This window comes from Actinophytocola sp. (genome assembly GCF_035762905.1).
In the GTDB taxonomy this organism is placed as follows: domain Bacteria; phylum Actinomycetota; class Actinomycetes; order Mycobacteriales; family Pseudonocardiaceae; genus DASYTH01.
In genome coordinates this window covers 1-57,671 of the sequence record NZ_DASUCC010000171.1, presented here as the reverse complement: position 1 = coordinate 57,671, position 57,671 = coordinate 1, and the positions used below count along the sequence as shown (strand labels likewise).

Here is a 57,671-nt window from a genome sequence, read left to right as displayed (position 1 = left end):
GCGCCGTCGACACCGATCACCGGCGACATCAAGTCACGTCGGCGACAATACCACAGACCCCATCTGGCGAGCAGAGCACAGACTATCTTCCACAGCTTTCTCAACAAGGACATCAATCAATCCTCCGGTTTTTTCCGGTCTGATATTTCTGCAGCGACCGGGCGCGGGGTGGTCCCGGCCCGGCCGCACCATTCATGGTTGCGAGATCCAGTAGTTGATGAACGACATAACGTCCGGCCGGAACCGGGTGCCGCTGTTCGCCGGGTTCGTGCCGGCGACACCATTGGTATGGATCCCGGTCACGCACCAGCCGCCGCACAGCCCGGGGGTCACGGAGTTGTAGTGGTAGACCGGCGATCCGCTCTGCCCGTTATGGGTGTCGATCCAGTACCAGAGCTTGTTGGGGGTCTGCGAATAGGTGTAGTCGCCGTCCCACCACATCGTCCCCTCCGGCTTGTCAACCGGGTAGCCCTCAACATAGAAGTACTGGTTCGCCAAGTTCTCGCCGGTGTGGTACCACCAGCCGAACCATCCGGTGGAATAACCGATGTCGCAGGTCAGCTTGACCAGCCCGTAGTCGTGGTCGGTCGGGTAGCCATTAATCCAGTTCCAGGTCGTCCAGACATCATTGATGCCGCCACTACAGCTGCCAAACGGAGCGCTGCCACCGGTCCGACCTGGGGTGACGGTGTAGGAGGTAACCCAACTGCCGTTCCAGTGCACGCAATGCCCCGCAGTGACCAGGACGTCTCGGCTGAGCATGAATCCGGTGCAGTCGCCCTTGTTGGTTGCCAGGTGCGCGATGGCGCCCCATGGATAGCTGGCCGGCACGGCCTCCTGCACCCGCCCATCGGGAGGGATGACGGTGTTCGGCACAGCCGCGTCCGGCTTCGCCTTCGCGGCGTCCCCCTTTCCCGCACTACCGGAATGGCCGGCCGCGAATCTCAGCATGTTTGCTGCGGCTGCAGGCAATGTAACGCTTTTGCCCGCACCGTTGACCATCCTGAGGCCGTCTGGCTGCGGCACTACCGGCGTCGCGGCCGCGGGACCAGTGCTCAGCGAGCTAAGGACCGCGGCAGTGGCACCGACGAGTGTCAGTGCGAGTGTTCTTCGACGTCTTCCGTTGCTGCTTCTCATCTGTGTCTCCCCACAGGTGCGGTGTCGACTGCAATGAGCACAGGGGCGACCAACGCCCGGGAGATACACGATTCGCGATGAGATCTAGAGGTGTCCGATCGGCCTCGACCTCGGTGCCGGCCATGGACGTGCACGTCGGGTCGTTAGTTTGTCGTTTAACCCGTAGGTCGGTTGTCGTTGCTGGTCGCGGTGGTGGTATTGCCGACGTTGTGGCGGGGTGGCGCGGTGCTTGTTGCGGGAGCCTGATGGTCGTCCGGGCCGGGGTGTGGGGGTTTCGGGGCAGCGGCTGGCAGGGTGGTCTTCGGGCGGAGGTTTGTCCCGCCCCGGGTTTGATGGAGACATTGAACACCCGGAGGATCCGGAGTTATGGCGGCACCGCGGAAGTATCCGGAGGAGTTGCGTGAGCGGGCGACGCGTCTGGCGGTTGAGGCGAGGCGGGATCCGGTGTCGAGTGGTGGGGCGATCCGTCGGATCGCCGATCAGCTCGGTGTGCATCCGGAGGCGTTGCGGGTGTGGGTGAAGCAGGCCGAGACCGACGATGGGCTACGGCCGGGGACGACGTCGACGGACGCGGTCAGGATCGCCGAGTTGGAGCGGGAGGTGCGTGAGCTGCGGCGGGCGAATCAGATCCTGAAGTCAGCGGCGTCCTTCTTCGCAGCGGAGCTGGACCGTCCGTCGCGATGAAGGTCGAGTTCGTCGATTCCCAGCGGGAGGAACACGGTGTCCAGCCGGTCCTGGAGGCGCTCAAGCAGACGTCTGTGGAGATCGCACCGTCGACTACTACGCCGCCAAGGCCCGCCCGGAGTCGGTTCGTGCGGCCCGGGACCGGGTGCTGGTGGAGGAGATCGAGCGGGTGCTACAGCGTCTACGGGGCGCGGAAGGTCTGGGCCGAGCTGAACCGCCACGGTATCGACGTGGCCCGGTGCACGGTCGAACGGCTCATGCGCGAGACCGGGCTTCGTGGGCTGCTGCGGGACAAGTCCCGCGCACCACCAAACCGGCCGCCGAGACCGGGCGGCCGGCTGACCTGGTCGACCGCGACTTCACCGCCACCGGCCCGAACCAGTTGTGGGTCGCGGATCTGACCTACGTCCGCACTGCCGCCGGCTGGGTCTACGCCGCGTTCATCCTGGACGTGTTCGCTCGCTTGATCGTCGGCTGGCAGGTCGCCACCAGCCTCTACACCGACCTGGCCCTGGACGCGCTGCAGATGGCGATCTGGCGCCGCCGGGCCACCCGTGCCGACCTGACCGGGCTCGTGCATCACAGCGACCGCGGGGTGCTGCCAGTACCGCGCGATCCGCTACACCCAGCGCCTGGCCGACGCCGGCGCGGTCGCCTCGGTCGGGTCCACAGGCGACAGCTACGACAACGCGATGGCCGAGGCATTCAACTCGCTGTACAAGGCCGAACTCGTCCGCAACCGCGGCCCCTGGCGCGGCCACGACGACCTGGAAATCGCCACCGTCGAGTACATCGACTGGTACAACAACCGGCGCCTGCACGGCGAACTCGGACACGTCCCACCCGCCGAGTACGAAGCGCTACACGCGATGACCCACCCGGTCACCGCAAGCCTGGAAACCAACTAATCCAGTGCTTGGAGCTCATCCCAGCGGTGATGGCCCCCAAGAATCGTCCCGTTGCGTGAGATAACAATGCCGTCTCCCTGCGCGGCGTCGTTAATGCTCCTCAGCAGGTCGTCGTTGCTGAGTTCCTCGTGGTACCACTGGGACGATGGATCCCGAGTTGACTGTCCCGGCTTGTACTTTCCAGCAAGGTCGCCAGCTTTCTCACTACGTGACACCCACCTCGGACACGTGTTGTGGACGAGTACCGGGGTGTTACCAGCCAGCACATAGTACGTGTGGCTGGTGGCGATGGTGAGGTTGTAGGCGGTGGCGTGGCGTGCGGTGTGTTTGTCCAGCCTACGGACTGTGATGGTGACGTCGTCGTCGGGGGTGTGGAGTTGGTGGCCGGGGTTGAGTTGGTTGGCGGGTTGCCATTGGTGGGTGGTGGTGTTGTAGAAGGGGTGGTCTTCGGTGGTGGTGATGGTGGCGCCGTCGGTGGTTTCGAGGTCAACGACGATGTCTGGGTGGACGTGCACCGCGGTGACGTCGCGGGCCTCGGTCTGACCGGTGTCGGGGTCGGTGGCCAGGACTTGGTCACCGATTTTGATCTGGTTGAGGGGTTTGGGGGTGCGGTCGGCCATGAGAACGTGGGTGTCGCCGGTGAAGCTGCAGGCTGCGCGGGCGAGGTCGATGGCTTGGTCGATTAGGCGGGTGGCGGCGGCGGTGCCGGTGGCGGCGGTGGTGGCGGCGGCTAGGCCGCCGCCGGCGAGGGCGGCGCCTTCGGGGGCGGTGGCGTTGAGGGCGCCATCGACGATGCCGGCGCACAGGGTGGAGGCCACACAGGCGCGGACGGCCAGTCCGGCGGCTGCGCCGAGAAGCAGTGCGGGGAACAGCCATTGGTCGCCTGGGCTGGTCTTTATATCGAGCAGGCCGTGGTCGCCGGCGGTCTGACAGAACTCGCGGTCGACGGCGTGGGCGCCGCAGACGCTCTTGGCCCAGTCGGTGACGGCCTGGGCGTAGCTGTCCTTATCGGTGTAGCCGTGGCCGGCTGGCCGCAGCTTCTTCAGTTCGTCGAAGGTGGGGATGCGGCGCCCGGCCACCTTGGGCTGCTTGTGGGTGTCGGTGTTGCGGCCGGTTTTGATGTTCCAGTTGTCCGCGATCTGGGCCGCCGAGCGGCAGCGGCCGGAGGCATCGGCAGAGCAGCCCACACCGTGATGGCCGCCGCCGTCGCCGGTGTATTCGCAGGCGTCGCAGAACAGGCCGGCGGGATCGGAGAAGGTGGTGGGGTTGTTGTTGGCGTAGCTGTAGCCGGTCCAGGACTGCGGGCTGGCCAGGTCGAGCAGGGGGTCGACGGAGAGGAAGCGGCCGGTGGCGGGGTCGTATTCGCGGGCGCCGAGGTGGGTGGTGCCGGTGGGGTCCTGGGTGCCGCCGAGGAACCCTCGATCGCCCGGCCAGGCCGGCGGCGGGGTGCCGCGGGGGTTGCCGTAGGGCAGGGTGCGGCGGCGGGTCACGGCCAGGTCGGTGGTGCTGACGGCGAACTGGGCGGTGCCGTGGTGGTCGCTGGCTAGCCAGGTCAGGGCGGTGGAGGTGCGCACGGCGATGTTGGTGCCGGCGTGGGTGTAGTAGCGGGTGCCGGTTGCCGAGTCGGCCGGGCAGCCGGTGGGGCAGCGCAGTTCGGTGTCGCCGAGGAACAGGGTGGTGCCGGTGGGGTCTTTGCGGAGCAGGGCTGCCCGTCGGGGGTGTAGAGGTAGCTGGTGGGTGCCCCGCCGGCGGGGGTGTCGGTGGCCAGGTGGCCTTCGCGGTCCCAGGTGAGGGTGCGGGTCGGCCGGTCGGCGACGGCGCGGCTGGTGGTGTCGCCGGTTTGGTTGTAGGAGAAGGTGTCGGTGCTGGTCAGCGCGCCGGGACGGGTGGTGGTGACGGTGCGCAGGGTATGTGGTTGTGGGGTTGCGGGGGCAGGGTAGGTGTAGGTGCGGGTGGTGTCGCCGCCGGTGGTGTGGTGGGTCTCGGTGGCGCGGTTGCCGACCGGGTCGTGGCCGTAGGAGTGCCAGTAGGGTGCGGGGCCGCCGAGGGTGGCGGTGGTCGGGTTGGGGGTGCAGTTGTCGGTGGTGGGGGTCCATGCTTCGGTCAGCCGGCGCAGGTGGTCGTAGCGGAAGCACTGGTGGTCGCGGGCCAGGCCGGTGGCGGCGGGGGTGTCGGCCAGCCGGGTGAGGTTGCCGGCGGGGTCGTAGCTGAAGTTCAGCAGGGCCTGTTGGGCGCCGGTCTGCTCGCGTTCGAGGAAGAACTGGGACAGCCGGCGGGTGCCCCGTTCGTAGGCGAAGGTCTGCCACAGCGCGTTGGGGCTGTTCGAGCTGACCAGTTCGATCTGGCTGAGCTCGGCGAGGTCGGTGTAGCGGGTCGCGCTCACCGACAACCTGGCGAACGGGGTGGGGGCGTCGGTGGTCAGGGTGTTGGGCAGGCCCAGGGCGGTGTAACCGGTGGTGAGCTTCTCGGCCGGGAGTCCGCCCACCGCGGGCAGACTCACCCAGTCCGGGCTGCCGTCCGGGAGGTAGGCGTTGGCGGTGTGGTAGCTGCCGGCCAGGGCTCCTTCCACCGGTGGGACGGTGACGGTGGAACCGGTCGGCCGGCCGCCGACGTCGTACCCGTCGACCGCGAAACGGTAGGCGTGCCCGTTGTGGTAGCGGGTGGAGGCGGCCGGCAGACCGAGCCCGCCGGGTTGGTCGAACGTCCATTCGGAACGTTTGGTCCCGGTCAGCGAGTCCTCGTGCACGGCGGTTTTACGGCCGAGTTTGTCGTAGGCGAAGGCCAGGGTGAGGTTGCGGGCGTCAGTGCTCGAGGCGAGCCGCCCGGCGTCGTCGTAGCGCAGGGTCGTCGCGCCCTTGTCCGGGTCGGTGGTGACGGTCTTTTGCCCGCGCAGGTCGTAGCTGAAGGTCCACTCGTTGTTGGCCGGGTCGCGCAGCGAGGCCAACTCGCCGCGGTCGGTGTAGGTGTAGCGGGTGGCCTGGTAGCTGCTGCCGGGTGCGGCGCCGGTGTACTGGCGCAGCTCGGTGGTCTGGCCACGGGCATCGGTGATCGTGGTGGTGGCCGGGGCGCCGGCCGGTGGGTTGAGGTGTACCCGGTCCCCGCCGTAGCGGGTACTGGTCGTCCACTTGGATTGGCCCAGTTCGCGGAAGGTGGCCTCGGTGGGCCGTCCGGTGCCGTCGAACGTCGTGACCGTCTGGCTGCTCACGTCGTTGTCGTTGACCGGGGTCACCAGGTTGACGTCCGGTGGCGCGCCGTTGAAGTACGGGCCCGAGGACTTCCAGGTCAGGTTCCGGGAGTCGTAGAACGATTCGGTGAGGATCCGGCCGCCGTGGATCCCGGGCGAGGCCACCTGCGTCTGCCGGGAGCGCAGCAGGCCGTCGTAGAAGGCGTAGGCGTACTTGTAGGACAGCCCGTCGGGCAGCAGCGTCTTGGCGGTCACGAGGTTGGCTGCGGTGCGGCCCACCCGGTAGGTGTATTCGCTGTTGGGGGTTTGGCTCGCCTTGTCCCGGCCGGGCAGCCACACCTTGAGCAGCCGGCCGAGCCCGTCGTAGGCCAGGTCGGTGCTGCGCTGGTTGGCGTCGGTGACTCGGACGGGCAGCGCCCAGGCGGGTTCCAGGTCGGTGGTTGTGGTGTGGCCCAACGGGTTGGTGGTCACGGTCCGGGTGACGGGGCCGCCTTGGTTTGGGGTGTACGCGGTGGTGGAGCGCTCTCCGGCGGCGTCCCAGGCCTCGGTCACCCGGCCGTAGCGGTCGTGGCCGGCGCGGGACACGGTGACGTAGCCGGGTTCACCACCGGACCAGGAGGTGGCCTGCTCGGTGCGGGTGATATTGCCCCGGACCGGCGCCACCCCGGGCTCCGCGCCGTCGTAGGCGGTCCGGACGTCAGCAAGTAGGTCCTGCGGGTAGCTCGCGGACGCGGTGCAGGCCACGCCGACGGTCTCGATCCGGGACGGGTAGGCCAGCAGCCACGCTTCGGTGTTGCTCAGGTAGGTGGTGCGGGTGCACCGGTCGTCGGCCGCGGTGCCGGTGTCCCCGAGATCCGACGAGGCGAGCTGCAACCCGGTGCGCTGGTCGAAGGTGTTGACCACCTCCGAGCGTCGCCAGCCGCCCGCCTCGAGCGCGACCCGTTCGCGCACCGACTCGGTGTCGATCAGGAATGCCGACTCCGCGCCCCAGGGTCGGGTGTTGGTCGCCGTGGCCGCCGACTTCCAGGGGTTGGTGACGGTCGCCGAGATCACGGTGTCGTCCCCGACGGCACGATAGGTGATCGTCTCGTAGGCCGTTCCCTGGAACAGCTCGTGATCCTCGATGCTGCCGGCATCAGTGTTGTCCACCCACACGTTGCGGCGCCCGGTGGGCTGCTTGTCCTCGTCCATGCCGCGCAGGTAGGTGGTCACGGTCCGGCCCCGCGGGGCTGGCTCGCCGTTGCCGGCGACGCCGTCCCCCGTGATCACTCCAACTTTCCCGTAGCCGCGCCACTGTGACCAGGTCTTGCGTTCCGGTGGAACCAGGCCGTCCTCGTCGTCGTAGTGCCAGGCCGGTGCCGACAGGTACTCGTAGCTGGTCAGCACGGGCCGTCCGCCGCCGGTGTTGTCGGTTTCGGTGACGCTGGTGACCACGTATTTGTGGAACCAGTCCAGGATGGGTTGGGTCCCGGCGGGAGGCGTCCAGTAGGTCGGCTGGCAGCGCATGGTGTTCGACTCGGCCACGGGTACGACGCCAGACTTACGGCTGCACTCGCGCTGGCTGTACTGCACGGCCACGTCCGCCCCGGTGCCGTTGTCGATGGAGGAGATGCGGTAGCGCACCAGGGGCGGCAGGGTATCGCCGTCGATGTCGACCCGGTTGCTCATCGGGACTTCGTTGAAGTTCACCTCGGGACCCGGTGTCGCGGAGCCGATCTGGCCGGTGTGGCCGATGGATTCCAGCCACAGCGCGGCGCTGGAGCTGTCGCCTGGGTTGAGGTAGCGATGCCCCAGGGTCCACGACTCGACGTCGCGGTAGCCGGAGCCGGTCCAGACCTTCGTGGTGATCGCGGCCAGCCGCTTTTGGGTGAAGAACGTCGGTGAGGTCTTGCCCGCGCAGGTGCCGCTCGTGCACTGCTGGTCCCACGGCACGTCCACCCAGTTGCCCGGCTGGGACGGCACGCACGTCGGTCCCGGTGTGACACAGCGGTCCGCGGCGGTGAACCACACCTGCGCCGGCGCAACGCCACCCGGCACACCCGTGTGGGTGCCATAGTCGACGTGTTCGAGCCAGCCGCCGCGGTGGTAGGAATGGGCTGCCTGACTGAGGTTGCGGCCGTAGAGGTTGGACTCGGTCTGGTAGTGGAATGTGGTGGTGTTCCCGTTGGGGTCCACGACATGGTCCAGGTTCCACCGGTAGGCCTGTTCGCACCACGACCCGGCGAAGTCCCCTGCCCGGTAGCAGTCCTCACCGGGGTGGTTGCCGAACACGGGCACCGTCCATGTGGAGCGGGACGCGCCGCGCAGTCCGAAGAAGTACTGCGTACCGTCGGTGCTGGTGATGCGCCAGTACTCGTGGTTGTTGTCGGTGTTGTCGGTGCCGGTGAGCCGGTCCACCCGGGATCCGTCGTCGTCCTTCAATCGCCAGACACTGTTGCCGTCGTTGCGGATCAGTTCGGTCGCGGTCGAGCCGAGCGTGACGAAGGCGTTGTCGGTTCCCCAGCACAGGTCGCCGGTTTGGCGTTGCCCGTTGTTGCCGCCCAGGTCGTCCGAACACGCCTTGTAGCGCCGCTCGATGGAACCGCCGGCCGCCAGTGAGAACCCCTCACCGACCCAGGACGGCTGGTTGTTGGTCGACGCCGTCTTCCCATCGATCGAACCGGAGGAGTAGCTCAGCGCGACCCGGGGGCCCTGCCCGCGATCGCCGGTGGCGTCCGGATCGGATACGACCAGGTGAAGTCACCGGAGGAGCCGCCCGCACTCCAGGTCGCCGCCGGAGACAAACTGGTCGCCGTGTAGTTCCCGGTCGATCCGGACGGTCCGGCCGTCACGGCGAACAATCCACCTTCGGTGCTCAGCTCTGCGCTGACCCGGCCACCCAGCACATCATTGCGCTGCCCGGAAACCGGAGTTTGCCGACAGGCCGGCGCCTGCGGTTTGGTCAGTGCGCACTCCGGCACCGACACCAGCCGCAACCGCGCCGCCCAGTCGCCGCCGAAGGCATGCCGGAACTCGGCATAGCCGACAGTCAGCCGCAGCGGCACCGTGCCTTTAGCACCGTCGGTCCGGGCCAGGCGGATCAGCACGCCCTCCACGCCGGCGCCCGCGGTGCTGGCCCGATCCAGCAGCTCCGCCTTCATCCGGGCGGGGGCGGCGGTTTCGGGCAGGGCAGCAAGCCATACCGGCTGCCCGCCCGCCCGGGCACCGACGTCCGTGCCCGCCGGCGCCGCGCTCAGCGTCACCTCGGTCACGGTCGGCTCGGGCCACTTGACGGGTGGTGCGGCGGTCAACGACCGATCCGGAGCCGGATCGGTGTCGCGCAGCCGCACAGCGACCGGTTGCACCGGCACCGACGGTTCGCGTTGCACGGCCGTTGGCCCGTTCTCCTGCCGCTGCGCCACGGCGGGAGACCACGGCGGAAGCAGGCCCGCCACGAGCGTGATAACCCCGACCACTACCAGCCCATGCGCGCGCCTGCCGAACTTCCCGCGTCCGCAGTTCACGATCGGCCCCCGTCCTCAGTAGAAGTTCGTTCGGGTTCCGTCCCAACCCGGATTCGCGTTCTCCCAGCGAATCGCCGGCGGACTTACCCCGGCCGTGACGTGACCGTCGAAGATGAACAACCTGGTGGCGCCGTCCCCATAGGTGTAGAAGGCCGCGATGTCAGCCCGGCCGTCCCCGGTCAGATCCCGCGCGAGCACTTCGGTATCCGAGGTCCACCAGTTCCCGGCGCCGCTGTCCCACACGTGCGGACCGCCGCTGACCCCGCTCGCCGTGCCGGCGAAGAGGAACAGCCGGGCGTGTCCGCCGCCGTAGTCATAGAATGCGGCGATGTCGGCCCTGCCGTCGCCGTTGACATCCCCGGCGGCCGGGGTGGCGCTGCCCCACCACCAGTTGCCCGGACCCGATTCCCACACGATCACCGGTGCGGCGATGCCGCTTGCAGTGCCGTAGAACATCCAGATCCTGGTCTGTCCGGAGCCGTAGTCGTAGAACGCCGCGATATCGCTTCGGCCGTCCCCGTTGAAATCCCCGGACATCTCCCGGCTGCGGCCACCGTCCCAATTGTTGACCCCGGAATCCCATACGAACACCGGCGCCGCGATCCCGGTGGCGGTGCCGTAAAAGACGAAGATGCCGGTCTCGAAGTTCGCGTAGTGATGGAAGGCGATCAGATCGGTCCGGCCGTCCCCGTTGACGTCACCGGCATGCGGGCGCCCGGACGCCAGCCGCCAGTTGTTCGCGCCGCTGCTCCACGCGGGCGCGGCCGGCACATCGTGACCAACCCCGTTGCCCCGAACAGCCATACGGTGATCCCGTTGTTCCCCTCGTCGCGCAACACCGCCACATCCGACCGGCCGTCGCCGTTGAAGTCGCCGGTCACCGGCTGGATCCGATCGGCGGTGAACGCGGTGTTCGGGCCGCTGTCCCAGGTCCGGACCGGTGCGTACAGGCCCGCACCGTTCGACATCCACGTCAGATAGGCGGTCTCGTCGGCGTCCACCTGCTGCACACCAACCAGATCGGCCAAGCCGTCACCGTTCACGTCACCCCGCACCCGCGGCACCGGGTCGGTGCTCCGCGCCGCGATGAACCGGTACGTCCGCGGTTGCAGGCTGCGGTTGCCGGCCTTGTCCACGCTGTAGACCAACAGCGACTGCCCTCCGGTCAGCCAGGGAACCACCGGCACCACCGCCAGCCGGTCCGGACCGGCTGGCGGCGGCCACAAACGAGGTGGTGCTCTCGGTGAACCCATAGCGGTATCCGTACACGTCCGGATCGGTCGAGCTGAACGTGAACTCGCCGCGCACCCCCACCCGGGCGCCGATGTCGTTCTCCGGGAACGAGGTCGACGTGACCGTGGGCACGGCGGTCGGCCTGGTCGTGTCAAAGACGAAGCCGCACCAACCGCTGGACGCACCCCATACCCGACCATCCCCGGCCACAGCGTGCCACGAGTACGTCACGCCGTCCCGAAGATCACTCGTCGGAACGACCGCGGAGAACCGCCGGCCGGACGGCGCGAACGGATGCACGTAGGAGCCGATGATCTGCCCGCTGCCCGCAACCCCCCACTCGAACCGCATCTCGACGCTCGCGCCGTCCGCGTCGAACCCGGTCGCGAACAGGGTGGGCGACGTGTTGGTGGCCGGCAGATCGGTCCCGGACGCACACGGCAAGTTGATATCGGCGGTCAGCCCACTCGGCGCGCTCGGCGGCGAGTTGTACTCCACCACCAGCGTGGCAGTCTTGCCGAACCGCTTACGGTTGACCGTGTCCCAGTTCGGCGCCTGCATCGCCAGCGTCACACCCTCCCGGCGTTCGGCCGCCACGATCTCCACCGCAGACTTCGCGTCGAACTCCACCCAGTTCGCCGGACAACCGGCGTGACCTTCCTTGAACGCAGCCGACGTCGCAGCCACCGCACGTTCAAACGGCGGTGGATTGCGCCAAGAGGTCGACTGGCTGACCCAGCCGGTCATCACCAACTGGACCGGTGTCGAAACACAGGCGAACGGCGCGTTGTGAATCTGAACCGCCTTGAACGTGGCCGCGATGATCTCCATGCCGCGCAGATCCAACGTGCCGAAGTTGAAATAGGAAATGCTCAGATGGATATTGCCGTTGGTGTGCACGTACGCACCGACCGGGACGTCGGGCCGGTTCTGATCGTCGAAATACCTCTCCTCCGGGAAACCCGAGTCGATGTGGGTCCACCCCATCCGCAGCGCGGTCAGCCACGGATCCACCACCACCGGATACACCGCGTCCGGATCCTCCAGCAGCGTCGCGTCCGGGAGCAGCGCCAACTCAGCGCCGTCAAGTTCCACCCCCACCGCCGACTGCCGGCGCGGCCGCTCCTCCCCCACCTCCGCAACCGCGGGCGCATGATCGGCCGAGTCCTACATGATCGGCGCCCCGACCCGGAAAACCGGCTCCCCAGCGGCGTCCACCACCGACACCGCACCCGACCCGTCCCGCCGAACCGCCAACCCCTCCCCGCTCCACCGATAGCCGATCCGCCGCACCGCCGGATGCCGCGCCGCTTCCCGAGTCTTCACCACAACCAACAACCGCGGCCCCGACGGATCAGCCACCCCCTGCAGATCGACCCCCGGCAACACCTCCGAATAGGTCACCCGATCGCCGGACACCGCCGGCACCGGCAACCGACCCGGCCACCCCAACATCAACCGCCGCTCTCCCTTGGACAACACCACCAACGGCCCGTCCCCACCATTCGAGAAGCGGAAATCCACCGTCGCCGCCACCGGCTCCACCCAACCGCCCCGGACCCGCAGCGTGCTGTCGACCGGAACCCAGACACCACCCCGACGGACCCGAACCGGCAAAGTGTGCTGCTCCAACGTCATCGTCCCGGACGGATTCGCAAACACCTGCGCCGTCTCCGTCCGCGCCGACACCACCTCGACCCGCCTACCCGACACCCGCGCCGCGGCCACCGCCGCCACCTCATCCGGCGCCTCCCCTACCACCCGAACAGGCTCGGCAACCGCCGGCCGGACCAAAAGCACCGGCACTACCACGACCGAACCGACCAACAGCAGAGCGCACGCTGGCAGTATCCAGTGGCATCTCATGACGGACCCCCAGCAGATCAACGCGCGTTCCCACACCGCGTCCCGATCAGACACGCAAAGACTGCACTGACCCCAAACCGCCCAACACCACCAAACGAGTGAACCCAGACACCGTCCTATCACAGCGGCCGGAGCATGGCCGGACTCAAACGCCGATCACCCGCCGGCCGGAGGCCGCAGGCCGCGCTCCGGCATCCGAGTGGACATGCGGTCGGCGAGGGCGGCGATGGTCAGTGCCGGGTTAGCTCCCACCAGCCCGGCATCAGCGCCCCGTCGGCGACGAACAGCCCAGGATGGCCGAAGACCTCACCGTAGGCGTCGCAGACACCCTCGCTCGGGCGGTGTCCCATCGGCGCGCCGCCAAGCGGCCGCACCCGTGATGAAACGGGACGCTAGCCAGGCGGGCAGACCCGCGGAGCGCTCCGCGCCAAGCACGTCCGCGACACGCCGCATGGTCACCCACAAACCGGTCAAAGTGTTCGGCGCTGGCGTCCGGGCTCCACGCAAGGTCGAGCCGGTCGCCGCGCAGCAGCAACCGGCCGTTCGGCACGTCCCGGCCCATTCCGAGCAACGGGCACGGAGCTTCCGGCCGGTCCGGTGCTGAACAGGCGGACGGACTCCGCGCCGTCCTCGAGGTAGGCGCCCGGCCAGGCTCGCGCGGGTCATATCGACCCGGTCGGCAAGGCGGATCGCGCTGGTGATCACCGGGCCGTCGCCGGACTCGATCTCCCAGACCTGCTGCGGTCCTTGGCCCGCAGCACAGCTGCGACGCCAGAAGGTCCGCCGTCCAGTCCACTATGGAGCGGCGGTTGCGGACAGTCTAAAGAAGACAGAAAATGTCAACGACCCGCCCGGTAGGCACCCTTAGAGGTCCTAACAAAATGATCTTGGGACTTGCGTGTGTTGATCTTGGTTGGTAGGACTATGCGGTGCGCAGGGGCGAGCAGCCGCCGTGGATCGTGACCGACGGTCTGTGGGATCGGGTCGAGCCGTTGCTTCCGGTGGTGCCGCGCCGAGCACGACACCCGGGGCGGCGGCGGTTGGACGACCGCCGCGTGTTGTGCGGGATCTTGTTCGTGCTCTACACCGGGATCCAGTGGGAGTATCTGCCCCAAGAGTTGGGGTTCGGGTCGGGCATGACCTGCTGGCGCCGGTTGGCGGCGTGGAACGAGGCCGGAGTGTGGGACCGGTTGCACCAGGTCCTGCTGACCGAGCTGCGCGCGGCCGATGCGCTGGACTTCTCCCGGGCGGTGATCGACTCCTCGCACGTGCGGGCGCTCAAACGAGGCCCAAAAGCGGACCGAGCCCGGTCGACCGCGGCCGGCCGGGCTCCAAACACCATGTGATCACCGACGCTGGCGGCATCCCGTTGGCGGCTTCGGTCACCGGCGGCAACCGCAACGACGTCACCCAACTGCTGCCACTGATCGAGGCCATCCCACCCATCGCCGGGCGACGTGGCCGTCCCCGCAGCCGCCCCCAGGTGGTCTTCGCCGACCGCGCCTATGACCACGACAAATACCGCAGGCTCCTGCGTGCCAAAGGAATCGGCACCCGAATCGCCCGCCGCGGCCAACCGCACGGATCCGGCCTGGGCACCACCAGATGGGTCGTCGAACGCACCATTGCCTGGTACCACGGCTTCCGACGACTCCGCACCCGCTGGGAACGCCGCGACGACATCCACGAAGCCTTCCTCGGCATCGCCACCTGCATCATCACCTACCGACGGCTCGCCGCACTTTGTTAGGACCTCTTAGTCAAATTCCGCGGCCCACAGGAGCCAAGGGGTCCAACCGAGTCAAATGGGCCTACGAGCGCTGTACGCCATGATGACACTGTTACGCATCGAGCCTGATAATCACCGAGGGCGGTTCGCGAGGCCTTGACCTGCGCAAACCCCGCTTCGCCGTCGGGCTGACAGGATTTGAACCTGCGACCCCTTGACCCCCAGGCGGATCGAATTCAGCGCTGTACTCAGAGCCGTTTGTCCAGCACGCCGAGAAGCGTAACACGCCAAGTTTTCGGGTCTCAGATTCTCCCGGAGACTTTTCCATAGACGCTATTTAGTCAAGTAGCGTTTCCGCAGATCAAGTACGGTCCGGCTGAGCGACCTCTCATCGTCGCAGTCATGCAGGCTCGCGCCATAGACCACTTTACTCCCGCGAACGACCGCCGCCGGCGACGTGGCCGACCCACAAGGACATCCCGACTGTCGAGCCGCGCCTGGGCCCGCGACCGCTCTACGGAGGGTCGAACAGTGATTGCTGCTGGTAGTTGACGGTGACTCGGATCTTGTTCTTGGAGCCGCGCCGATTGGCTCGACTATGTGGTTGCCGCGCTGTCAGGAACCGCCTTCGGCGGCGACCATGAGACTGCGTCCTTTAGAAACAACGCCAGCCGATGCAGTGCGGCAGCGGCGAAGACGAACCCAACACGTCCACACTGAGACCCACAAAGGTAACCCACTGACGGCGCAGCGCCACCAGATCCAACAACATGCCGCCGTAGGCCCCCGCACGCCGGACACCGAGCGACTCCAGGATCGAACCACTGCCCGACGCCAAAGCCGCCACCACGGCGAAAATGTACCCGACGACCACCCATCACGTGTGTCAGTTAGACGGCCCCTGTGTGTCCCGATCATCCCGAACGGGTGGGTCGTGCCCCCACCACCGCTCCTTCATACCGCCAGTTACCCCTGACTTCCTCGGATTGGGGGAAGCTCGCGTTCGACTCGCCGCCTTCGCCGCTGTCCGACCTGATCGGACGCCGCCGGGCGATTCTGGTCGGACTGGCCACCGCCGCCGTGGCGGTGCTGCTGTTCGCCACCAGCACCGCCTGGCTGTTCGTCGCCCGGGCAGGTCCTGGCGCCAACACCGGCACCGCCAACCTGGTCGAACTGGAACCCGACGGCGACCACGCCCGCAGCCCCACCCACCGGCACCGCATGGCGGGTGTAACGGCCTCGAGTGCCAGCCACCCGCCTTCATTTCAGTTGGTCGGCTGCCATGCGTTCACGGAGGCTGCGTGGCCTCATGTCGGTCCACACCTCGTCGACGTAGGCGACGCAGATCTCTTTGCTCCCTTCGGTGCCGGTGCCGCGCCAGCCGGCGGGCACATCCTGGTCTGCGGGCCACAGCGAATACTGCTCCTCGTCGTTGATCAGTACCTGGTACTTGATGTCCTCGTCCATGTCACTGCCGTCCTTTCGTCGTTTCCGGTTCGGATGCGTCCATCGCGATGCTCACGTCGCGGGGAAACGTGCGCATAGTGGGGCTGCAGGTCACTAACACCGTGATGACCGCGATGGCCGCGGCGATCAGGAGGACCGCATCGGTACCGGCCACCTGCTGCACGAGCAGGCCCCCGACCACAGGGCCGGCCGACGCGGACACGCCCGAGACCATCCCCATCACCCCGGTCAGCCGGCCGCGCAGCCCATCCGGCGTGAGCAGCAACTGGTAGGTGCTGATCGTCGTGTTCGCCGTCGGCGGCAGCAACGCCATCGCGAAGAACAGCCCGCCCATCAGGAAGCCGTTGTCGATGAGCACGGCCAGGGGGGTGAGTGCGGTCAGGGCCCAGAACACACCGATGATCGACACGTACGGACTCACCCGGCGATGGAGGTACGGCGCGAGCAGGGCACCGAGAATGCCGCCCACCCCGAGCATCGCGACCATGATGCCGATCTCGCCCGACGACACTCCCCGTTCCGTGGCCAACACGATGATGACGATGTAGTAGGCGCTGAAGAAGAAGTTCAGGCTTACCGCGCACAGCACCGTGACCCGTACGTGGCGCTGCTGCCATACCCAACGCAGGCCCTCGACCATCTCCTTACCCAGCTGGCGGGCCGGCTGCCGTTCCACGTGGGTATGCGGCACGCGGACGAACAACAGTGCCACAACCGACAACGTGTGGGTGCACACGTTGAACGCGAACGGCACCAACCTTCCGGCCGCGAAGAGGAAGCCGCCCAGGGCCGTGCCGGACAGCGCGCCGAGCGAGCCGCGGGCGGAGTTCATCGCCACCGCCGTCGACAACTGTCCGTGCGGCACGATCCGGGCCAACGCCGCATCCTCGGCCGGCCCGAACAGGGCATTGCACACACCCATCACGGCCGCGACCACCACCATGTGCGGCACGGCCGCCACGTCCAGCCACAACGCGAAGACGAGACTGGCGACCGCGAGCGCCTGTGCCGCCTCGGCGGCCAGCATCATCTTCTTGCGGTTCCAGCGATCGACCAGTGCGCCGCCTGGCACTCCCACGACGACCTGTGCCAGCGCCGCCACTCCCAGCACCAGCCCGGTCATCGCAGGCGAACCGGTGACCGCGAGTACCAGCAGCGGAAAAGTGATCATCGAGGCGCTGAAGCCGGCCCCCGACAACGCCTGACTGATCCACAACAGGCGATAGTCGCGGTTTCGCGACAGCGAAACGGTCATGGAGACTCAGCCTCCCCTGCAGTCCCGCGCGATGCTCCGGAGAGCATCGGCGAAGTCGCCGGCAACCGATTCGACAGTCGAGCGCCTGTGCAGGTCAGGTTGGTAGAACCAGGAGAACACCAGTTCCGCGTCCTGGACGGCACCGACGACCTCGACCAGGTGATCGGCCCTCTCGGCGGGATCGTGATCCTGTCCCAGCGAGGAGTGCGAGGCTTGATAGAGACCGTCCCCGGTGTCCTTGGCGGTGCCGTCCCACTGCCCGAGATAGTTGAACGCGATCTGCGGCCCCTGTCCGTCGCCGGTCAGGCGCTCACGTGCCGCCGGTGAACCGAGGTGACGCAGGGCTCCGAAGCCGAACCCGTTTCCGGGAATGCCGCGCAGCTGCTTGCGAACCGACCTGATCAGCTCCCGCCAGCGCGGCTCGTCCCCGTCCGGCACGGTGAGCAGGATGGGGAAGACGGTGGTGAACCAGCCGACGGTGCGGGTCAGGTCGACGGCGTCGAGGACGTCCTCCCGGCCGTGTCCTTCCAGGTCGATCGACACGCTGCTGTGTCGGGTCCATCGGGACAACGCCCACGCGAAGGCGCTGAGCAGAACTTCGTTGATCCGCGTGCGATACACGGTGGGTGCCGAACGCAGGAGCGTGCCGGTGTCCTCGGCGTCCAACACCATCGACACCATCGCGGTCGGAGTCCCGGACTCCACGAGCCGGTGCGGGTCGTCCACCGGCAGTTCCCACACGTCCTGAACGCTGGCCCAGTAGTCGAGTTCGTGGTCAAGGCCGCCTGCCGCGACATGTTCGCCGAGCCGGTTGGCCCAGTCCAGGAACGACGTCGTCTTGGTACTGAGGTCGACCGGCTCGCCCCGCGCCGCCTGCTGGTAGGCCATGTCGAGGTCATCGAGCAGGATGCGCCAGGAGACTCCGTCGACCACGACATGGTGTGCCGCCAGGAAGAGATAGGTCTTGCGACCCGCGCCGACCGTGAACAGGACCGCCTTCAGCAGCGGGCCGGCCCCGAGGTCGAAGCTCGCGTGGACCTCGCTGGCCGCCTTCTCCATGGCGGCCAGGTGTCCGTCGGCGTCATCGATGTCGGACAGGCCATGCCGCTGAACCAACGGCATTGCCTCAGGGGCGGCGTTGTGTTGCCGCCACTGCCCGTCGACGCACTCGAACCGCATCCGAAGTGCGTCGTGGTGGATCCACAACGCGTCCAGCGCCTGCTGGAACGCCTTCTCGTCCAGGTCGGCCGTCAGCTCCAACAACATCGACTGGTTGAAGTGGTGCGGATTGACCGTGTGTGACTGGAAGAACCAGTGCTGGATCGGCGTGAGCGGTACCGAACCGACCACCGGTTCCGTTTGACCCCGCACCACGTTCGAACCCGTGACCTCGGGAGCGAGCACGTCGATGGTCTGATGCAGGAAGAGGTCCTTCGATGTCAACCCCAAGCCCGCCTGTCTGGCCCTGGACACCACCTGCATGCTGAGGATGGAATCGCCGCCCAAATCGAAGAAGTTGTCCCGCACGCCGATCCGTTCCAACCCGAGCACCTCCGCCCAGATCTGGGCGAGCGCACGCTCGGTGGGATTACTCGGGTCCACATGCTGGACTTCCAGTTCGGGGGCCGCCGTCAGGGCGGGCAGTCCACGCCGATCGATCTTGCCGCTGGGGCTCAACGGCAGCGCGTCCAGCGACATGAACGCGGCGGGCACCATGTAGTCGGGCAATGTCCGGCCGAGGAACTCGCGCAGGGCAGGTGTGCTGGGTGTGGCCGATCCCGGCGCCGGCACCAGGTAGGCGACCATGCGCTCGCCCTGCACGACCGCAACGGCCTCGCCGACCTCGGGATGCCGGAGCAGGGCGGACTCGACTTCGCCCAGCTCGATCCGGAAACCGCGGATCTTCACCTGGTCGTCGGTCCGCCCCAAGAACATCAGCGCACCCGCCACGGTCCAGCGGACGACATCGCCGGTGCGATACATGCGCGACCCGGGCGACCCGAAGGGATTGGCCACGAACCGGTCAGCGGTCAGCCCGGGACGGTTCAGGTAACCGCGCGCCAGGCCCTTGCCGCTGATGTACAGCTCACCGGAAACACCGACCGGCACCGGACGCAACCCGCTGTCCACCACGTACAAGCGGGTGTTCCAGATCGCTTTGCCGATGGGCGGGGTCCCACTGCCCGTCAGAGGTTCACTCCAGGTCGCCGATACGGTGGACTCCGTCGGTCCATAGCCGTTGATCATCCGAAGGCCCGGCGCCCAGCGGGTCGCCAGATCGGCGGGGCAGACGTCTCCGCCCACGATGAGGGTTCGGAAGTCCGGCAATGACGTCTTCGGAACGGTGGCCAGCGCGGCGGGAGGGATCTCCGCATGCGTCACCGCGCGGTCAGCCAGCACTTGGGCGAGCTGGTCACCCAACAACGGGCCAGGAGGTGGCACAACCAGTGCTGCTCCAGCCGGCAACGACATGCACAGCTCCAGTATCGAGACGTCGAAGCTCGGGGAGGAGTACTCCAGGATGCGATCGCCTGGTTCGACGGCGAAACGATCCACCGCCGCCGCCGAGAGACTTGCCAGGCCGGTATGCGACACGACGACCCCCTTGGGCCGCCCGGTCGATCCGGATGTGTAGATCACATAGGCCGGGTGTTCCAGCAGCAGGGGGGAGATGCGGTCGGCGTCGGTCAGGTCACCAGCACGCACACCATCCACTTCGGACATGAAGCTGGGCTCGTCGAGTACCAGCACGGTGACGTCCTCGGTGACTGTCAGGTTCGAGACCGTGTCGCGACGTGTCAGTATCAGCGTCGGGCGGGCGTCGGCCAGCATGAAGGCGATCCGCTCCGCCGGATAGGCCACATCCACCGGCAGGAACGCCGCCCCGGCCTTCAGGACCGCCAACTGGGCGACGATGATGTCCACCGACCGGGGCAGTGCGAGCGCGACGATCTGCTCCGGGCCGACGCCCCGGTTGACCAACAACCGCGCCAACCGGTTCGCTCGGGCGTTGAGCTCGACGAAACACACCGTCTCGTCCGCGCCGGTGGCGAGCCGCGAGAACACCGCTGGAGCGTCCGGATCACGTCGCACCTGTGCTTCGAACAACTCGGGCAACGTGACGGCGGGCACGTCCCGATCCGTGTCGTTCCACTCGACCAGCACCCGTCGGCGTTCGGCGTCGGACAGCAGCGTCAGTCGCGACACCAACTGTCCCGGATCGTCGGCGATGTCACCGAGCAACACCCCCAGGTGATCGGAGAGCCGCTCAATTGTGGCGGCGTCGAACAGGTCGGTGTTGTAGGTCAGTGCGACCCGCAGGCAGCCGTCGACCTCTTGGAACTCGATGGTGACGTCGAAGCTCGCCGACGTGACCGGCAGTGGAAGGTCCTCGACCTCGATGCCGGGCAGCCGGGCCGGCTCCTGTGGCGTGTTCTGGAGCACGACCATGACCTGGAACAGCGGAGTGCGGCTGGTGTCGCGGTCGGGTCGAACGCCGTCCACCACCCGCTCGAACGGAAGGTCCTGACGATCGAACGCGTCCCGGACGGTCTCCCGTACCACGTCGAGGAAGTCGGTGAACGCGACGTCGCCACGCACGTGGGAGCGCAACACCAATGTGTTGACGAAGAATCCGACGAGCCCGGCCAACTCGGCGCGCTCACGGCCGGAGGCTACGGTGCCAACGGCCACATCCTCCTGCCCTGACCACCGCCCGAACAGGACCTGGGTCGCCGCGATGAGCGTGGTGAACAGGGTGGTCTCCCGCTCCCGGCTCAACTTCTTGAGCCGAGAGGTGACCACCGCCGGAATCACGGTCTCGCACGCCGCGCCGTTCGTCGAATGCACCGCCGGCCTCGGACGATCCGTCGGCAGCTCCAACGGCGCGACGCCCGCGAGTTGCCGGCGCCAGTATGACAACCGCTCGTCCAGCACGCTGTCCGACAGCTGTCCCCGCTGCCAGGCGGCGAAGTCCGCGTATTGCACCGGAAGCGGCGGCAGGTCTGCCTGCTCGCCGCGCAGGGCCGCGCCGTACAGCACGCTCAACTCGCTGGCGATCACCCCGTTCGACCAACCGTCGGTGATGATGTGGTGCACGGCCACGGTCAGCACATGCTCATCGGCTGCCAGTCGGACCAGTCCCGGCCTCATCAGCGGGCCACGGCGCAGGTCGAACGGGCGCCGGCCCTCCTCGTCCATGATCCGCGCCAGTTCGGCGACGATGTACGTACGAGACCACTGGGACAGGTCGACAACGGGCACCAGGACCGCCGCGGGCGGATGCACGATCTGGACGCCACGGCCCACTACCGAGTCGAAGGTCGTGCGGAGCGACTCGTGCCTGGCCACCAGCGCCGTGAACGCTTCGGACATCGCGTCGACGCTCAACTCGCCGACCAGACGCACGGCGGTCAACGCGACGTAGTCGAGGCCACCGGGCTCGAAGTCGTCGAGAAACCACAGCCGTTGCTGGGCGAACGACTGCGCGACGGCGGTACCGTCCCTTGGCAGCACCGGAATCCGGTCACCCGCGCCGACATGGTCCGCATCGATCACGGCGGCCAAGCCGGCGACGGTCGGGTTGGTGAACACGGCTCGCGGGGACACACTCACCCCGCGGTCGGCGAGCAGCCTGGATACCAACCGGATGCTCAGGATCGAGTCGCCACCGAGTTCGAAGAAGTTGTCGGCGATCCCGACCCGCTCCACCCCGAGCAGTCGCGCCCAGATCGCGGCGACCCCTCGTTCGAGCTCGGTACGCGGCGCCACATATTCCTCGCCTGACGACCTGCCGGAATCGGGTGCCGGAAGCGCCCGCCGGTCCACCTTTCCGTTGTGGTTCAGTGGCAGCTCGCCAACGACCGTGATCACCGCCGGCACCATGTACTCCGGCAGCGTTGCCACGGCATGTGCGCGCACGTCCGAGGGCTCAATGGTCGCACCGGCCGCCGGTACGACGTAGGCGATCAATCGCTTGCTGCCCGAGCGATCGTCGATGACCGCCACGGTCTCACCCACGGTGGAGTGGGCGGTCAGCACGGCTTCGACCTCACCCAGTTCGACCCGGAACCCGCGCAGCTTGACCTGCTCGTCCGATCGCCCGAGGAAGTGGAGATCGCCGTTCGCGGTCCGCCGGACGACATCCCCGGTCCGGTACATCCGCTCCCCCACGACACCAAGTGGATCGGGCACGAATCGCTCCGCGGTCAGCCCCGGGCGGTTCAGGTAGCCGCGGGCCAGTCCCAGACCGGCGATGCACAGTTCTCCCGGCACTCCTCGCGGCACCGGCCGCAGGGCTCTGTCAAGCACATAGCAACGCATGTTGTCCAGCGGGCGTCCGATGGGCACCGGCTCGGTCACTGCCGCTGACTCGGCCATCCGATGGGAGGTGGCAAATGTAGTGGTTTCGGTAGGACCGTATCCGTCGACCAGGACCAACCCAGGACACGCTTCCAGGACGTGGCGCGCCGCCGCCGCCGGGACCACGTCGCCACCGGTCCACACCTCGCGGACGCCGGCCAGGCAGCTCGGCGCGTCCTGAGCGACCAACCGGAACAATCCCGAAGTGAGCCACAATCCGGTCACCTGATGCTCGGATATGGCCTGGGTCAACGATTGCACGCTCAGGTCCGGGGTTTGCGCCAGCACGACCTGGCCGCCGGTCAGCAACGGCAGCCACAGTTCGTAGGTCGAGGCGTCGAACGCCGGCGGTGAATGGGCTAGCATCCGCTCGTGGGCGCCGCCCAGGAAACAGCCGTCGAAGGCCAACGCCACCACGTCTCGATGAGCTACCGCTACACCTTTTGGTGTCCCGGTCGATCCAGAGGTGTACATGACGTAGGCCAGATTGTCCTGATGCATGGCCACGTCCGGGCCTGTTGGCGAGCCGGCTGTGTCGATGAGCACGACCTGTCCATCATGGATCTCGCGGGCGGTCGACTCCCAAACAGGATCGGCAACCAGCACCGACACACCAGCCTCCGCCAGCACCAGGCGCATGCGTTGCTGTGGCGCTCGGATATCCATGGGAACGTATGCCCCGCCGGCCTTCAGCACCGCCAGTTCCGCGACGCAGCATTCGAATGATGACTCCACCAGGAGGCCGACCCGGTCTTCCGGCCGAACACCAAGTTCCACCAGCCGATTCGCCAGGTGATTCGAGCGGGAATCCAGGTCCGCGTAGGACAGGGTGGCGGACCGGCCCACCACCGCCGGCGCATCCGGCGTGCGAGCTACCTGCTTCCGGAACAGTTCGGGGACCGTCGCCGTGGGCACGGCGCGCTGGGCACCCCAGGATTTCAGGACAACGCGGACCCGCTCGTCTTCGGACATCCACGCCGTCCTGGACAACGAGCTGCTCGGATCGGTGGCGATTCCGTTGAGCAGCAAGCGAAGGCGGTCGGCCATCGTCGCGACCGAGTCCGCGTCGAACAACGCCGGATCGTAGGCGATGTCGAGAGCGAGCCGGTCGCCAAGGAAAGCACGCAGGCACAGTGGGAAGTTCGTCGAGTCCGAGGCCTCCACGTCCAGCACCTGTGGCGCTCCCGCGATCGCGGGTTCGCTGATCGGATAGTTCTCGAACACGACCATGCTGTCGAACAGGTTCTGACCGGCCGCGACATCGCTCCACAGCCGCAGCTGTCCCAAAGACACGAAGTCGAAGCCGCGCGACTCGCTCTGCGTGGCCTGTAGCTCGCGCAGCCACCGGGTCAACGTCCATCCACCGTGGATCTGGACCCGGGTCGGCATGGTGTTGATGAACATGCCGAGCATCGATTCGACACCGGGCAGTTCGGCCGGGCGGCCCGAAACCGTAGTGCCGAACAGAACATCCTGTTCGCCGCTGTAGCGGGACAGCAGCAGCGCCCACGCCCCCTGGATGATCGTGTTGACGGTGAGGGCGTTGCGCTTGGCGACCTCGTGCAACCTGCTCGTCTCGGCGACGGAGAGTTCGATACGGACCGACTCGCCGGATTGCGTCCGGTGGGCCTGCACCGGCCGGCGGTCGTAGGGCAACGGGGTCGGCGACTCGAACCCGGACAGTACCGTCCGCCAGTACTCCTCGGCCTGCCCGGTGTCCTGCTCGGACAACCAACCGAGGTAGTCCCGGAACGGGCGGCGAGCGGCCGGCTCACGCCCATCCGCGTACTGCTCGCACACCTCCGAGAACACCTGCGCCGCGCTCCACCCGTCGAGCAGGACATGGTGCGAGGTCCACACCAGCAGCACCTCGTCGTCGGACAGCGCGACTATCGCCACCCTGGTCAGCGGTCCGGTGGCGAGATCGAACCGGTCGGCGCGATCCCGTTCCAGCAGGCCCCGCAGGTCGGCCTCGCGGTCGACCTCGGACCGGTTGCGCCAGTCGTACTGGGCAATGGGCAGTACCACGTCACGGTCCACGACCTGCACCGGCTCGTCGACGCCTTTCCACACCAACCTGGTGCGAAGCGCCGGGGTCCGGTCCACCACCCGTTGCCACGCCTCGCCCAGCCCGCGCGGATCCGGCACACCCGACAGCCGGATCCGGAGCTGCTCGAAGTACGCGGCCGACTCGACGTCCATCAGACTGTGGAAGAGCATGCCGGCCTGCAGCGGCGTCAACGGGTAGATGTCCTCGACCGACCGGCCGTCACCGATCAGACTGTCCACAGTGAACTGATTGAGGCCGGCGAGCGGGAAGTCCGACGGGGTACGCCCGCCCGCTTCCGGCGAACCACAGTGCGCGACGATCTCCCGCAGCGCCGCCATGACCTGTTCGGCCAGCCGCAACACGGTGTTCTCGTCATGCACGGCCGTGGAGTACGTCCAGCCCAGCTCCAACTCGCCGTCCGCTACGGCGCCGATCACGTCCACCAGGTAGGTGCGGAGCCGGCCATCGTCGGCGTCCTGGCCGATGCCGGCGCCCCAGGACCGGTAGAAGCCGCGCGCGTCCGCCATGGCGTTCCACTGGCCGTGGTAGTTGAAGGAGATCTCCGCCGACCGGTCGGCGCGCAACGGGCTGTCCGTGCTCAGGTATCGCAGTGCGCCGTAGCTGAGTCCTTTGTGGGGAATGGCGCGCAGTTGCTCCTTGACGGACTTGAGGACACCACCCCAGTCCTCCGTGCTGGGCACCGCCAGGGCCACGGGGAACTCCGCGGTGAACCAACCGACGGTCCGCGACAGATCGATCTGGTCGAGGATCTCCTCGCGACCGTGTCCCTCCATGGCCACCAGGACCCGCTCACGACCGGTCCACCGCGACAGCACCCGGCCGAGCGCGCTCATCAGCACGTCGTTGACCTGCGTGCGATAGACCTCGGGAACCTTGCGCAGCAGGGCGTCGGTGGTTTCCCGATCCAGCCGCACCGAGATCGTGCGGGTGGAACCGACCGTGTTGGTCCCGGGCCGGTCCACCGGTAGCTCGGGTGACGCTTCGCCGCTGGTCCTGACCCAGTGCGCCAGGTCGTCGTCGAGGCCGCCGGCCAGCACGTGGTCGGTCAACTGCCGCGCCCACCGCTGGTAGGAGCTCGTCCTGAGGCCGAGATCGATCGGTTGACCGGCCAATGCCTGATGGTAGGCAACCTCGAGGTCACCGAGCAGGATGCGCCACGAGACGCCGTCCACGACGAGGTGATGAACGGTCAGGAAGAGCTGGGGCGCCCGTTCGTCGCCGAAGGTGAACAGCACCGCCGCGACGAGGGGACCGTCGAAGACGTCCAGGCTGGACTGAGCGGCGATCGCGGCCTCATGCTTGGCGGCTTCGGAGAGATCATGGTGACGCACCACGGGGATGTGCTCGAGGGGCGCGGGTTCCTGCTGCCAGTGCCCGTCGACCCGGGTGAACCGGGCTCGTAGCGCGTCGTGGTGCGCCACGAGCGCGTCCACCGCTGACGACAGCGCATCCGCGTCGAGGTCGGGGGGCAGCTCCCCGAGCGTCGACATGGTGAAGTGGTGCGGATCGCCCTGCTCGGTTTCCAGGAACCAGCGCTGGATGGGGGTACCGGGCGCCGGGCCGGTGATCAGATCGGGCACGGCCGGTCCGAGCGACGAATCCGCCTCGACGACGACCGCGAGTTCGGCGACGGTCTGGTGCCGGAAGATGTCCTTCGAAGTGAGCCGTAAACCCGCGTGTCTGGCCCGGGAGACGACTTGGATGCTCAGGATCGAATCGCCGCCGAGGGCGAAGAAGTTGTCCTCCGCGCCCACTCGCTCGACGCCGAGCACCTCGGCCCAGGTGTCGGCCAACTGTCGCTCGACCGCCGTGCGCGGGGCTCGCCAGCTCTCATCCGACTCCTGCTGGCGTCCCGGAGCGGGCAGTGCACGCCGGTCGACCTTGCCACTCGTGGCCATGGGCAGCCGGTCGAGCACGACGAACGCCGACGGCACCATATAGTCCGGGAGGCTCTGCTTGAGCCAGGCGCGAAGTGGCAATGTCCCCGGTGTCGTGTCACCGCTGGGCACCAGGTAAGCCACCAGCCTCAGGTGCCCGTCGTCCGTACGGGCAACGACGACGGCCTCGGCGACTTCCGGGTTCCCGCGTAGGGCTGCTTCGACCTCACCGGGTTCGATGCGGAAGCCACGGATCTTGACCTGCTCGTCGACGCGACCCAGGTACTCCAGTGACCCGCCGGCCGTCCAGCGCACCCGGTCGCCGGTACCGTACAGCCGGCTGCCCGGCGGCCCGAACGGGTTGGCGGGGAACCGCTCGGCCGTCAGTCCCGGTCGGTTCAGGTAGCCACGGGCGAGCCGGCTGCCCGCGAGGTGGAGTTGGCCTGGTACGCCGATCGGCACGGGGCGCAACAACTCGTCGAGCACGTAGGCCCGCACGTTGTGGCCTGGCCGGCCGATCATGGGGCTGCTGTGGGCGTCGAGCCGCGTCCACACCACGTCGACCGTGCACTCGGTCGGTCCGTAGTAGTTGTAGCTGACCGTGCCGTCGATGGCCGACAGGTCACGCCACAACGCTTGGTCGACGGCCTCTCCGCCCAGCATGAGAACTGACGGTTGATGGCGCTCGCCGGCGAAGAGGCCGGCCAGGAGTAGTTGCTGGACATGGGAAGGAGTCGAGTCGACCACATCGATGTGCCGGCTGGCTAGGTAGTCCACCAACGCTTGGGGGTCCAGCCGCAGGACGTCATCGATCAGGTGCAGCTCGTGACCGTCGGCCATCATCAGCAAGCCGTCCCACGACGCGTCGAACGAGAATGCCGACGTCAGGGCCACCCGCAACCGGTTCGACCCCTCGACCGCACCGAACTCCGCCCGGTGGTCGTGGGCCAGGTGGGTCAGGGCCCGATGGTCGACGACCACGCCTTTCGGCAGCCCGGTGGAACCGGAGGTGTAGATGGCGTACGCGGAGTTGCCGGCCGCCAGCGGGCGGGCCCGTTCGGCGTCGGTCAGATCGGCGCCGGAGCCGTCGGGGGCCGTGTCCGAGTCGATGACCAGGATCGGCCGGGCGTCCCCCAGCACGAAGTCGATCCGGTCCGGTGGCAGCTCAGGATCCAGCGGCAGGTAAGCCGCTCCCGTCTTGAGCACGGCGAGAATCGCCACGACCTGTTCGGCCGACCGGGGCAGTGCCACGGCCACGAACCGCTCGGCAACCGCACCGCGGTCGATCAGATGACGGGCCAACCGGTTCGCCCGGGCGTCCAGCTCGGCGAAGGTCAACGCCGTATCCTGGAACACCAGTGCGGTCGCGGCGGGGGTCCGCGCGGCCTGTGCCTCGAACAGCTCCGGGAACGTCGCCGAGGGCACGGAGACATCGGTGTCATTCCAGGCGACGAGGAGTTGCTGCTGTTCGGCGCCCGCCAGGAGGTCAAGTCGCGCCATGGGCCGATCCGGGTCGGCCACGACAGCCTCGAGCAGTACGCCAAGGTGGCCGACCAGCCGGTCGATCGTGTCCGCGTCGAAGAGGTCGGTGTTGTAGTCGACCACTCCGCGCAGACCGTCGTCGTGTTCCTCGAACTCGAAGCCGAGGTCGAAGCTGGCCGTCGTGATCGGCAGCGGATATTCACTGACGGTGAGACCGCTCAGTTCGGGCAGCCGGTTGCCCGCGTTCTGCAACGTCACCATCACCTGGAACAGCGGCGACCGGCTCGTGTCGCGGTCGGGTCGAAGTTCGTCCACCACCCGCTCGAAGGGCAGGTCTTGGTTGGCGAAGGCGTCCAGCACTGTCCCACGGACTTCGGCCAGGAACTCCCGGAAACCACGCCGACCGTCGATGTGCGACCGGAGCACGAGGGTGTTGACGAAGATGCCGACCAGCCGCTCCACTTCCGGCTGCTCGCGGCCGGAAGTCACGGTGCCGACGGCGATGTCGTCCTGACCGGACAGCCGCTGCAGCAACAGCTGGCAAGCGGCCACCAGTGTCATGAACAGCGTCGTGTCCTTCTGGCGCCCCAACTCCCTGAGTTCGGCCGTCACCCCCGCGGGGACGGTGAACTCACGCGAGGCGCCGTTGGTGGTCTGAACGGGGAGCCGGGGGCGATCGGCCAGCAGCTCCAGCGCGGCAAGTCCGTCGAGCTGACGTCGCCAGTACTCGATCTGTTCGCGCATCGCGTCGTCTGCCAGGCGTTCCCGTTGCCACACAGCGAAGTCCGCGTACTGGATCGGCAACGCCGGCAACTCACCGGGACCGTCGTACAGCAGGCTCAACTCTTCGGCCAGCACGCCCATCGACCAGCCATCGGTGATGATGTGGTGCATGGACAGGACGAGTGCGTGCTCGTCCGCGGCCAGCCGCGCCACCATGACTCGCACCAGTGGACCGCGCCCGAGTTCGAATGGACGGGTGGTGTCGTCCTCGATCAGCCTGCGGAGCTCCGCCTCCCCCGGCACCTCGACCACGGCCACGGCGAGTTCGTACGGCGGGTGCACGAGTTGCCGCGGCCGCCCGTCGACCGACACGAAGGTGGTGCGCAATGACTCGTGCCTGGCGACCAGCGAGCTCAACGCGCGGCCAAGGGCGTCGACGGACAATTCACCACGCAGGCGCACGGCGAACACCGTGACGTACTGGGCACTGTCCGGATCGAACTCATTGAGGAACCACAACCGTTGCTGTGCGAAGGACAACGGAAGATGCTGGTCGCGGCGCACGGCCGGGATCGTCGCCGCGACCGGTGCGCCGGTTTTCGCCGGCAGGTCGGCGGCCAGTGCGGCAGGCGTCGGCAAGGAGAACAGTGCGCGCGGCGAGACCTCGGCGCCGAAGGCCGCGCGCAGCCGGGAGGCGACTCGGATGCTCAGGATCGAGTCACCGCCAAGCTCGAAGAAGTTGTCCGTCATGCCGACCCGATCGACACCCAGCACGTCGGCCCAGATATCCGCGACAGTGCGCTCGGCATCGGTGCGAGGTGCTTCGTACCCGCTGCTGGCCACAGCGTCGACGTCCATGGCACGCAGTGCCTGCCTGTCCAGCTTCCCGTTGCGGGTCAACGGGAATTCGGTCAGCGGTACGAAAGCCGACGGCACCATGTAGTCCGGTAGTGAACGCATCAGCGCGGTCCGGAAGTCCGCCGCGTTCGGCAGGTCCCCATCGGCGCCCGGCACGACGTAGGCCACCAGCCGGTTGTGTCCGGTCTCGTCCCTACGTGCGATCACCGCGGCCGAGGCGATCTGGGGTAACCCGAGCAGAGCGGCCTCCACCTCACCGAGCTCGATGCGGAAGCCGCGGATCTTCACCTGCCGGTCGGCGCGGCCGAGGTACTGCAGCTGGCCAGCCGCCGACGTGCTCTTTTCCGCGGAGGCGGAATCCAACACCGTGCTCCACCGGGCGACGTCACCGGTACGGTACATCCGTGTGCCGGCCACGCCGAACGGGTCGGCGACGAACCGGTCGGCCGTGAGGCCAGGGCGGTTGAGGTAGCCGCGCGCCAGACCCGCGCCGGCGACGTACATCTCGCCGGCCACCCCGACCGGAACCGGGCGTAGGCCAGGGTCGAGCACGTACACCGTCAGGTCCGGCAGGCCCACGCCGATCGTGCTGGTCGACTCCCTCGCCAGCATGGCACAGGTGACGTGCACGGTGGTTTCGGTGATCCCGTACATGTTCACCAGTACCGGCGCGGAGTTGCCGTGCCGGTCGTACCACTCTCGCAGCCGCCCCATGTCGAGCGCCTCACCGCCGAAGATCACGTACCGCAGGGCGCCGAGTTCCGGAGCGTCCATCAGCTCGTAGAACGCCGAGGGGGTCTGGTTGAGCACCGTCACCCGCTCGTCGACCAGCAGCCGCACGAACTCGCGCGGGGATCTGGACACGGCCGGTGGCACGACGACCAGGCGGCCGCCGTGCAGTAGCGGGCCCCACATCTCCCATACCGAGAAGTCGAAGGCGTAGGAGTGGAAGAGTGTCCATACGTCGTGCTCGTCGAAGTTGAACCGGTCACGGGTGGCCGCGAACAGGCGGGTGACGTTGCGATGTGGGACTACCACTCCCTTGGGCACACCGGTCGATCCGGACGTGTAGATCACATAGGCCGGGTTGTCCGGCGTGCAACGAAGAACCGGGTCGGTTTCGTCGCCCAGCCCCGATCCGATCCAGGCGGCCGTCAGGACCGCCACCGGATTGGTGTCCCGAAGCATCCGTTCCACTCGCTCCGGCGGGGTTTCGGGATCGATGGGCAGATATGCCGCGCCGCTCTTGAGGGTCGCGATCACCGCGACCACCAGGTCCAGCGACGCGGGCAGGGTGAGCGCCACGAACCGTTCGGGGCCGGCGCCCAGTTCGATCAACCAGTGCGCCAGCCGGTTGGCCTGGGCGTTGAGCTCCTCGTACGACAGGGTGCTGCCCTCGCAGGTGACCGCGATCGCCGTGGGTGTCCTGTCCACCTGTGCCGCGAAGAGTTCCGGCAGGGTGCCGGCGGGTAGATCGCAGGCGGAGCCGTTCCATTCCACCAACACCTGATGTCGCTCGGTCTCGGTCAACATCGGCACGTCCGATACGGACCGGGCCGGGTCGGTGACGAACCCGGTCAGCAGCACCTCGAAGTGTGCCGCCAACCGCTCGACCGTGTGCGCGTCGAACAACCGCGGATCGTAGGAGAGCGTGACGTGCAGCCGATCGTCGAGGTGGGCACGGACGCTGAGCGGAAAGTTCGTCGTGTCCACCGCTTGCACCTCGGTTACCCGGATACCGGCTCCCGCGGTGGCGGTGTCGTCGAACGGATAGTTCTCGAAGACGACCGAGCTGTCGAACAACGTGTTTCCGCCGGACAGGTCGCTCCAACTCCGCAGTTCGGTCAGCGACACCGCCTCGAACCGCCGGGACTCGGCCTGCTGCATCTGCAGGTCTCGCAACCAGTCCACCAGCTGCTGGGTGTCATCGACCCGGACGCGAGTCGGCACCGTGTTGATGAACATGCCGACCATCGTCTCGACGCCGGCCAGTTCGGCCGGCCGGCCGGACACGGTGGTGCCGAAGACGATGTCGCGCTCGCCGCAGTAGCGCGACAGCAGTAGCGCCCACACGCCCTGGACGACCGTGTTCACGGTCAACCCGTTCTGCTTGCCCATCTGGCGCAGCTGTCCGGACCCCTCCGCCGACAGGACGATGTGCACGGACTCGGTCGACTCGGTGCGGTGGGCCTCCAACGACTGCCGGTCGAACGGCAGCGGAGTGGGTGCCTCGAACCCTGACAACAGCCGCCGCCAGTACTCTTCGGCCAGGGACCGGTCCTGACGACGCAGCCAGTGCAGGTAGTCGCGGAAAGTCCGCCGGACCGGTAGTTCCGGCGGCCGGTCGTGCACGATCGCCGCGTACTGTTCGCATGCCTCGGCGAACACCTGGCCCAGACTCCAGCCGTCCAGCAGGACGTGATGGAAGGTCCAGACGAGGAGCACTTCGTCGGCCGGTAATCGAGCGATCGTGACGCGCATCAGCGGGGCCTTGGTCAGGTCCTTGGCGGCGGCACGCTCTTCCGCCGTCACCCGGGAAAGCTCCCAATTCCGATCCACCTCGGATAGTTCACGCCAGTCGTGGTAGTTCGTGGGAACCGTGACCTGTCGATGCACCAGGAGAAGCGGTTCGTCCACTCCTTCCCACACCACGGAACTACGCAACACCGGCGTGCGATCCACCACGCGCTGCCAGGCCGCGCCGAGCGCCTCGGGATCGGACACGCCGGTCAGCCTGAGACGAGCCTGGTCGAAGTAGGCGCCGGAGGTCGTGTCCATCAGACCGTGGAACACCATCCCCGCTTGCAACGGTGTCAGCGGAATGACGTCCTCCACCGCACTTCCGTTGCCCACCAGCCGATCGACGGTTGCCTGGTCGAGCTTCGCCAGCGGGAAGTCGGACGGTGTTCGTCCACCTGCCTCCGGTAGCGCGCAGTGGTCGACGATCTCCAGCAGGGCCTGGCGCATCTGCTCGGCCAGGCGCGCCACCGTGGTGTCGTCATGCAGTTGGTCGGAGTGGAGCCAACTGATCTCCAGTTCCCCGTTCTCCACCATGGCCGAGATGTCCAACATGTGGGCACGGATCTGCGCCGGGGCGTGGTCCTGGCCGACATTGGCACCTCGGGCTTGGTACAACGAGTTCGCGGCCGGCGCCGCGTCCCATTGGCCGTGGTAGTTGAAACTGATCCGTGGCGACGGATCGGCGCCCAACGGGCTCCGGCGCAGATAGCGCAGGGCGCCATAGCTGAGTCCGCGGTGCGGCACGGCACGCAGTTGTTCCTTGACTGACTGGAGAACCCGGCCCCAGTGCCCGTCGCGGGGCACCGTGAGCGCGACCGGGAACATGGTCGTGAACCAACCGACCGTTCGGGACAGGTCGACACCGCTGACGATTTCCTCCCGGCCGTGTCCCTCCATCGCGATCAGCACAGCGTCGCGTCCTGTCCAGTTCGACAGAGTCCGGCCGAGGGCGCTGAGCAGCACGTCGTTGACCTGCGTGCGATACACCCCAGGAACCTTGCGCAGCAGCGCGTCGGTGCGGTCCCGATCGAGGCGAACGGTGACGGTACGAATCGAGCCGACGGTGTTGACGCCGACGCGGTCGACCGGCAGGTCGGCCTCCGCCGCACTCGACACGGCGGCCCATCGCGCGAGGTCCTCGTCGAACGCGCCGGCATCGACGTGCTCGGTCAGTCGTCGCGCCCACTGGGCGAAGGAGGTACCGACCGGTTCCAAAGCCACCGGCTCGCCCGAGGCCGCCTGACGGTAGGCGGTTTCCAGGTCCTCGAGCAGAATTCGCCAGGAGACACCGTCCATCACGAGGTGGTGCGCGGTCAGGAACAGACGTGGCCGCCGCTCGGGCCCCCGGTGGAGCAACACGGCCTTGATCAACGGTCCGGCACCCGGGTTCAGGACGGCCTGAGCGGCGAGCGCCTCGGTCTCGATCACGCCTTGCTGCGCCTCGGCATCCAATGTGGACACATCACGGCATTGGAGCAGTCCGGCCGGCTCGGGTGGCACGACGACCTGACACCAGTTGCCGTCGAGGAGCGTGAACCGGCTACGCAGCGCCTCATGATGCGCTACGACGGCATCAAGGCCCTCCTGCAGTGCCTTCTCGTCGATCCCGGCCGGCAGTTCCACCAGCATCGACATGGCGAAGCGCTCGCGAGCGATCGTCACCGTTTCGAAGAACCAGTGCTGGATCGGAGTCAGCGGGGTCGGGCCGGTCAGCGGCCGTTGCACGACGCTCTCCTGTGTCACCGACTTCTCGACGCTCGTCGCCAAGTCGGCGATCACCTGGTGCCGGAAGAGATCCTGGGAGGTCAGCCGCAGGCCGGCCCGCCTGGCCCTGGACACCACCTGGATGCTGAGGATCGAGTCGCCGCCGAGTTCGAAGAAGTTGTCCTGAACCCCGACCCGGTCAGCGCCGAGAACGTCGGCCCAGATCTCGGCCAGCGTGGTCTGCACCTCGCCGCGGGGTGCCGTGTAACGTGCCTCCCCATCCGGGCTGGGCACGGGAGCCGGCAGCGCCTTGCGATCCAACTTGCCATTGGGATTCAACGGCAACTCGTCGAGTACCACGAACGCGGCCGGCACCATGTAGTCGGGCAGGGTCCGCTTCAGCCAGGACCGCAGGTCCCCCACGTCCGGCACTGTGGACGTCACATAGGCCACCAGCCGCTTGCGTCCATGGTCGTCCATCGCGGCCACGACCGCCTCGGCAACGTCGGGGTGCTGTGTCAGGGCGCCTTCGATCTCGGCCGGCTCGATGCGGAACCCGCGGATCTTCACCTGATCATCGGCGCGACCCCGGTACTCGAGTAGTCCATCAGCGGTCCACCGCACCACATCCCCGGTCCGGTACATCCGTGAACCCGGTTCGCCGAAGGGATCGGCCACGAACCGGTTTGCGGTCAAACCCGGCCGGTTCAGGTAACCACGGGCCAATCCGGCACCCGCGATGTACAACTCACCGGGAACGCCGACGGGTACCGGTGACAACGCAACGTCGAGGACGTAGACCCGGACATTGTCGAACGGCCGCCCGATCGGCACCGAGTCCGGCACCGACCCGATGTCCGACATCTGATGCGACGTCGCGAATGTGGTCGTCTCGGTCGGCCCGTAGCCGTCCGAGACGACCACATCGGGACATGCGGCCAGTACCCGACGTATGGCGGCGGCGGGTACCACGTCGCCGCCGGTCCAGATCTCCCGCACACCGGCGAGGCAGTCCGGTCCGTCCTGGGCGATCATCCGGAACAGCCCGGCGGTCAGCCACAGCCCGGTGACCCCGTGCTCGGTGATCGCCTGTCGCAGGGTGTCGACGCCGAGGTCACCTCGCGGTGCGACGACCACCTGGCCGCCGTTCAGCAGCGGGACCCACAGTTCGTAGGTCGAAGCGTCGAACGCGGACGGTGAGTGCAGCAGGACACGTTCGTGCCCACCGCCCTCGAAGCGGTGATCAGCCACCAGCGTGACCACGTCCTGATGGCGCACCGCCACCCCTCTCGGGGTACCGGTCGAGCCTGAGGTGTACATGACGTAGGCCAGGTTGTCGGGGTGTGTGGCGACCGCGGGATCGGTGTCCGGTCCGGCCGGAAGCTGGTCACCATCAGCCGAAACCACGTGCCCACTGTGGATCTCGTGGGCGACGGACTGCCAGGCCCGGTCGGTGAGCAGGACCGACGCTCCGGTCTCGCGCAGGAGCGTCCGCATCCGGCCGGCCGGTGCGCGTACGTCCAACGGCACGTATGCCCCGCCTGCCTTGACGATCGCCAGCTCGGCCACAACGAGATCGACCGAGCGTTCCATCAGTAGGCCGACCGCGTGTTCCGGCCGGGCGCCGAGCCGAATCAGCAGGTGTGCCAGCCGATTGGCCTGTGCGTTCAACTCGGCGTAGGTCAGCGACTCCTCATCGGCGATCAGCGCGGTGGCATCCGGATTCCGCCGCACCCGCTCGGCGAACAGTTCGGCTACCGTCCCAGCCGGACATTCGCGATAGGTGTTGTTCCACTCCACCGTCACTTGGTTCCGCTCGGCGCCGGACATCAACGGCAGACGCGATATCGGCTGTCCCGGATCGGCGGCGATCGCCCCCATCAGCCGCACCAGGTGCCCGGCCAGCCGCTCGATCGTGGTGGGATCGAACAGGTCGGTGTTGTAGTCGATCGAGCCGCCAAGGACACCCGCCGACTCCTGGAACTCCACGGTGATGTCGAAGTTGGCCGTCCGTCGGGTCACGTCGACCCGGCCGACGTCGAGATCGGCGAACCGCGGGGATTCGCCCTGCGCGCCGTGCAGCAGCACCATCACATCGAACAGAGGATTATGACTGGGATCGCGGTCTGTGCGCAGCGCCTCGACCAGCTTCTCGAAGGGAGCCTCGTCGTGTGCGAAGGCGTCCTGCACGACGTCCTTGACCGCGTCGAGGAAATCGGAGAATGTCGTCGAGTACTCCACGGTGGACCGCAGGACGATGGTGTTGACGAAGAATCCGACCATCTTCTCCAACTCCGGCATGTCCCGCCCGGAGACCACCGTGCCGAGCGCGATGTCCCGCTGGTCGGTGTACTTCGCGAACAAGACCTGGCAGGCGGCCACCAGGACGGTGAACTGTGTCGTGTTGTGCGCGCGAGCGAGTAGCGCGAGCCGAGTGACGACCTCCGCGCCGACGACGAACTCGTGCACCCCACCGGCGGAGGTTCGCACGGCCGGCCTCGGCCGATCCGTTGGCAGCGCCAGCGGAACGATGTCAGCCAGTTTCGTGGTCCAGTAGTCGAGATGCTGATCCATGACGGTGCCGGTGAGCCTGGCCCGCTGCCACACCGCGAAGTCGACGTACTGCGGGGCAGGCGCCGGCAGCTCGGCCGGCTCACCGCGGGTGATCGCCCCGTACAGCGTGCTCAACTCATCGACGACGACGCCCATCGACGCACCGTCGGTGACGATGTGGTGCGCCGTGAGCAGGAGCACGTGCTCCCTGGCGGCGACGCGAACCAACAGCGACCGCCAAAGCGGCCCGGTCCGAAGATCGAACGTACGAGAATATTCCTCGAACAACACTCGGTCCAGATCGTCGCTGCCCAAGTCGGTGACCGTCAACGGGAAGTCGGCCTCCGGGTGGATGATCTGAACGGCACTGCCGTCGACATCATCGAACGTGGTCCGCAGGGACTCGTGGCGCACCGCCAGGCCCTGCAGCGCCGCCGCGAGCGCGTCGAAGTCCAACTCGCCGGTCAGCCGAAGGCCCACCGCGCTGTTGTATTCGGAATCTCCTGGCCGGAGCTGGTTGAGGAACCACAGGCGCTGCTGGGCGAACGAGAGCGGCAGCACACCGGCGCGCTCCGCATGGGGAATGGCATTCGTCCGCTCGGCACGTCCGGCAAGCCTGCGGCTCAGCAACTGTTGTACCTCTGCGGGAAGCGCGTCGATCCGACTTTGCTTCGGTGTCGTCATGAAGACTCCAATCCGACAAGCTCTTCGAGTTCGCGCAGGACCCGTTCCTCCACCAGTTCGGCCAGGGTCGAGACTTTGGCCGAGACCAGGACGTCACGAGGTGTCAGTGGGATGTCGAACGCGACCTTGGCCCTGGCCGCGATGCTGAGGCTGCGGATCGAGTCACCACCGAGGGCGAAGAAGTTGTCCTCGGTACCTACCCGGTCGAGGCCCAGCACTTCCGCCCAGATCTGGGCCAGGAGCTGTTCGGTGTCGGTGTGCGGCTCCACATGTCCTATCCTCGAGACCGACCCGGACGGCGCCGGCAAGGCCCGGCGATCGAGTTTCCCGTTGGGGCTCAGCGGCAACCGATCCAATACCATGAACGTCGACGGAACCATGTACTCGGGCAGGCGGTCGGCGGTCATCGTCCGAAGTGCCTCGACCAGGCCCTCGTCGGCACTCGAGGTGGCCACATACGCCACCAACCGTTTGACACCAGGCGTTTCCTCGTGCGCGACGACCACAGCATCATCGACCTCGGCGTGCCCACGAAGCACGGTTTCGATCTCGCCGGGTTCGATCCGGAATCCGCGAATCTTCACCTGTTGGTCGATCCGACCGGCGAACTCCAACGTTCCAAGCGCGCTCCACCGCACCACGTCCCCGGTCCGATACATCCGGGATCCCGGCGGACCGAACGGGCATGCCACGAATCGCTCCGCGGTCAACCCGGCCCGACCCAGGTACCCGCGAGCCAACCCCGCGCCCGAGACGAACAACTCCCCCGCGACTCCGACCGGAACCGGACGGAGACCGCTGTCCAGCACGAACAGCTGGGTGTTCCAGATCGGCCCGCCGATCGACGGCACATCTCCGGCCGACAGCGGAGCACTCCACGTCGACACCACCGTGCACTCCGTCGGACCATAAGAATTGATCAACCGCCGGCCGGGCGCCCATCGTGACACCAGCTCCGCCGAACAGGCGTCTCCGCCCACCGTCAGCATCCGCAGCCCCGGCAGTCCCACCCCCGCGGGCACCGTGGCCAACGCCACCGGCGGCACCAGCGCGTGCGTCACACCCTGGGACACCACGACATCCGCCAAGTCGCCGCCCAGCAACGGCCCGGCCGGAGGGATCACCAGCGCCGCCCCCAACGGCAACGACATGCACAGCTCGAGCACTGACGCGTCGAAGCTCGGCGATGAGAACTGCAACACCCGATCTCCCGGACCCACCTGGTAGTGGTCGGCCTCGGCGGCGACGAAACTCGCCAGCCCCGCATGGGACACCACCACCCCCTTCGGGCGCCCCGTTGACCCCGAGGTGTAGATGACGTAGGCGGAGTTGGTCACCGCCAACGGAGTCACCCGATCCTGATCGGTGGGACTGTCATCCCGGCCATCAGCGGTGGACACGCTCTCCACGAGCACCACGTCGATGTCGTGCGAATCGGGTAGCGTCCCGGCGAGGTCCGCGGTGGTCACCACCGCCACCGGGCGCGAGTCGGCCAGCATGAACGCGATCCGCTCCGGCGGATAGGCCGGATCAACAGGGAGATAGGCCCCGCCGGCCTTCGCCACGGCCAGCTGCGCCACCACGATCTCCACTGACCGTCCCAACACCAGCGCGACGATTCCCTCAGGACCGACACCACGTCCGATCAACACGTGCGCCAGCCGGTTCGCTCGCGCATCCAACTCCGCGAAGCGGATCGACCCGCCGTCGAACACGACCGCCGGTGCCTTGGGCGACCGGGTCACCTGCCTTTCGAATAGTCCCGCCAACGTCAACTCGGCCACATCACGACTGGAGTCGTTCCACTCCAACAGAATTTGATCCCGCTCAGCCATGGCGAGGATGTCAATCGATCCCAGCAGGACAGTCGGATCGTCGGCGGCCAGCCCGAGCACCCGGATAAAGTGACCGGCGATACGCTCGATGCTCGCGGCATCGAACAGAGCGGCGTCATACCCGAACTCGACGGCCAGCCGCTCGGTGGGAGACACCACCACACTCAACGGGTAGTTCGTCGTCTCCACGGCCGACAGAGCGCGCAGCCCCAACCCGTGCGCCGCGGCCGCCTTATCGTTGATCGGATAGTTCTCGAACACCACGATGCTGTCGAACAAGCTCAGCCCGCCCGGCAACCCGCTCCACCCCTGCAACTCCCCCAACGACACGAAATCGAACCGTCGCGACTCGGCCTGGTCTGCCTGCACCGCCCGCAACCAGTCGACAAGGCCACACGCATCGTCAACCATCACCCGTACCGGCAGGGTGTTGATGAAGATGCCGATGATGTCGTCGGCCCCCGGAAGGGCGGACGGACGGCCGGACACCGTCGCGCCGAAGCACACATCGTCTTGCCCGCTGTACCGCGACAACAGCAGGGCCCAGACACCCTGCACGACTGTGTTGACCGTCAGTCCATGACGCTGGGCCATCTCGCGCAGTCGACCGGTCCGCTCCGCGTCCACCTCGAACGACAACCACTCCGACGAGCGGCTGGCGTGCGTCTGAACCGGTGACCGGTCATACGGCAAGGTTGCCGGCGAGTCATAGCTCGCGAGCATCTGCCGCCAATAGGTCTCCGCAGCGCGATGGTCCTGCTCCGACAACCAATGGAGGTAGTCCCGGAACGGGCGGCGAACCGACAGCGTCGGCGTCCGTTCGTCGGCCAGCGCGGCGTGGGCGGCGAACAAGTCAGACAGCACCTGGAAGACACTCCAGCCGTCAAGCAGGACATGGTGGAAAGTCCACAGCACCTGGACTTCGGTGGCCGACAGCCGGGCCAGAGCAAGGCGCATCAGCGGGACGGCATGCAGATCCAGTCCCTCGGCCCGATCCGCCGCCAGCAGTTCCGCGAGCCGTCGCTGACGGTCCTCCTCCGTCGATCCGCCCCAATCGAGGAACGTCACCGGTACCGAGACCTCACCATGGACCAACTGCAACGGCTGGTCCACGCCTTCCCAGACAACGCCGCTACGTAGGACCGGTGTGCTGTCGACAACACGCTGGAACGCCCGGGCGAGCACTCTCGAGTCAGGCACTCCGTCGAGCACGAAGGTCGCCTGCTCGAAGTAAACGCCCTGGCCCTCCTGAGACACTCCGTGGAACACCATGCCAGCCTGCATCGGCGTCAGCGGATAAGCATCCTCGATCGAACGTCCGTCACTCAGCAGTTCGTCCACTGTGGACTGATTAAGTCTCGCCAGCGGGAAGTCGGACGGGGTGCGGCCGCCCACGCCCGGTTCGGTGCAGTGCTCGATGATGTCCAGCAGGGCCGCTACCAACTGCTCGGCCAGTACGCGGATCGTGTCCTCGGAATGGACGTTCTCCGAGTAGTACCAGGTGAACTCCAGACGCTTGTCGTCGACACTTCCCACGATGTCGAGCAGGTGGCCGCGAGCGGCGTCGTCGCTGATGTCGGATCCAAGGCCGCCCAGCATCTCGTGGAACAGGCCCTTGCCGAGGGTGGTCCAGTCGAACTGGCCCAGATAGTTGAAGCTGACCGGCGGCAGGGGGGTTTCGGCCTGGTCCTCACCGTCGGCGAGATGGCGTAGAGCGCCATATCCCAAGCCACGGCGCGGAATCGAACGCAACCTCTCCTTCGTCGACTTCAGCATGGAGCCCCAGTCCTGCGGACCGGCGTCCAACACCACCGGGAACATGGTCGTGAACCACCCCACCGTGCGGGACAGGTCCACGCCCGCCAGCACGTCCTCACGGCCGTGCCCCTCGAGATCCACCACAACCCCGTCACGGCCGGCCCAACGACCCAACACCCGACCCAACGCCGCCAGCAACACGTCGTTGACCTGCGTCCGATACACCCCGGGAACATCTTGTAACAACGCCCTGGTCTTCTCGGCGCTCAAACCGAACGACACCGATCGCGTCGAGGAAGCCGTGTTGCGACCGGCGTGATCCACCGGCAACCCGAGATCGTTCTGGCTCGCGACGTCAGCCCAGTACGTCAGTTCATCGTCGAACCCACCGCCGCGCGTGAATTCTGTCAGCCGCAACGCCCAGTCCCGGAACGCGGTCGTCTTCTGCTCGAGCACAGCGGTGTCACCTCGAGCGATCTGCTGGTAGGCCGTGTCGAGATCCTCGAACAGGATCCGCCACGACACGCCATCCACCACCAGGTGATGCACGGCCAGCAACAACACGGGCCACCGGCGACCACCGAAGTCGAACAGCACAGCCTTGAGCAGTGGCCCCCAAGCGAGGTCGAAGCTCGGGTGAACCGCGGCCGCGACCGAGGCGATCGCCGCCTCCGACTCTTCACCGGCCACACCGGACAGGTCATGCACCGTGAGCAACTCGGCCGACCCGACCTGGGTGTTGTGCTGGGTCCACCGGCCGTCAACCAGGTGGAATCGCATTCGCAGCGCATCATGGTGGGCGATTACGGCGGCCAGGGCACCGCGCAGCGCTTCCTCGCTCAGTCCGCCGCGCAGTTCGACCAGCACCGACTGGTCGAAGTGATCGGGGTGCTCAGGATTTATCTCGAAGTACCAGTGCTGGATGGGGGTCAACGGCACGTCGCCGCTCACCATGCCCTGGTCGATCGTCTCGGTGACGACCTCGCTCACGCTGGCCGCCAGCTCCGCGATGGTGAGGTAGCGGAACAGGTCTCTCGGCGTCATGCCGAAACCGGCCTTACGCGCTCGGGAGACGACCTGGATGCTCAGGATCGAGTCGCCGCCCAACTCGAAGAAGTCGTCCTCGACGCCAACCCGCTCCACCCCCAGGACCTCAGCCCAGATCCGCGCCAACTCGGCCTCGGCGTCATTGCGTGGCGCAACATGCTTCCCGAGCGTGCTTTGGAAGTCCGGTGCGGGCAGGGCGTCTCGGTCGAGCTTTCCGTTGCGGGTCAACGGCAGCTCGTCTAATACCAGGAACGCTGACGGGATCATGTAGTCCGGCAGCAGCACGCCCGCCTGCCGCCGCAGTTCTTCGGTGTCGATGCCGTCCGTGGTGGCGGGGACGACATAGGCCACGAGTCGTTTGACGCCAGACCGGCCTTGGCGTGCGATGACAACGGCCTTGCTGATGTCTTCGTGCCCGATCAGGGCCGTCTCGATCTCACCGAGCTCGACCCGGAAACCGCGTATCTTGACCTGATCGTCGATTCGGCCGACGAACTCCACCGTCCCGTCGACCGTCCATCGCGCCACATCGCCGGTTCGGTACATCCGGCCGCCGGGTGGCCCGAACGGGTCGGCGACAAAGGCCTCGGCGGTCAGCCCGGGACGGTCCAGATACCCGCGAGCGACGCCAGCGCCCGCGATGAACAACTCCCCAGGAGCGCCAATCGGAACCGACCCCGAACCGCCATCAAGCACATACACCCGCATACCGTCCAGCGGCCGGCCGATCGGCACCATGTCCGGCACCACGCTCGGTACGCGATAGGCGGTCGCGAACGTGGTCGTCTCCGTGGGACCGTAGCCATCGACCACCACCAGCCCAGGACAGGCATCGAGCACCCGGCGCACCGCGTCGGCTGGGACGACGTCCCCGCCGGTCCACACCTCGCGCACACCCGCGAAGCACGATGGATCATCTTGCGCCATCACCGGGAACAGCCCCGCCGTCAGCCACACCGCCGTCACACCGTGCCGGGAAACCATCCCCCGCAACACCTCGGCGTCCACATCACCTTCGGGCGCCACCACGATCCGGCCGCCCGTCAGCAGCGGAACCCACACCTCATAGGTCGACGCGTCAAAGGCCGCCGCCGAATGCAACAGCACCCGATCATGCGCACCGTTGGCGAAACGGCCATCCCCGGCAAGCCCGACGACGTCACGGTGGCACACCGCCACGCCCTTGGGCACACCCGACGACCCCGACGTGTACATCACGTAGGCCAGCCCGTCCGGGTCGACCGTCACGTCAGGAGACTGGGCGGACTCATCGTCGAGACCAGTGGCGAGGACGACGGGACCGTTGTGCACCAACGACGCCGTCTCCCGCCAGGCCCGGTCGGTGATGAGGGTCGACGCACCGGACTCGGTCAGGATCGCCCGCATTCGATCCGCCGGAGCGCGCAGGTCCACCGGAACGTACGCCCCGCCGATCTTCAGCACCGCCAGCTCGGCGACGACGACATCGACAGACCGTTCCATCAGCAGACCCACGCGCTGCTCGGCGCCGACCCCCAACCGCTCCAGCCGATGTGCCAACCGGTTCGACCACGCATCCAGCTCCGCATAGGTCAACGACAACCCGTCCGACACCACCGCGACCGACCCCGGGGCCCGGGTCACCCGAGCGGCGAACACCTCGGGAACGGACGCCGGCGATGCCCCGCGACCGGTGTCGTTCCACTCAACCAACACCCGGTGGCGCTCTGCCGGCGACACCGCGTCGAACTCGCGCAGATATCTGTCACTGTCGGTGGAGATGCTGGACAGCAAAGCTTCGAAGTTGGCCGCCATCCGCTCCACCGTGGCGGCCTCGAACAGCGTCGGGTCGTAGTCGAGCCGAACGGACAGTTCGCCGCGAGGGCTCACCACGACGGTGAGCGGATAGTTGGTCGGCTCCTCGTCCTGCGACTTCACCAGACCGATTCCGTGCGCGGCCACCGCGTCCGGATCGAACGGGTAGTTCTCGAACACCACGATGCTGTCGAAGAGGTTGGTGCCGCACCATTTCTGGAGCTGGGCAAGGGAAACGAAGTCGAACCGCCGCGACTCGGCCTGGCTGGCCTGAAGGTCACGCAGCCAGGGAATCAGCTTCTTCTCACCCTGGACGTCCAGTCTGGTCGGCACGGTGTTGATGAACATGCCGACCATGGGCTCCACGCCGGGCAACTCGGCCGGCCGGCCCGAGACCGTCGTCCCGAACACCACATCCCGCTGACCGCTGTAGGCCGACAGCAGCACGGCCCAGGCCCCCTGAACCATCGTGCTCAACGTCAGACCGTTCCGCTGCGTCGCGGCCCGCAACCGCGCGGACTTCTCGGTCGACATGGTCATGCGAACGGTGGCCGACGATCGGGTCTGATGTTCCTCGCCGCGCTTGCCGTCGTACGGCAGCGGCGTGGTGGACTTGACGTCGCCGAGTACCGCTCGCCAGTATTCCTCGGCCTCTTTGAGATCCCGGGTGGACAGCCACTCGATGTAATCGCGGAACGGCCGCCTGGCCGGAAGTTCCGGCTGCCGGTCGGCGGTGATCGCCGCGTACTGCTCGCACACCTCCGCGAACACCTGGGCGGCGCTCCACCCGTCGAGCAACACATGGTGGAATGTCCATACCAGCAGGATCTCGTCGGGTGCCGTCGTGATCACGATCAGGCGCATCAGCGGTGACTCGGCGAGATCAAGCCCTTCGTCCCGGTCGTCGGCAAGAACCCGGGCCAGCTGCCGCTCCCGCCGCGGCTGCGACCACTGTGTCCAGTCAAGGTAGCGAACCGGCAACACCACGTCCCGCCGCACCACCTGCAGGGGTTCGGCGACACCGTCCCACAGCACGCTGCTGCGCAGGATCGAGGTGCGATCGATGACTCGCTGCCAGGCGGCCCCCATGGCTCGGGGGTCACCGACACCGGACAGCTCAAGACGCACCTGGTTGAAGTAGGCACCCGATCTGGTGTCCATCAAGCTGTGGAACACCATGCCGGCTTGCATCGGGGTCAGGGGATAGACGTCCTCAACGGAACGACCGTCACCCGCCACCTGATCCACGACCGATTGGTCGAGCCCGGCCAGCGGGAAGTCGGACGGCGTACGGCCACCGGCCCCCGGCGTCGCACAGTGCGCGATGATCTCACGAAGTGCTTGGATCATTCCTTCGGCCAACCGCCGAACAGTCGCCTCGCGGTGCCGGTTGTTCGAGTAGTACCAGGTGAACTCCAGCGCGCCGTGCTCAACCCGACCCACGACATCAAGCAGATGTGGTCGAGCCGCCTGCGGCCCGGCCGCTCCGCCGACGCCACCCCGGATGTCGTGGAACACGCTGTCGCCACTGGCGGTCCAGTCGAACTGGCCGAGGTAGTTGAAGCTGATCTGAGGCGGTCCCCCGGAGACCGGCAATGCGGCACCGGTGAGATGACGCAGGACTCCGTAGCTCAGGCCGCGTCCGGGAACCGCACGCAACTGTTCCTTGACCGCTTTCAGTACCGAACCCCAGTCACCCGAACCGGCGTCCAGCGCCACCGGGAACATGGTGGTGAACCACCCGACCGTGCGGGAAAGATCCACATCGTCGAACAACTCCTCGCGGCCGTGCCCCTCGAGGTCGACGAGAACCCGCTCCCTCCCCGTCCACTGCGACAGCACCCGCGCCAGCGCACTCAGCAGGACATCATTGACCTGCGTCCGGTAGATCCCGGGCACGTCCTGCAACAACGCCCTGGTCTCCTCGCCATCGAGCCGCAACACGACCTCGCGCGTCGACCCACCGGTATTGTCGCCGTGATCATCGGCCGGCAACGCCGGTTCTACATCGGCGGTCACCGCTGCCCAGTGCGCCAGCTCATCGGAGAACCCGCCACCGAGCGCGTGGTCGGTCAGACGAGTCGCCCAGTCACGGAACGAGGTCGTCTTCGGCCGGAGTGCGACATTTCGGTAGGCACTGTCGAGGTCCTCCAGCAGGATCCGCCAGGACACCCCGTCGACCACGAGATGGTGCACCGCCAGGAAGAGCAACGGGCGGTGCGAGATACCGAGGTCGAACCACGCCGCCCGGAGCAACGGCCCCTGGCTCAGGTCGAAACTCCGATGGATCTCCGCGATCGTCTCGTCGATCGCCGGCTGCCACCGGCCGGGGTCCATCATGGACAGATCGCGGGCCTGGACAATCTCCACCGGCTCGACGGGAGCATTCTGCTGCGTCCACCGGCCGCCGGCCAGGTCGAACCGCATCCGCAACGCGTCGTGGTGGGCCAGCACCGCGCCCAGCGCACTCCGAACCGCGGCCAGGTCGACGCCACGCTCAAGCTCGGTGAGGATCGACTGGTTGAAGTGCTCGGGATGCGTGGTCTGGCTCTCGAAGAACCAGTGCTGGATAGGGGTCAGCGGCACGTCCCCGGTGACCGGGCCCTGGCTGACGGTCGTTGCCGTGGCGTTGACGCCACTGGCCGCCAGCGTGGCCACGGTCGGATGCCGGAACAGGTCCCGGGGCAGTACGTTCAAGCCGGCCTGGCGCGCCCGGGACGCCACCTGGATGCTGAGGATGGAGTCGCCACCCAGCTCGAAGAAGTCGTCTTCGACCCCCACCCGCTCCAGCCGCAGAACCTCGGCGAAGATCCTCGCCAACTCCGTCTCCGCGGCATCGCGTGGCGCCACATCGCCCGCGCTCGCCAGCCCGGCCCAGTCGACCTCGGGCAGCGCGCCGCGGTCGAGCTTGCCGTTGACGTTCAGCGGCAACCGGTCCAGCAGCACGAACACCGAGGGCACCATGTAATCCGGCAGCGTCGCGTTCAGGAACTCCCGAAGCGCGCCGGTCTCGGGGACCGACCCTGGCGAAGGCACGACGTAGGCGACCAGCCGTTTGCGGCCGGCGCTTTCGTCCGGCACGACCGTGACCGCCTCGGCCACATCGGCGTGGCGCAGCAGCGCGGCCTCGATCTCACCGAGTTCGATCCGGAATCCGCGGATCTTCACCTGTTCATCGGTCCGGCCCACGAACTCCAGTTCCCCGTCCGTGGTCCACTCGACCACGTCACCCGTGCGGTACATCCGTTCGCCGGCAGCGGCGAACGGGCAGGCCATGAATCGCTGCGCCGTCAGTCCCGGCTGACCCAGATACCCGCGGGCCAACCCGGCACCGGCGATGTACAACTCGCCCGGCGCACCGACCGGGACCGGCCGCAACGCGTCGTCCAGCACGTATACCCGCACGTTGTCCAGCGGACGCCCGATCGGCACCACATCGGGTACCGCGTCGGCGCCGATCATGCTCCGCTGCGTGGCATAGGTGGTCGTCTCCGTCGGGCCGTAGACATCGACCACGACCAGTCCCGGGCAGGCGGTCGACACCCGCCGCAACGCGGTGGCCGGAACGACCTCCCCGCCGGTCCACACCTCGTGGGCGCCGTCGAGGCTCCCCGGTCCGTCCTGGGCCACCATCCGGAACAGCCCGGAGGTGAGGAACAGTCCGGTCACCCCGTGTTCGCCGACCATCCGCCGCAACACATCGGCATCCACATCGCCCGGCGGTGCGAGCACCACGCGGCCACCGTTGAGCAGCGGCACCCACAGCTCGTAGGTCGAGGCGTCGAAGGCCAGCGGCGAGTGCAGCAGCACGCACTCGTGCCCGCCACTTCGGAACCGGCGGTCCCGAGCGAGCGCGACCACGTCCCGCTGACGCGCCACCACACCCTTCGGGGTACCGGTCGACCCCGACGTGTACATCACGTATGCCGGGTTTTCCGGATCGATAACCACGATCGGCGGATCGGTCGACTCCTCGGACAGTGACCTGTCCTCGTCGACGACAATGCGATGTCCACCGTGGATTTTGTTTCCGGTCTGCGCCCACCGCTTGTCCACCAGCAGCATCGACACACCGGCCAGCATGGCGCGCATCCGCTCAGCGGGAGCGCGCACATCCACCGGAACGTAGGCCCCGCCCGCCTTGACCACCGCCAACTCGGCGACCACGACCTCGATCGATCGCTCCATCAGCACACCGACCAGACCCTCCGCCCGCACACCCAGGCGGATCAACCGGTGCGCCAACCGATTCGCCAGCGAGTCCAGCTCGGCATAGCTGAGCGATCCCGCGTCCGAGGTCAGGGCGGTCGCCTGCGGGGCGAGCCGAACCCGTTCGGCGAACAAACTCGACACCGTGGCCGGCGGGAGCTCGTGGGCTGTGTCGTTCCACTCCACGACCACCCGATGCCGTTCGGCGGCGGTCAACACCGGGAGTTCCGACACCCGGCGATCCACGTCGTCGGCGATGCCACCCAGCACCAGCACGAAGTGCTGAACCAGGCGCTCGACCGTCGTGCGGTCGAACAAGGCCGGGTCGTAACCGAAGTCGACCGACAACCGCCGTCCCGGAACCACCATCACGCTCAGCGGATAGTTCGTCGTCTCCACGGCCGACAGTTCGCGCAGCCGCAACCCCTGCGACGCGGCGGCCTCTTCGTCGATCGGATAGTTCTCCACCACGACGATGCTGTCGAACAGGTTGACGCCGCCGGCCTTCTGCAGCCGGGCCAGCGAGACGAAACCGAACCGCTGGGCTTCGGCCAGCCCGGACTGCAGGTCCGCCAGCCAGTCCGGCAGGCGCTGGGCCGGGCGGACGCTCACCCTGGTCGGGATGGTGTTGATGAACATGCCGACCATCGACTCCACACCGGCCAACTCGGCCGGACGACCGGACACCGTCGTCCCGAACACCACGTCCCGGTGCCCGCTGTAGGCCGACAGCACCAGGGCCCACGCACCCTGCACCAACGAACTCAACGTCAAGCCGCCCCGTTGCGTCACCGCTCGCAACCGTTCGGTCGTCTCGACGGGCAGGGTCGCCCCCACCGTTTCGGCGGACTCGGCGTGATGGGCATCCACGGGATGGCGGTCATAAGGTAGTGGCGTGGGCGAATCACGGTCCGCGACGATGCCCCGCCAGTACGACTCGGCCGCGTCGTGATCCTGGTCGGACAACCACCGCAGGTAGTCGCGGAACGGCCGGCGGCGCACCGGTTCTGACTGCTGGCCACCGGTCAACGCCAAGTGGGCGGCGAACACCTCCGCGAGGACACCGAAGATGCTCCACCCGTCCAGCAGCACATGGTGGAAGGTCCACAACACCGCGACCTCGGTGGCGGACAGCCGCGCCAACGCGAGCCGCATCAACGGAGCGGAGCCGAGATCCAGTCCCTCGGCGCGATCGGCGGCCAGGAAACGGGCGAGTTCCTGCTCGCGATCTATCTGGGCCAGCCCGGTCCAGTCGAGGAAGGTCGTCGGCAGTGCGACGTCGCGCATGACCACTTGCACGGGTTCGTCCACGCCGTCCCACACGACATTGCTGCGACAAATGGGATTCTGATCCACCATGCGCTGGAAGGATCGCGCCAGGATCTCCGAATCGGGGACACCGTCGAGCACGAACGTCAACTGCTGGAAATAGACGCTCTGGTCGAACTGAGAGACCCCGTGGAACACCATTCCCCGTTGTGCCGGCGTGAGCGGGTAGACATCCTCGACGGCGCGGCCGTCGCCGACCAGCAGATCCACAGTGGCCTGGTCGAGCCGTGTCAACGGGAAGTCCGACGGTGTGCGGCCACCCACCCCGGGAAGGGCGCAGTGCGCGATGATCTCCCGCAACGCCGAGAGCAACTCCTCGGCCAGCGCCCGGACCGTGCCCTCGTCATGCACGTTCTCCGAGTAGAACCAGGTGAACTCCAAGAGCCGCCGCTCGACCTTGCCGACGATGTCGAGCGTGTGGGTACGTGTCGCGGCCGGGTCCTCGTTCAGCTCTAGTCCACTGTGGATGCCACGGTAGAGGGTGGCGCCTTCGGCCACCCAGTCGGCCTGACCGAGGTAGTTGAACCGCACGGGCGGCGTGGGCGGATGCGGCAACTGGCCGGTGAGGTAGCGCAGCGCGCCGTAGCCCAGGCCCCGGCGCGGTATCGAACGCAACCGCTCCTTGACCGCCTTCACGGCCGCACCCCAATCGCCGGACGACGCTTCCAGCGTCACCGGGAACATGCTGGTGAACCACCCGACCGTGCGGGACAGATCCACACCCGCCAGCAGGTCCTCACGACCGTGCCCCTCAAGATCCACCACAACCCGGTCGCGACCGGTCCACCGGCCCAGCACCCGACCCAACGCCGCCAACAACACGTCGTTGACCTGCGTCTGGTACACCCCGGGAACATCCTGCAACAGGGCCCTGGTCTCCTCGGCGCTCAACCCCACCGACACCGATCGCGTCGAGGCGACGACGTCCGGCCCGTCACCGTCCGCCGGTGCGGTCATCTCCCAGTGCGGCAGCTCGTCGTCGAATCCGCCGCCGCGCGCGTGCTCGGTGAGTTTGACCGACCAGTCCTGAAACGACGTGGTCTTCGGCGGTAGTGCGACGTTCCGATAGGCGGTGTCGAGGTCCTCCAGCAGGATCCGCCAGGACACGCCGTCCACCACCAGGTGATGCACGGCCAACCACAACACCGGCCGCGCACCGCCGCCGAACAACACCGCCTTGAGCAACGGCCCTCGATCGAGGTCGAAGCTCACCGGCCCGGCCGTACTCACCTCGGAGTGCTGCCGTACCTCAAGAACGTCCGCCGACTCGGACAACGCGTTGTGCTGCGACCACTGACCAGCCACGACCTCGAACCGCAGGCGCAGCGCGTCGTGGTGGGTGATCACGGTGTGCAACGCGACCCGAAGTGCCGCGTGATCGACATCGTCGGCCAGCTCCACCGCCAGCGACTGGTCGAAGTGCTCCGGCCGGATCGTCCGGGTCCGGAACAGCCAGTGCTGGATCGGTGTCAACGGGACCGGGCCTGCCACCGGCCCCTGGTCGACCGCCACGGTCCGCGCCTGCGACACGTGGGGAGCGAGAGAGGCGACGGTCTGATGGAGGAACAGATCCTTCGACAGCACCGTGAGGCCCGCCTGGCGCGCCCGGGAAATCACCTGGATGCTCAGGATCGAGTCGCCACCCAACCCGAAGAAGTTGTCCTGGACGCCGACCCGCCGCAACCCGAGCACCTCGGCCCAGATCTGGACGAGCGCCCGCTCCACATCGGTCCTGGGTTCCGCGTAGCCGGTCCGGCCCGCGCCGAAGTCCGGTGCCGGCAGAGCGGCGCGGTCCAACTTCCCGCTGGGGTTGAGGGGAAACTCGCCGAGGGCGACGAACGCCGAGGGAACCATGTAGTCCGGCAGCGTCCGGCCAACGAAGTCGCGCAGCTCGGCAACGTCCAGGGCCGGCGCGACGACATAGGCGACCAGCCGCTTGTGTCCGGACTCCTCCTGTCGCACGACCACGACCGCTTCCGCGACGTCCGCGTGGCCGAGCAGAGTGGCCTCGATCTCGCCGAGCTCGATCCGGAACCCACGGATCTTCACCTGGTGGTCCAGGCGCCCGAGGTACTCCAGCTCGCCCGTTGAGCTCCACCGCACCACGTCCCCGGTGCGGTACATCCGCGCGCCCGGCGCACCGAACGGGTCGGCGACGAAGCGGTCAGCGGTCAGGCCCGGCCGCTCGAGGTAGCCGCGGGCCAGGCCGCGACCACCCAGGTGAAGCTCGCCGGGGACGCCGACCGGGGCGGGTTGCAGCGACGAGTCGAGCACGTAGGCGGTGGTGTTGGCGATGGGGCGGCCGATGGGTGGCGGCCGCTGCCGGTCAGCACCGTTGGAGTACCAGGCGGCCGAGTACACCGTCGCCTCGGTCGGCCCGTAGATGTTGGCGACCCGGCAGCCGGGCAGCGCGACCTGGATGTCTCGAACCAACTTCGCCGGAAGGCCCTCACCGGCGAACACGACGGTGTCCGCGGTGACCGGCAACGCGCCGTGGGCGAGCAACTGCGCGAATGCCGAAGGAACCCCGCTGATCAGGCTGGCGCGTCCGGCGACGACACCCTCGCCGAGCGCCAGCAGATCGCGCACGAGTTGGACGGTTCCGCCGACGACCAGGGGACAGAAGATCTCGAACACGGACACGTCGAAGGTGAGCGAGGTCGACGCCACCACCCACGACAGGCCGGATTCACCGAACTCGGTCGCCGCCCAGGCCGCGAGATCGACCACGCTCTGGTGCGCGACGACGACCCCTTTGGGCCGGCCGGTGGAACCGGAGGTGTAGATCACGTAAGCCGCATTGGCCGCCGAAAGCGGACGCATCCGGTCGCCGTTCGTCGGATCAGCGGCCGGGCTGGCGGCAAGTGCCTCCCTGACCATCGGCTCGTCCAGGACCAGCCGAGCCACGTCCTCCCGGTCGGGAATTCGGTCGCTGACCTCCTTCGTTGTCAACACCAGCACCGGCCGGGCGTCATCGAGGATCAGACTGATCCGCTCCGCCGGGTAGGCGATGTCGATCGGCAGGTACGCGGCGCCGGCCTTCAGCACCGCCATGGCCGCGACGACGAGATCCGCCGATCGCGGCAGTGCCAACGCCACACATCGCTCAGGACCGGCGCCGCGCCCGATCAGCAGGTGCGCCAACCGGTTGGCCCGCTCGTTGAGCTCCGCGTAGGACAGCCGGACGTCGTCGCAGGCCAGGGCGATAGCATCCGGGGTCCGAACCACCTGGGCCTCGAACAGGGTCGGCAACGTCGCCACGGGCACATTCCGCGCGGTGTCGTTCCACTCCATGACCACCTGACGCGACTCGGCGTCGCTCAGCAGCGGAAGCCGCGCAAGCGGCCGTTCCGGATGGGCGACGATTCCCTTCAGCAACACCAGAAGGTGGCCCGTCATCCGCTCCACGGTCGCCGCGTCGAACAGGTCGGTGTTGTACTCGATCGCCACGTCCATCGAGTCGCCACGAGGCCAGAACTCGACGACGAGGTCGAACCTGGCCGAAGGACGCGGCAGATCGTGCTCGGTGATCCGCAAGCCGCCGGCCTCGTGCGGTCGGACCATCCCGGTCTGCAGCACGACCAAGGCCTGCACGAGTGGCGTCCGGCTGGGATCGCGTTCGGGTCGCAACTCCTCGACGATCCGGTCGAAGGGCACGTCGCCGTGGGAGAACGCCGCCAGCACGGTCTCGCGGACGTCACCGAGGAACTCGGTGAACGGTTGGGTGGGCTCGACCCGGGAGCGCAGGACCAGGGTGTTGACGAAGAAGCCGACCAGGTTCTCCAGTTCGGCTCTGCCGCGGCCGGCGACCGCCGTTCCCACCGAGATGTCCCGCTGGTTGCTGTAGCGCGCGAACAGCACCTGCACGGCCGCGGTCAGCATCATGAACGCGGTGGCGTCGTGTTCCTGACTGATCGCTGTCAGCCGCCCGAGCAGCCCGGGAGGCAGACAGGCCCGGTGGATCGCGCCGGAACTCGTTCGCAGGAGGGGACGGGGCCGGTCGGTCGGCAGTTCGAGCGCCTGGATGCCGGCCAGCTTTTCTCGCCAGTAGTCCAGATCTCGGGCCATGGCTGGGTCGGACAGCGCAGAGCGTTGCCACGCGGCGAAGTCCGGGTACTGAATCGGCAGGTCGGGCAGGATGGCCTTACCGCCACGGGTTTGGGCGGCATACAGCCGGCCGAGTTCGTCCACGAGCACGCCGACCGACCAGCCGTCGGTCACGATGTGGTGCTGGCTGAGCATCAGCACATGGTCGGCGGCCGCGAGTCGCACCAGCACCGCCCGGGTCAGTGGGCCGCGCCTGAGGTCGAACGGCAGGGTCAGCTCGTCGGACAGAACCTTCCGCAGGGCGCCGGTCCGCAGCATCTCATCCACAGTGGATAAATCGACTACTCGCAGCGGCAGGTCGGATTCCGGCGTAATCACTTGGACTCCATGACCGTCCACGGTGTGGACCGTGGTGCGCAGCGATTCGTGCCGGGCGCTCAGCGCGGTCAACGCGATGCGTAACGCGGCGACGTGCAACCGCCCGGACAGGCGCAGCCCGACGCCCGTGTTGTATTCCGTTCCCCCACCGGTCAGGTCGTCGAGGAACCACAACCGCTGCTGCGCGGAGGACAGCGGTAAGGCTTGGTCACGCCGGACCGGGACGATGTCCGTCGAGTGATCGGGCGCCGGCCCGGCGGGCAGCAACTCGGCAAGGCCCGCCACGGTGCCGGCGTCGAACACCGCACGCGCGGACAGGCCGACCCCGAATGCCGTACGCACACGCGCCAGCACCTGGGCGCTCAGGATCGAGTCGCCGCCGAGGCCGACGAAGCTGTCATCAACTCCGACTCGCCGCAACCCAAGCACATCAGCCCAGATCCCGGTCAGCGCCCGTTCGGTGTCGGTTCTCGCCTCCACCCGCGTCGTATCCGGCACGAACCCGGACGGCGCGGGCAATGCCCGCCGATCCAGCTTCCCGTTGGGACTCAACGGCAGTTGATCCAATATCATGAACACCGACGGGACCATGTACTCCGGCAGAATCCCGGCGGCCAGCGTCCGAAGCTCCCCCACCAAACCCTGATCGCCGGCCGATGCCACCACGTAGGCCACCAGTCGTCTGACACCGGGCCGGTCTTCACGAGCGACTACCACGGCACTGGCGACTCCGGCATGCCGCCGCAGCACCGTCTCGATCTCACCGGGCTCGATCCGGAACCCCCGAACCTTGACCTGGTGATCCGACCGCCCGAGAAACTCCAGCTCCCCCAACGCGTTCCATCGCACCCGGTCCCCGGTCCGATACATCCGAGACCCGGCCGGCCCGAACGGGCACGCCACAAAACGTTCGGCGGTCAGCCCGGCACGGCCCAGATAACCTCGAGCCAACCCCAGGCCCGACACGTACAACTCCCCCGCGACACCCACCGGAACCGGACGCAACCCGCCGTCCACGACGTAAACCCGGGTGTTCCAGATCGGTCCGCCGATCGAGGGCGTACTCCCCGGTGACAACGGGCGACTCCACGTCGACACCACCGTGGACTCGGTCGGACCATACGAGTTGATCAACCTCCGACCCTGTGCCCACCGCGCCACCAACGCCGCCGAACACGCGTCCCCACCCACTGTCAGCATCCGCAAACCCGGCAACTCCACGCCCTCCGGCACGGTCGCCAACGCCACCGGGGGAACGAGCGCATGCGTCACACCCTGAGAGACCACGACATCCGCCAGGTGCTCGCCAAGCAACGGCCCATCCGGCGGGACCACCAACGCCGCTCCCACCGGTAATGACATGCACAACTCCAGCACCGATGCGTCGAAACTCGGCGACGAGAACTGCAACACCCGATCCCCCGGCCCCACCCGATAGTGATCAACCTCCGCCGCCGAGAAGGTCGCCAGCCCCTGATGCGACACCACCACGCCCTTCGGCCGCCCCGTCGACCCCGACGTGTAGATCACGTACGCGGGACTGGTCAGCGCCAAGGGAGCGACCCGATCCACGTCGGTCGGACTGTGCTCGATTCCAGCCACAACGGACAGGTCGTCGAGCAGGATGCTGTCGACATCAGGCAGCACGCCTGCGAGCTCCGCCGTCGTGATCACGAGCACGGGGCGTGAATCCGCCAACATGAAGGCGATCCGCTCGGCCGGATACGCGGGGTCAACCGGCAGGTACGCACCGCCGGCCTTCACCACGGCCAACTGCGCCACGATGATGTCCACGGACCGCGGCAGGACCAACGCGACGATCCCCTCCGGCCCGACACCACGCCCGATCAGCGCATGCGCCAAACGATTGGCCCGCGCATCCAACTCCGCGAAACTCAACGACCCGCCATCGAACAACACGGCGGGGGCCTCCGGCGTCCGGGCCACCTGCGCTTCGAACAACTCCGGCAAGGTCAGCGCGGGCACATCCCGAACGGTGTCGTTCCACACCACCAATATCTCGGCACGCTCATCCGCGGTCAGAATATCGATCTGTCCCAACGGCACGGTCGGGTTGTCGATGACGAGTTCGAGCACCCGGGCCAGATGCCCGGCAAACCGTTCCGCCGCAAGTGGATCGCGACCGTCCACCTGACACTCGACCGTCCCGGTGACGCCATCGTCCCGCTCGACCAGGCGCACCACGAAGTCGGCGAGACGCAGTCCCGCGAACGAGGGAATACCGACAAACCGGCCCGAGACGACCACCACGGCGGGCGGCGGGTCGTGGCGGCTGGCTTCGTGAGCCAAGCCGCACACCCGAGCCAGAAAGTCGGAGAACTCGCACGAGTCGTCCACCCTGGTCCGCACCGTCAGAACCGTCGCGAACGAGCCGACCGCGGGGTCGAGCTCACCGTCGCGATCGTCGAACAGCACACCGACAGGGACATCTTCGTGGCCGGTGTAACGGGAGAGCACGATCGCGGCGGCGGCAACGAGTATGTCGCCCACGCCGGCGTCCGGGAGTTCCGGCAGGCCCGCGGGAACAGGCAGCCGAACCGAACAGCTCACCGTCTCGTGCGGCATCGTGTCATGGGCCATGGCGAATCTCGAACCTTCCGGGCGCGATCGAGCGATCGGTGCCATCAGGAGGCACCGGGAACACGGCATTCAAGACGAGCAGGTCGAGTTGGTCAGGCGGCCGGCGACACGGCCACCGGTCTGGATCCCACTCACCTGTCCCCCCGACGGGTCCCTGAGAAAGCGACCGCCGAGGATCCGGCGGCCGGAAGCAGGTTGCCGGACGGAGAAGGCCCAGTCCTCGTGCAGGATCAGCTCCGGATAGGTCTCGCCGTCGACGCTGAGCGTGGCCTCGCCACCCTCCCCCGCGTCCACGGCGTACTCCATCTCGCCGTTCACGTAACTGCCGAAGAGGTCACCGGGAGCCGGGATCTGCGACGTCAGCTCGGGCGCGATGTAGTCGCCCACCGGAATGTCCAGCGCGCGCAACTCATCGACCAGCTCTTCCCACAACGATGAACCGGTATTCGCGTTCGCCGTCAACGCGATCACCCGGTCGCGGGTCGGATCGATCCGAAGGTGACATGACGTGCCGTCGGCGGTTCCGTCGTGACCGACCCAGTCGGCATCGACATCCCGGAACACCGCCAGACCAAGCCCCCAGCCATCGGCAAGGCCGAACGGCTCGGCGCCGGAAACGGGACGCCGCATCTCGCGGAACGCCTCGGCGTCCAGCGGTGCGGACACCGAAGGATCACCGCAGCCGGTCAGATGCGCGTGCCCGAACGCGACCAGGTCCGTGGCGCTCAACGCGAGCGCGCCGCACGGAGCTTCAACCACTCGAATCGTCTGTGCGACCGGGAGGGCCGTGCCGGTCGCCTCGTTCACGACGTGTCCGGACACGAAGCTGTCGGCGGAATGCTGCGAGTCCGGCCACACGACGAACGACGGCACGACGCGCAACGGCTTGAGCAGGAGCGCCTGGATCGCGTCCCACCAGCTCATCCCGGTGATCTCCTCGACAATTCGCCCGATGAGCACGTATCCCACGTTGGAATAGGAGAACCTGACGCCGGGAAGCTGGACCAGGGTGAGCTCACGGCAGTCGCGCAGATACTGGCGCGGCGACGCGACCGCCGCCAGCCGCTCACCGAAGCTCGACGGCAACCCACTGGTATGGCTCAGAATCTGGCGCACCGTCACCATGCCGCCAAGGCTGTCCGCTTCGGTTCCGAGTTCGGCGAGGTACGTACCGATCCGGTCGTCCACGTCGAGGTCGCCGTCGGCGACCAGGAGCATCGCCACCGATGCCGTGAATGCCTTGGTGATCGATCCCACCGGAAACTTGGCGTCGGCGGTGACCCCGCCGGCCGTGACGGCCACCGTCCGGCCATTCATGTGAATGGCGAGTTGGGCGGCCGGAACCCCATGCCTTCGCACCAGATCGATCAACAACTTCCTAAGCCGCCCAGTTTCAATGGCAGGCAACAACGTGAACCTTCCAGGGTTCGACCAGTCTTCCGGGCGTACGCGAATGACGGCGCCCGACGCGCAATCAACCGGCGGGATGCGTCACATGACGCCGTCCCTTCCTACGGAACAAAGAACCCGCACGGTGTGCAAAAAAGAAACCCGGACCTCTTCGTCTGCGCGACCGAGGTCCGGGGTAGCGGCATCAATCTACTCCCTCGGGGCCCCGATAGATACCGCCAGATACTGCAGCCTCGCGAATGGCCTGACCCCCGCACCCGATCGTCCCGGCCCGGCAGTACATTCGAGCGCTCAGTTACTCCCGGTCGCGGTCACGATCGGCGGGCCGGGTCTTGCCGTCATCGGGACGGCGATTTCTGTGGTGTGACGACGGGTTTCCGTTCAGCCGGTGCAGTTGGGCACGGCGGGGACGCTGCCGACGCAGTTGTTGGGGGTGTTGGCGGTGATGGGTGAGTTGGTGGTGG

At 67.5% G+C, this 57,671-nt stretch carries 17 protein-coding genes and 1 pseudogene (1 of these 18 running past the window's edge); 2 read left to right on the top strand and 16 right to left on the bottom strand.

Going from position 1 to position 57,671, the window contains the following annotated elements:
* Positions 1–29: the start of a S8/S53 family peptidase gene (locus VFV67_RS36665; protein ID WP_326475330.1), read on the bottom strand. Its footprint begins 1,216 nt before the window's first position; only the first 29 of its 1,245 coding nucleotides appear in the window; the start codon lies at positions 27–29; its stop codon lies off the left edge, out of view.
* A 163-nt stretch (positions 30–192) separates the two neighbouring features.
* The gene (locus tag VFV67_RS36660; RefSeq protein ID WP_326475329.1) at positions 193–1,137 is read right to left on the bottom strand and encodes a trypsin-like serine peptidase; all 945 of its coding nucleotides are present in this window, start codon (positions 1,135–1,137) and stop codon (positions 193–195) included.
* Between the two features lie 366 nt (positions 1,138–1,503).
* Here VFV67_RS36660 and VFV67_RS36655 point away from each other — a divergent pair.
* A pseudogene (locus tag VFV67_RS36655) lies at positions 1,504–2,729 on the top strand (IS3 family transposase).
* On the opposite strand, the gene VFV67_RS36650 reads toward VFV67_RS36655, so the two are convergent.
* The 8 genes from VFV67_RS36650 to VFV67_RS36615 all read right to left on the bottom strand — a co-directional run bounded on the left by VFV67_RS36650 (position 2,726) and on the right by VFV67_RS36615 (position 12,889).
* The gene (locus tag VFV67_RS36650; protein WP_326475328.1) at positions 2,726–4,303 is read right to left on the bottom strand and encodes a polymorphic toxin-type HINT domain-containing protein; all 1,578 of its coding nucleotides are present in this window, start codon (positions 4,301–4,303) and stop codon (positions 2,726–2,728) included. The pseudogene VFV67_RS36655 and the gene VFV67_RS36650 overlap by 4 nt on opposite strands.
* A complete protein-coding gene (locus VFV67_RS36645; protein WP_326475327.1) occupies positions 4,282–8,334 on the bottom strand; it encodes a SpvB/TcaC N-terminal domain-containing protein in 4,053 nt (1,350 codons plus the stop codon). The genes VFV67_RS36650 and VFV67_RS36645 overlap by 22 nt, the downstream gene beginning before the upstream one ends.
* A gap of 251 nt (positions 8,335–8,585) precedes the next feature.
* A complete protein-coding gene (locus VFV67_RS36640) occupies positions 8,586–9,257 on the bottom strand; it encodes a hypothetical protein (RefSeq protein WP_326475326.1) in 672 nt (223 codons plus the stop codon).
* A gap of 174 nt (positions 9,258–9,431) precedes the next feature.
* Entirely contained in the window at positions 9,432–10,187 is a 756-nt protein-coding gene (locus VFV67_RS36635; RefSeq protein WP_326475325.1) for a VCBS repeat-containing protein, read from the bottom strand.
* Complete coding sequence (locus tag VFV67_RS36630) at positions 10,085–10,459, bottom strand: VCBS repeat-containing protein (RefSeq protein ID WP_326475324.1); 375 nt, start codon at positions 10,457–10,459, stop codon at positions 10,085–10,087. The genes VFV67_RS36635 and VFV67_RS36630 overlap by 103 nt, the downstream gene beginning before the upstream one ends.
* 1 nt (position 10,460) lies before the next feature.
* The gene (locus VFV67_RS36625; protein ID WP_326475323.1) at positions 10,461–11,678 is read right to left on the bottom strand and encodes a DNRLRE domain-containing protein; all 1,218 of its coding nucleotides are present in this window, start codon (positions 11,676–11,678) and stop codon (positions 10,461–10,463) included.
* Positions 11,679–11,816: 138 nt separating this feature from the next.
* Positions 11,817–12,569 carry a hypothetical protein gene (locus VFV67_RS36620; RefSeq protein WP_326475322.1) on the bottom strand — a complete coding sequence of 251 codons (753 nt, stop codon included), beginning with the start codon at positions 12,567–12,569 and terminating at the stop codon, positions 11,817–11,819.
* A 176-nt stretch (positions 12,570–12,745) separates the two neighbouring features.
* Positions 12,746–12,889, bottom strand: coding sequence for a GMC oxidoreductase (locus VFV67_RS36615; protein WP_414636407.1), 144 nt, complete (start codon positions 12,887–12,889; stop codon positions 12,746–12,748).
* A gap of 582 nt (positions 12,890–13,471) precedes the next feature.
* Here VFV67_RS36615 and VFV67_RS36610 point away from each other — a divergent pair.
* Positions 13,472–14,265, top strand: a protein-coding gene (locus VFV67_RS36610) for an IS5 family transposase (RefSeq protein ID WP_326475338.1) whose coding sequence is annotated in 2 segments (ribosomal slippage) — positions 13,472–13,808 and positions 13,808–14,265 — 795 coding nt in all. Because the reading frame shifts where the segments join, the coding sequence is not laid out codon by codon here.
* A 634-nt stretch (positions 14,266–14,899) separates the two neighbouring features.
* Here the strand turns inward: VFV67_RS36610 and VFV67_RS36605 are convergent.
* From VFV67_RS36605 to VFV67_RS36580, 6 genes are all read right to left on the bottom strand, one after another.
* A complete protein-coding gene (locus tag VFV67_RS36605) occupies positions 14,900–15,118 on the bottom strand; it encodes a hypothetical protein (protein WP_326475320.1) in 219 nt (72 codons plus the stop codon).
* A gap of 386 nt (positions 15,119–15,504) precedes the next feature.
* On the bottom strand, positions 15,505–15,711 hold the full coding sequence (locus tag VFV67_RS36600; RefSeq protein WP_326475319.1) for an MbtH family protein: 207 nt from the start codon (positions 15,709–15,711) through the stop codon (positions 15,505–15,507).
* A gap of 1 nt (position 15,712) precedes the next feature.
* Positions 15,713–16,966, bottom strand: a complete 1,254-nt coding sequence (locus VFV67_RS36595; protein ID WP_326475318.1) for an MFS transporter — start codon at positions 16,964–16,966, stop codon at positions 15,713–15,715.
* 6 nt (positions 16,967–16,972) lie between these two features.
* Positions 16,973–36,799: a non-ribosomal peptide synthase/polyketide synthase gene (locus VFV67_RS36590; protein ID WP_326475317.1), complete on the bottom strand. Its 19,827-nt coding sequence runs from the start codon at positions 36,797–36,799 to the stop codon at positions 16,973–16,975.
* A complete protein-coding gene (locus tag VFV67_RS36585; RefSeq protein ID WP_326475316.1) occupies positions 36,796–55,797 on the bottom strand; it encodes a non-ribosomal peptide synthase/polyketide synthase in 19,002 nt (6,333 codons plus the stop codon). The genes VFV67_RS36590 and VFV67_RS36585 overlap by 4 nt, the downstream gene beginning before the upstream one ends.
* Before the next feature lie 69 nt (positions 55,798–55,866).
* Complete coding sequence (locus tag VFV67_RS36580) at positions 55,867–57,168, bottom strand: serine hydrolase domain-containing protein (RefSeq protein ID WP_326475315.1); 1,302 nt, start codon at positions 57,166–57,168, stop codon at positions 55,867–55,869.
* Between the last annotated feature and the right edge of the window lie 503 nt (positions 57,169–57,671).

Bases quoted from the DNA above. Each gene is read 5' to 3' on its own strand.
- VFV67_RS36590 (WP_326475317.1), bottom strand. From the start codon at position 36,799: ATGACGACACCGAAGCAAAGTCGGATCGACGCGCTTCCCGCAGAGGTA.
- VFV67_RS36660 (WP_326475329.1), bottom strand. From the start codon at position 1,137: ATGAGAAGCAGCAACGGAAGACGTCGAAGAACACTCGCACTGACACTC.
- VFV67_RS36595 (WP_326475318.1), bottom strand. From the start codon at position 16,966: ATGACCGTTTCGCTGTCGCGAAACCGCGACTATCGCCTGTTGTGGATC.
- VFV67_RS36585 (WP_326475316.1), bottom strand. From the start codon at position 55,797: ATGGCCCATGACACGATGCCGCACGAGACGGTGAGCTGTTCGGTTCGG.
- VFV67_RS36600 (WP_326475319.1), bottom strand. From the start codon at position 15,711: ATGGACGAGGACATCAAGTACCAGGTACTGATCAACGACGAGGAGCAG.